General features: G+C 72.3%; 47 protein-coding genes and 3 pseudogenes (2 of these 50 cut by a window edge). 21 read left to right on the top strand and 29 right to left on the bottom strand.

The features are described from left to right. Window positions 1–878, bottom strand: the 5' portion of a protein-coding gene (gene efeO / locus ACZ4MU_RS12475) for an iron uptake system protein EfeO (protein WP_467874561.1). 265 nt of this gene lie to the left of the window's left edge; 878 of the gene's 1,143 nt are visible here — the first part of the coding sequence; its start codon is at window positions 876–878; its stop codon lies beyond the left edge, outside the window. Window positions 879–1,205: 327 nt separating this feature from the next. Here efeO and ACZ4MU_RS12470 point away from each other — a divergent pair, with 327 nt between their 5' ends. Next, window positions 1,206–1,883, top strand: coding sequence for a PhzF family phenazine biosynthesis protein (locus tag ACZ4MU_RS12470; protein WP_467874559.1), 678 nt, complete (start codon window positions 1,206–1,208; stop codon window positions 1,881–1,883). 97 nt (window positions 1,884–1,980) lie between these two features. Here ACZ4MU_RS12470 and ACZ4MU_RS12465 read toward each other — a convergent pair whose 3' ends face one another. Further along, window positions 1,981–2,643 carry a biliverdin-producing heme oxygenase gene (locus ACZ4MU_RS12465; protein WP_467874556.1) on the bottom strand — a complete coding sequence of 221 codons (663 nt, stop codon included), beginning with the start codon at window positions 2,641–2,643 and terminating at the stop codon, window positions 1,981–1,983. A 29-nt stretch (window positions 2,644–2,672) separates the two neighbouring features. Beyond that, on the bottom strand, window positions 2,673–3,530 hold the full coding sequence (gene map / locus ACZ4MU_RS12460) for a type I methionyl aminopeptidase (RefSeq protein WP_467874554.1): 858 nt from the start codon (window positions 3,528–3,530) through the stop codon (window positions 2,673–2,675). Window positions 3,531–3,609: 79 nt separating this feature from the next. Here map and ACZ4MU_RS12455 point away from each other — a divergent pair, with 79 nt between their 5' ends. Next, window positions 3,610–3,822 carry a hypothetical protein gene (locus ACZ4MU_RS12455; RefSeq protein WP_467874551.1) on the top strand — a complete coding sequence of 71 codons (213 nt, stop codon included), beginning with the start codon at window positions 3,610–3,612 and terminating at the stop codon, window positions 3,820–3,822. A 299-nt stretch (window positions 3,823–4,121) separates the two neighbouring features. On the opposite strand, the gene ACZ4MU_RS12450 is transcribed toward ACZ4MU_RS12455, so the two are convergent. Beyond that, window positions 4,122–4,724, bottom strand: coding sequence for a hypothetical protein (locus tag ACZ4MU_RS12450; protein ID WP_467874549.1), 603 nt, complete (start codon window positions 4,722–4,724; stop codon window positions 4,122–4,124). A 99-nt stretch (window positions 4,725–4,823) separates the two neighbouring features. Between ACZ4MU_RS12450 and npdG the strand changes: the two genes are divergently transcribed. Together npdG and ACZ4MU_RS12440 are read left to right on the top strand one after the other, a co-directional pair. Then, a complete protein-coding gene (npdG, locus tag ACZ4MU_RS12445; RefSeq protein ID WP_467874547.1) occupies window positions 4,824–5,537 on the top strand; it encodes an NADPH-dependent F420 reductase in 714 nt (237 codons plus the stop codon). A 65-nt stretch (window positions 5,538–5,602) separates the two neighbouring features. After that, window positions 5,603–5,794, top strand: a complete 192-nt coding sequence (locus ACZ4MU_RS12440; protein ID WP_467874544.1) for a hypothetical protein — start codon at window positions 5,603–5,605, stop codon at window positions 5,792–5,794. Here ACZ4MU_RS12440 and ACZ4MU_RS12435 read toward each other — a convergent pair. Next, window positions 5,784–6,584: a site-2 protease family protein gene (locus ACZ4MU_RS12435; protein WP_467874542.1), complete on the bottom strand. Its 801-nt coding sequence runs from the start codon at window positions 6,582–6,584 to the stop codon at window positions 5,784–5,786. The two genes, ACZ4MU_RS12440 and ACZ4MU_RS12435, sit on opposite strands and share 11 nt — an antisense overlap. Window positions 6,585–6,753: 169 nt before the next feature. On the opposite strand from ACZ4MU_RS12435, the gene ACZ4MU_RS12430 reads away from it, so the two are divergent. Beyond that, window positions 6,754–10,101, top strand: a complete 3,348-nt coding sequence (locus ACZ4MU_RS12430; protein ID WP_467874541.1) for an AfsR/SARP family transcriptional regulator — start codon at window positions 6,754–6,756, stop codon at window positions 10,099–10,101. 13 nt (window positions 10,102–10,114) lie between these two features. Here ACZ4MU_RS12430 and ACZ4MU_RS12425 read toward each other — a convergent pair whose 3' ends face one another. The 3 genes from ACZ4MU_RS12425 to panB form a co-directional block, all read right to left on the bottom strand. Continuing rightward, complete coding sequence (locus ACZ4MU_RS12425) at window positions 10,115–10,969, bottom strand: ABC transporter permease (RefSeq protein WP_467874538.1); 855 nt, start codon at window positions 10,967–10,969, stop codon at window positions 10,115–10,117. Continuing rightward, on the bottom strand, window positions 10,966–11,991 hold the full coding sequence (locus ACZ4MU_RS12420; RefSeq protein ID WP_467874535.1) for an ATP-binding cassette domain-containing protein: 1,026 nt from the start codon (window positions 11,989–11,991) through the stop codon (window positions 10,966–10,968). Before ACZ4MU_RS12420 ends, ACZ4MU_RS12425 begins: the two co-directional genes overlap by 4 nt. A 177-nt stretch (window positions 11,992–12,168) precedes the next feature. Further along, the gene (gene panB / locus ACZ4MU_RS12415; RefSeq protein WP_467874533.1) at window positions 12,169–13,047 is read right to left on the bottom strand and encodes a 3-methyl-2-oxobutanoate hydroxymethyltransferase; all 879 of its coding nucleotides are present in this window, start codon (window positions 13,045–13,047) and stop codon (window positions 12,169–12,171) included. Between the two features lie 303 nt (window positions 13,048–13,350). Between panB and ACZ4MU_RS12410 the strand changes: the two genes are divergently transcribed. Further along, window positions 13,351–14,373 carry an endonuclease/exonuclease/phosphatase family protein gene (locus ACZ4MU_RS12410; RefSeq protein ID WP_467874531.1) on the top strand — a complete coding sequence of 341 codons (1,023 nt, stop codon included), beginning with the start codon at window positions 13,351–13,353 and terminating at the stop codon, window positions 14,371–14,373. A 40-nt stretch (window positions 14,374–14,413) separates the two neighbouring features. Here ACZ4MU_RS12410 and ACZ4MU_RS12405 read toward each other — a convergent pair whose 3' ends face one another. Next, the gene (locus tag ACZ4MU_RS12405; RefSeq protein ID WP_467874528.1) at window positions 14,414–16,162 is read right to left on the bottom strand and encodes an NAD+ synthase; all 1,749 of its coding nucleotides are present in this window, start codon (window positions 16,160–16,162) and stop codon (window positions 14,414–14,416) included. An 83-nt stretch (window positions 16,163–16,245) separates the two neighbouring features. After that, window positions 16,246–16,329: pseudogene (locus tag ACZ4MU_RS12400) on the bottom strand (multicopper oxidase domain-containing protein); the annotation flags it as partial. Window positions 16,330–16,480: 151 nt separating this feature from the next. On the opposite strand from ACZ4MU_RS12400, the gene ACZ4MU_RS12395 reads away from it, so the two are divergent. Next, window positions 16,481–17,122 carry a DUF998 domain-containing protein gene (locus tag ACZ4MU_RS12395; RefSeq protein ID WP_467874655.1) on the top strand — a complete coding sequence of 214 codons (642 nt, stop codon included), beginning with the start codon at window positions 16,481–16,483 and terminating at the stop codon, window positions 17,120–17,122. Next, window positions 17,119–17,949, top strand: a complete 831-nt coding sequence (locus ACZ4MU_RS12390; protein WP_467874526.1) for an alpha/beta fold hydrolase — start codon at window positions 17,119–17,121, stop codon at window positions 17,947–17,949. The genes ACZ4MU_RS12395 and ACZ4MU_RS12390 overlap by 4 nt, the downstream gene beginning before the upstream one ends. 345 nt (window positions 17,950–18,294) lie before the next feature. On the opposite strand, the gene ACZ4MU_RS12385 is transcribed toward ACZ4MU_RS12390, so the two are convergent. The 5 genes from ACZ4MU_RS12385 to ACZ4MU_RS12365 form a co-directional block, all read right to left on the bottom strand. Beyond that, window positions 18,295–20,217 carry a S53 family peptidase gene (locus ACZ4MU_RS12385; RefSeq protein WP_467874653.1) on the bottom strand — a complete coding sequence of 641 codons (1,923 nt, stop codon included), beginning with the start codon at window positions 20,215–20,217 and terminating at the stop codon, window positions 18,295–18,297. A gap of 259 nt (window positions 20,218–20,476) precedes the next feature. Beyond that, a complete protein-coding gene (locus ACZ4MU_RS12380) occupies window positions 20,477–21,109 on the bottom strand; it encodes a DUF305 domain-containing protein (protein WP_467874523.1) in 633 nt (210 codons plus the stop codon). Further along, a complete protein-coding gene (locus ACZ4MU_RS12375; protein WP_467874521.1) occupies window positions 21,106–21,765 on the bottom strand; it encodes a DUF3105 domain-containing protein in 660 nt (219 codons plus the stop codon). Before ACZ4MU_RS12375 ends, ACZ4MU_RS12380 begins: the two co-directional genes overlap by 4 nt. A 143-nt stretch (window positions 21,766–21,908) precedes the next feature. Continuing rightward, entirely contained in the window at window positions 21,909–22,250 is a 342-nt protein-coding gene (locus tag ACZ4MU_RS12370; RefSeq protein ID WP_467874519.1) for a hypothetical protein, read from the bottom strand. Window positions 22,251–22,500: 250 nt separating this feature from the next. Continuing rightward, window positions 22,501–24,489, bottom strand: a complete 1,989-nt coding sequence (locus ACZ4MU_RS12365; protein ID WP_467874516.1) for an APC family permease — start codon at window positions 24,487–24,489, stop codon at window positions 22,501–22,503. Between the two features lie 300 nt (window positions 24,490–24,789). On the opposite strand from ACZ4MU_RS12365, the gene ACZ4MU_RS12360 reads away from it, so the two are divergent. Next, complete coding sequence (locus ACZ4MU_RS12360) at window positions 24,790–26,151, top strand: glutamine synthetase family protein (protein WP_365112511.1); 1,362 nt, start codon at window positions 24,790–24,792, stop codon at window positions 26,149–26,151. Window positions 26,152–26,227: 76 nt separating this feature from the next. On the opposite strand, the pseudogene ACZ4MU_RS12355 reads toward ACZ4MU_RS12360, so the two are convergent. Beyond that, window positions 26,228–26,455 (bottom strand): annotated as a pseudogene (locus ACZ4MU_RS12355) (tyrosine-type recombinase/integrase); the annotation flags it as partial. A 68-nt stretch (window positions 26,456–26,523) separates the two neighbouring features. Between ACZ4MU_RS12355 and ACZ4MU_RS12350 the strand changes: the two are divergent. Further along, on the top strand, window positions 26,524–27,222 hold the full coding sequence (locus ACZ4MU_RS12350) for an SLATT domain-containing protein (protein ID WP_467874514.1): 699 nt from the start codon (window positions 26,524–26,526) through the stop codon (window positions 27,220–27,222). Window positions 27,223–27,351: 129 nt separating this feature from the next. Here the strand turns inward: ACZ4MU_RS12350 and ACZ4MU_RS12345 are convergent, their stop codons facing one another. Continuing rightward, window positions 27,352–28,083 (bottom strand): DUF4145 domain-containing protein, encoded by a 732-nt coding sequence (locus tag ACZ4MU_RS12345; RefSeq protein ID WP_467874511.1) that lies wholly within the window; start codon window positions 28,081–28,083, stop codon window positions 27,352–27,354. A 524-nt stretch (window positions 28,084–28,607) separates the two neighbouring features. Between ACZ4MU_RS12345 and ACZ4MU_RS12340 the strand changes: the two genes are divergently transcribed. From ACZ4MU_RS12340 to ACZ4MU_RS12325, 4 genes and pseudogenes are all read left to right on the top strand, one after another. Continuing rightward, on the top strand, window positions 28,608–29,285 hold the full coding sequence (locus tag ACZ4MU_RS12340) for a hypothetical protein (RefSeq protein ID WP_467874509.1): 678 nt from the start codon (window positions 28,608–28,610) through the stop codon (window positions 29,283–29,285). Between the two features lie 323 nt (window positions 29,286–29,608). Then, window positions 29,609–29,695 (top strand): annotated as a pseudogene (locus ACZ4MU_RS12335) (glutamine synthetase); the annotation flags it as partial. Window positions 29,696–29,815: 120 nt separating this feature from the next. Further along, window positions 29,816–30,160, top strand: a complete 345-nt coding sequence (locus tag ACZ4MU_RS12330) for a VOC family protein (RefSeq protein ID WP_467874507.1) — start codon at window positions 29,816–29,818, stop codon at window positions 30,158–30,160. 113 nt (window positions 30,161–30,273) lie between these two features. After that, a complete protein-coding gene (locus ACZ4MU_RS12325) occupies window positions 30,274–30,633 on the top strand; it encodes a 5-carboxymethyl-2-hydroxymuconate Delta-isomerase (RefSeq protein ID WP_467874505.1) in 360 nt (119 codons plus the stop codon). Between the two features lie 28 nt (window positions 30,634–30,661). Here ACZ4MU_RS12325 and ACZ4MU_RS12320 read toward each other — a convergent pair whose 3' ends face one another. The 7 genes from ACZ4MU_RS12320 to ACZ4MU_RS12290 all read right to left on the bottom strand — a co-directional run bounded on the left by ACZ4MU_RS12320 (window position 30,662) and on the right by ACZ4MU_RS12290 (window position 41,473). Beyond that, complete coding sequence (locus tag ACZ4MU_RS12320; RefSeq protein WP_467874503.1) at window positions 30,662–31,684, bottom strand: TolB-like translocation protein; 1,023 nt, start codon at window positions 31,682–31,684, stop codon at window positions 30,662–30,664. Then, window positions 31,681–32,952: an MFS transporter gene (locus ACZ4MU_RS12315; RefSeq protein WP_467874501.1), complete on the bottom strand. Its 1,272-nt coding sequence runs from the start codon at window positions 32,950–32,952 to the stop codon at window positions 31,681–31,683. The genes ACZ4MU_RS12320 and ACZ4MU_RS12315 overlap by 4 nt, the downstream gene beginning before the upstream one ends. Window positions 32,953–32,956: 4 nt before the next feature. Further along, complete coding sequence (locus tag ACZ4MU_RS12310; RefSeq protein WP_467874499.1) at window positions 32,957–33,841, bottom strand: alkaline phosphatase family protein; 885 nt, start codon at window positions 33,839–33,841, stop codon at window positions 32,957–32,959. Window positions 33,842–34,626: 785 nt separating this feature from the next. Then, window positions 34,627–37,617, bottom strand: coding sequence for a bifunctional [glutamine synthetase] adenylyltransferase/[glutamine synthetase]-adenylyl-L-tyrosine phosphorylase (locus ACZ4MU_RS12305; protein WP_467874497.1), 2,991 nt, complete (start codon window positions 37,615–37,617; stop codon window positions 34,627–34,629). A 100-nt stretch (window positions 37,618–37,717) separates the two neighbouring features. Beyond that, complete coding sequence (locus ACZ4MU_RS12300; protein ID WP_467874495.1) at window positions 37,718–38,638, bottom strand: phosphatase PAP2 family protein; 921 nt, start codon at window positions 38,636–38,638, stop codon at window positions 37,718–37,720. Window positions 38,639–38,793: 155 nt separating this feature from the next. Beyond that, window positions 38,794–39,816 carry a LacI family DNA-binding transcriptional regulator gene (locus ACZ4MU_RS12295; protein ID WP_358832856.1) on the bottom strand — a complete coding sequence of 341 codons (1,023 nt, stop codon included), beginning with the start codon at window positions 39,814–39,816 and terminating at the stop codon, window positions 38,794–38,796. A gap of 25 nt (window positions 39,817–39,841) precedes the next feature. Further along, a complete protein-coding gene (locus ACZ4MU_RS12290) occupies window positions 39,842–41,473 on the bottom strand; it encodes a glycoside hydrolase family 13 protein (protein ID WP_467874493.1) in 1,632 nt (543 codons plus the stop codon). A 312-nt stretch (window positions 41,474–41,785) separates the two neighbouring features. Here ACZ4MU_RS12290 and ACZ4MU_RS12285 point away from each other — a divergent pair, with 312 nt between their 5' ends. The 7 genes from ACZ4MU_RS12285 (at window position 41,786) to ACZ4MU_RS12255 (ending at window position 51,983) form a co-directional block, all read left to right on the top strand. Next, a complete protein-coding gene (locus ACZ4MU_RS12285; RefSeq protein ID WP_467874490.1) occupies window positions 41,786–43,060 on the top strand; it encodes an extracellular solute-binding protein in 1,275 nt (424 codons plus the stop codon). 33 nt (window positions 43,061–43,093) lie between these two features. Beyond that, the gene (locus ACZ4MU_RS12280; RefSeq protein ID WP_467874488.1) at window positions 43,094–44,101 is read left to right on the top strand and encodes a carbohydrate ABC transporter permease; all 1,008 of its coding nucleotides are present in this window, start codon (window positions 43,094–43,096) and stop codon (window positions 44,099–44,101) included. A gap of 89 nt (window positions 44,102–44,190) precedes the next feature. Then, entirely contained in the window at window positions 44,191–45,048 is an 858-nt protein-coding gene (locus tag ACZ4MU_RS12275) for a sugar ABC transporter permease (RefSeq protein ID WP_467874486.1), read from the top strand. A gap of 349 nt (window positions 45,049–45,397) precedes the next feature. Beyond that, window positions 45,398–47,062 (top strand): glycoside hydrolase family 13 protein, encoded by a 1,665-nt coding sequence (locus ACZ4MU_RS12270; protein ID WP_467874484.1) that lies wholly within the window; start codon window positions 45,398–45,400, stop codon window positions 47,060–47,062. Next, the gene (locus ACZ4MU_RS12265) at window positions 47,047–48,084 is read left to right on the top strand and encodes a LacI family DNA-binding transcriptional regulator (protein ID WP_467874482.1); all 1,038 of its coding nucleotides are present in this window, start codon (window positions 47,047–47,049) and stop codon (window positions 48,082–48,084) included. Before ACZ4MU_RS12270 ends, ACZ4MU_RS12265 begins: the two co-directional genes overlap by 16 nt. A 161-nt stretch (window positions 48,085–48,245) precedes the next feature. Next, entirely contained in the window at window positions 48,246–50,288 is a 2,043-nt protein-coding gene (locus ACZ4MU_RS12260; protein WP_467874480.1) for an ATP-binding protein, read from the top strand. 102 nt (window positions 50,289–50,390) lie between these two features. Beyond that, the gene (locus ACZ4MU_RS12255) at window positions 50,391–51,983 is read left to right on the top strand and encodes a SpoIIE family protein phosphatase (RefSeq protein WP_467874478.1); all 1,593 of its coding nucleotides are present in this window, start codon (window positions 50,391–50,393) and stop codon (window positions 51,981–51,983) included. A 49-nt stretch (window positions 51,984–52,032) separates the two neighbouring features. Here the strand turns inward: ACZ4MU_RS12255 and ACZ4MU_RS12250 are convergent, their stop codons facing one another. The 5 genes from ACZ4MU_RS12250 to ACZ4MU_RS12230 form a co-directional block, all read right to left on the bottom strand. Further along, window positions 52,033–52,557 (bottom strand): GNAT family N-acetyltransferase, encoded by a 525-nt coding sequence (locus ACZ4MU_RS12250; protein WP_467874476.1) that lies wholly within the window; start codon window positions 52,555–52,557, stop codon window positions 52,033–52,035. A gap of 27 nt (window positions 52,558–52,584) precedes the next feature. Continuing rightward, window positions 52,585–53,286, bottom strand: coding sequence for a TetR/AcrR family transcriptional regulator (locus tag ACZ4MU_RS12245; protein WP_467874474.1), 702 nt, complete (start codon window positions 53,284–53,286; stop codon window positions 52,585–52,587). A 13-nt stretch (window positions 53,287–53,299) separates the two neighbouring features. Then, window positions 53,300–54,373 (bottom strand): PDR/VanB family oxidoreductase, encoded by a 1,074-nt coding sequence (locus ACZ4MU_RS12240; protein WP_467874471.1) that lies wholly within the window; start codon window positions 54,371–54,373, stop codon window positions 53,300–53,302. 1 nt (window position 54,374) lies between these two features. Beyond that, window positions 54,375–55,262 carry a metal-dependent hydrolase gene (locus ACZ4MU_RS12235; protein ID WP_467874469.1) on the bottom strand — a complete coding sequence of 296 codons (888 nt, stop codon included), beginning with the start codon at window positions 55,260–55,262 and terminating at the stop codon, window positions 54,375–54,377. A 142-nt stretch (window positions 55,263–55,404) separates the two neighbouring features. Continuing rightward, a protein-coding gene (locus ACZ4MU_RS12230) for a hypothetical protein (RefSeq protein WP_467874466.1) crosses the window boundary here: on the bottom strand, window positions 55,405–56,487 show its 3' portion. 843 nt of this gene lie beyond the right edge of the window; only the last 1,083 of its 1,926 coding nucleotides appear in the window; its start codon lies off the right edge, out of view; the stop codon is at window positions 55,405–55,407.

Here is a 56,487-nt window from a genome sequence, read left to right as displayed (position 1 = left end):
TCGACCAGGTCGGTGTGGCTGTAGCGCTCCTCCTCACCGGTGACCTTGCCGGTGGCGACCTCGTCCAGAAGCTCCTTGGCGCCGTTGGCCATGGAGGTCGGGGTGATGTCGGCGGTGCCGACGCGCTTCTGCCAGTCGGCGATGTCCGCGGAGAGCTGGACGCCGAGCTTCTTCTCCTCGTCGCCGATCCTGCCGTCCGTCCACAGCGCCTTCTCCAGGCGGTGCCAGCCGGTCCACGTCTGGCCCTTCTCCAGGCCGTCCTCGCGGGTGTCGGTCTTCGGGTCGATGTCACCGAAGGACTCGGCGACCGGCTCGGTGCGCTCCCAGCCGATGCGCGAGGGGGCGTACGCCTTCTTCGCGCCCTCGACGTCGCCGGCCGCGATCGCGTCGGTGAAGGTCTTCAGCTTCGGCAGCGTCTCGTCGGCCTGCTGCTGCACATAGGTGCGGTAGGCGGCGACGGCCGCGTCCAGCCTCGGGTCGCGCTTGGGGGTCCGGCCGCCGCCGGTGACGGTGACCTTCTGGCGGATGCCGTTGCCCTTCATGCCAGGCTTGCAGGCGATCTCGTACGAGCCGGCCTTCACCTCGGCCGTGAGCCTCTGCTTGAGGCCGGGGCCGATGTTCTCGCGCTCGGCGACGATCCGGTCGTCCGGGAAGAGCAGGTAGACCTCGGTGACCTTGGAGCCCTTGTTCTCGATGGCGAACTGCACGTGCCCGGCCGCGAACTCGGTCTTCGACACCTCGCAGGCGTCGTCCGAGGCGGTGACCTGGATGGCGCCGTCAGCGCTCTCGGAGTCGCTCTTCGAGGAGCAGCCCGTGACGGCGGCCAGCGCCGCCGCGGCCGTGGCAGCGGTGACAACGGAGAGACGGACGGCTCGCATGTGGGCTCCACACTGGTTTCGGTCAGGGGGTGAGGCGGACCTAACTTAACCGAGGCTTACCTGACCGATACCCATCGGGTCCGTGATTCAGCTCTCACCTCCCCCCGGGTGACACCGGTCGATAACAGGCCAATCACAAGAAGGCCATGGCGAGGTCAAGGAGCGGTCAAGTGGCGCCGCCGGGACCATGATCCATCCGTTTTGCCCCCGGCTCACGCCCCTGCGCATGGCTGATTTCTTGCGCCCCCGCACGCTTCCCTGCGCCCCTGTGACCCCGTACGCGCGAACGCCGGTCCCCGGCGGTGACGGGTGCTGTTGAATGCGGGGGTGACGGAAAACGGCGTACCCGGCCTCCTCATCGACGTACTGAGGGTCTTCTGCGCCCCTGACGGCCGCCACGGCAACGCCCTCGGCGTGGTGCGCGAGGGCTCGCTGCTGCCCGACGAGGCGGCCCGGCAGGCGCTGGCCAAGGAGCTCGGCTTCAGCGAGACCGTGTTCGTGGACGACCCCGAGCGGGGCGCCGTCGACATCTACACCCCCGGCCTGCGCCTGCCCTTCGCGGGGCATCCGCTGGTCGGGGTGGCCTGGCTGCTCGACGTGGACGTCCTGGAACTACCCGTCGGGGAGGTGTTCGCGCGCCAGGACGGCGAGTTCACCTGGATCACGGCCCACCCCGGGTGGGTCCCGCCGCGCACCCTGCGCCGGTACGCCTCGGCGGCCGAGGTGGACGCCCTTGAGGTGCCCGAGCCGGGGGAGTGGGTGTACGCCTGGGCCTGGGAGGACGAGGCGGCGGGCCGCGTCCGGGCGAGGGCGTTCCCGGGCCGGGGCGACGGCATCACCGAGGACGAGGCCACGGGGGCGGCGGCCCTCCTCCTCACGGCCGAGCTGGGCCGCGCCCTGAACATCACCCAGGGCGCGGGCTCCCAGCTCCTGACGGCCCCGGGCCCGGACGAGACGATAGAGCTGGGCGGCCGGGTACGGCTGGAGAGCAGCGGCACGGTGTAGGGGGCGGCGGCCCGCGGTGCCGACGCTCCGCAACCCCCTGCCAGGGGCGCGGGGAACCGCGCGACAAGCCCCCGCCGGCCCGCGGACGGAGTCCGGGCTAGGCGCTCCGCGAGAACTCGTCCTCCAGCGCGCAGAACACCGCCGTGTTCATCGCGAACGCCCGCCGGCACTCCTCCACCATCCGCTGCTTCTCCAGCTCGTCCACCTCCACCGCGTCCAGCAGCTCCCGGTACCCCCGCTTGAACGCGGCGGGGTTCGCGATCGCCTCGAACACGTAGAACCGCACCCCGTCGCCCTTGCGGGCGAACCCCCACGTCTTCTCGGCCCGGTCCCGGATGATCTGCCCCCCGGAGAGGTCCCCGAGATACCGCGTGTAGTGGTGCGCCACATATCCGGCGGGCCAGCCCACGGCACACTCCCGCACCCGCGCCGCGTAGAGCCGGGTCGCGGGCAGCGGCACCGCGCGGCGCTGCCACCCCGCGCCCCGCAGATGCGCCAGATCCCGCTCCAGCGACGGCGTACGCATCAGCTCCGGCCGGATGAACGGCCCCGCCACCGGGTCGTGGCGCAGCGCCGCCGCCCCCTCCTCCAGCGCCCGGTACACGAACCACAGCTGCTCGGTGTACCGGGCGTACGCCTCCACGCCCAGCCGGCCGCCGAGCAGGGCGCTCATGAAGCCGGAGTTCTCCGCCTCGGCGTGCTGTTCGCGCGACGCCGCGCGGATGCGGGCGGAGAAGGGCGTGGAGAGGGGCGTGTCCAAGGCGTGCCTCCGGGGAAGCGCGGCGACGGTCAGGGCAGCGTGAGGATCTCCGCGCCCGTCTCGGTCACCACCAGTGTGTGCTCGAACTGGGCCGTCCGCTTCCGGTCGCGCGTGACGACGGTCCAGCCGTCCTCCCACATGTCGTACTCGTGCGTCCCCAGCGTCAGCATCGGCTCGATGGTGAAGGTCATCCCCGGCTTGATGACGGTCGTGGCGTGCGGGGCGTCGTAGTGCGGCACGATCAGCCCGGAGTGGAAGGCGGTGCTGATGCCGTGGCCGGTGAAGTCGCGCACGACGCCGTAGCCGAACCGCTTGGCGTACGACTCGATGACGCGCCCGATGATGTTGATCTGCCGGCCGGGCCTGACGGCCTTGATGGCGCGGTTGAGCGACTCCCGGGTCCGCTCGACCAGCAGCTTCGACTCCTCGTCGACGTCGCCGCAGAGGTAGGTGGCGTTGTTGTCGCCGTGGACGCCGCCGATGTACGCGGTGACGTCGAGGTTCACGATGTCGCCGTCGTTCAGGACGGTGGAGTCGGGGATGCCGTGGCAGATGACCTCGTTGACGGAGGTGCACAGGGACTTGGGGAAGCCCCGGTAGCCCAGCGTCGAGGGGTACGCGCCGTGGTCGCACATGTACTCGTGCGCGACCCGGTCGAGCTCGTCGGTGGTCACGCCGGGCGCGATGAGCTTGGCGGCCTCCTCCATCGCGCGGGCGGCGATACGGCCCGCGATCCGCATGAGCTCAATCGTTTCGGCGGTCTGCACCTCGGGGCCGGTGTACGGCGCGGGCATGGGCTTCCCGACGTACTCGGGGCGGCGGATGTTCCCCGGGACGGAGCGGGTGGGAGAGAGCTCCCCTGGTACGAGCAGCGACTGGCCAGACATGCCGGCGAGTCTATCGAGCCGGGTTGGGGCAGCATGGTCGAGAAGGTCCGAGGACGGGCCGAGGAAGGAGCCTCTTCGTATGGCCCTGTTCAAGAAGCGCACGGCCGGAAAGCCGGGCGAGTGGTACTACTGCCTGGTCCACGGCAAGGTCGAGGAGGGCCCGGAGTGTCCCGCCAAGGACCGCTTCGGCCCCTACACGAGCCGCGAGGAGGCGGAGAACGCGATGCGGACCGCTCAGGAGCGGAATCTGGAGTGGGAGACGGATCCGAAGTGGCATGAGAAGGGGGACTGAGGGGGCCCGGTCTTTGTGTGCGGGCCGGTGGGTGGTTGCTCGCGCAGTTCCCCGCGCCCCTGAAGGGCCCGGTGTTTGGCTGCGGACCATAGGTGGCTGGCCGCGCAGTTCCCCGCGCCCCTTCAGGGGTTTCCCGTAGCCGGAGTGCTTGGCTCAGCCAGGGCGTTTTTGGGGGCGCGGGGAACTGTGCGAGCAACCCGTCACCCACCCGCAGACGAAGTCCCGGCCCTTAAGGGGCGCGGGGAACTGCGCGAGTAAGCCACCACCCACCCGCAGACAAACACCCCGCCCGGCAGGGGTCACCAGCGCGGTGGTGGCGGGGCCGTCAGCCGGTCCGCCAGGCGGGAGAGGCGGTCACGGACCCGCCGCCCACCCCGCTGCACCGGCACCCCGTTCTCCCCCGCCGCCGCACTCACCAGATGCTGCACCGTGTCCAGATCCACCTCCGCCCCCGGCGGCACCGTCAGCGACTCGTGCACCAGCCCCCGCACCTCCGCGTCACCCGCGTCCAGCGCCAGCACCCGCGCCCCGGCCCGCCGGGCGTCGTGCACCCGTTCGAGGAGGCCGCCGTCCGGCCGGTCCGGGGCCACCACCAGGAGCGTCTCGCCCCGCCCCGCCGCCTCCAGGCGCCCGAGCCCGACGGACAGGTGCGGCCCCCGGCCCGGCTCGACCCGGTGGCGTACCAGCGTGGGGGTGAGCTCGGGGACCCCCGACCACGCGGCCTCGTCGGTCAGGTGCGCCGCCAGGTGCCACGGCTCGTACGCCTCGGTGCCCACCAGCAGCAGCCCGCCGCCGTTCGGCACCACCGACCCCCGCAGCACCCCCGCGAACCGGCGGGTCCCGCGCAGCCACTCCGTCCCCGCGAGGACTTCCCGCAACAGTGCGACGCGTACGGCATCCATGCCCCGGCATCCTGCCGCACCCCACGCCCCGGCGGGCCGGATCCCGCACTCCTCACCCGGGCGGGCGATGCCCCGTGGCACGCGACGTAAGGTCGGGCCATGACTTCCACTGAGAGCGCCGAGAACGCCCCGAAGCCCGCCGCCAGGGACCCCTGGGACCTGCCCGACGTCTCCGGCCTGGTCGTCGGTGTCCTCGGTGGCACCGGTGACCAGGGCCGGGGCCTGGCCTACCGGCTGGCCCGGGCGGGCCAGAAGGTGATCATCGGCTCGCGGGCCGCCGAGCGCGCCCGGGCCGCCGCCGACGAGCTGGGCCTCGGCGTCGAGGGCGCGGACAACGCCGAGTGCGCGCGCCGCAGCGACATCGTGATCGTCGCCGTGCCGTGGGACGGGCACGCCCAGACCCTTGAGGCGCTGCGCGAGGAGCTGGCGGGCAAGCTCGTCGTGGACTGCGTCAACCCGCTCGGCTTCGACAAGAAGGGCGCGTACGCCCTCAAGCCGGAGGAGGGCAGCGCCGCCGAGCAGGCCGCCGCCCTGCTGCCGGACTCGCGGGTCACCGCCGCCTTCCACCATCTGTCGGCCGTGCTGCTCCAGGACGCCTCGATCGAGGAGATCGACACCGATGTGATGGTCCTCGGCGAGAGCCGCGCCGACACCGACCTGGTGCAGGCGCTGGCCGCCCGCGTTCCCGGCATGCGCGGGGTGTTCGCTGGGCGGCTGCGAAACGCCCACCAGGTGGAGTCGCTGGTGGCCAACCTGATCTCCGTCAACCGCCGCTACAAGGCGCACGCCGGGCTGCGGGTGACCGACGTATAGGCCCGGCCGGGGCATGGGGGACACTGGACGGGCATCAGCGCCGTACCCGGACAGGAGCCGACCCCATGCCCCGCCTCGCTCTGTACGCCCTCGCCGTCTGCGTCCTCGCGGTCGCCGCGGCCGTGGTCTCCTTCGTCCAGGGCAGCTGGACCGGCGTCGTCTGGGTCCTGCTGGCCGGGCTCTCCTCCAACATGGCCTGGTACTACCTGCGCAGGGCGAAGGCCGACGAGCGACGGGCCGCCGCCGTCAGCCGGTGAGTGAGGCGATGTCCGGGGCGTGCTGCCAGAAGCGGTAGAGGCGCTGCCCCCAGTACGTGTCCGACTCGGTGACGCCGAGGCCGCGCAGCACCGCGTGGATGGCGTCGAAGAACACGCTGTTGACCGAGGGCAGCCACAGGAACGCGAAGACCGCGAGCAGCCCGAAGGGCGCGAACGGCTCGATCCGGCGGCGCACCCCGTGCGAAAGCCATGGCTCGATCACCCCGTATCCGTCCAGACCGGGGACGGGCAGGAAGTTCAGGATCGCCGCCGTCACCTGGAGCAGCGCCAGGAACGCCAGCGCGTAGCGGAACGCGGCGGGCACGCCGTCCAGCGCGTGCAGCCAGAACGGCGCCGTGCAGACGACGGCGAAGAGCACATTGGTGAGCGGGCCCGCCGCCGCGATCAGGCTGTGCTTCCAGCGGCCCCGGATACGGCCGTGCTCGATGAAGACGGCGCCGCCCGGCAGACCGATGCCACCCATGATCACGAAGATGACCGGCAGCACGATCGACAGCATCGCGTGCGTGTACTTCAGCGGGTTGAGCGTCAGATAGCCCTTGGCGCCGACCGTGATGTCCCCGCCGTGCAGCGCGGTGCGGGCGTGCGCGTACTCGTGCAGGCACAGGGAGACGACCCAGGCGCCCGTCACGAAGAGGAAGACGGCGAAGCCCGGCGCGGCCGAGAAGCCCGTCCACACCGCCCAACCGGCGACCGCCGTGACGGCGGCGATCCCCAGGAAGACCGGGCTGACGCTCCGGTCGCTGCGGCGCGAGGTGGCGGTGGCCATGGGCGGGGCTCCCGGGGTGGAAGTGCGCGGTCGGACGGCCCCGACCGTACAGGTGATACCCCGGGAACGTCCGGCCATCCCGTCCTAGTTCCACCCCTGGTCACCGTCGCGTGGCCAGGAGTTGGCGGGCGGGGGCACGGCGGGGCGTCACGTCACGGACAATGGGGCGGTGCGCTACCGGATCATCGGCACCACCCAGCTGCTCAACCCCGAAGGCACGGCGGTCGCCGTCGGCGGGGCGCGTCTGCGCGCCCTGCTGACCGTGCTCGCCCTGCGCCCCGGCCGTACGGTCCCGGTCGGGCTCCTCGTCGACGAGGTGTGGAACGGCGAGCCGCCCGCCGACGCGGCCGGCGCGCTCCAGGCGCTGGTGGGCCGGCTGCGCAGGGCGGCCGGGCCCGGTGCGGTCGTCTCGGTGGAGGGCGGCGGCTACCTGCTCGACGCCGAGCCGGACGACATCGACCTGTACCGCTTCGAGCGGCTCGCCGGGGAGGGCGCCCGCGCCCTGGAGCAGGGCGACCCGGCGAAGGCCCTGTCCCGCCTGGAGGACGCGCTGGCGCTGTGGACCGGCCCGGTCCTCGCCGACCTGCCCGACCGGACCGCCGAGGCGGCCCGCTGGGAGGCCCGCCGTCTGGACGCCCGCCGCGCCCGGCTGACCGCGGCCCTCGCCGTGGACCGGGCGGAGGAGGTACTGCCCGAGCTGGCCGCGCTCTGCGCCGCCCACCCCCTGGACGAGCCGCTGCACACCCTGCGCATCCGCGCCCTGCGCGCGGCGGGCCGAACGGCCGAGGCGCTCGCCGCGTACGAGGAGGTCCGCCGCACCCTCGCCGACCGCCTCGGCGCGGACCCCGGCCCGGAACTGCGGGCGCTGCACGGCGTGTTGCTGCACACCCCGGAGGCGTACGCGGACGTGCCCCCGGCGGGACCGCGGGCGCCCGTCCCCGACGCCGTGGCCGCCCGCCCGGCCCCCCTGGGCAATCTGCGGGCCCGGCTCACCTCCTTCGTGGGGCGCGAGGCCGACATCGAGGCGATCCGGGGGGACCTGGGCGCCGCCCGTCTGGTGACGCTGCTCGGGCCCGGCGGGGCCGGCAAGACCCGGCTCTCCCAGGAGGCCGCCGAGGCCGTCGGCGCGGCCGGGGACGGCTGGCCCGACGGGGTGTGGCTGGCCGAGCTCGCCCCGGTGACCGACCCCGCGGCCGTGCCGGCGGCCGTCCTCACCTCGGTCGGCGCCCGCGAGACCGTGCTGCACGGCGCGGGCGCCGAGGAGCTGCGGGCCGCCGACCGCGCCGCCGGCGACCCGCTGGTCCATCTCGCCGCGCACTGCGAGCGCCGCCGGATGCTGCTGCTCCTGGACAACTGCGAGCACGTGATCGACGCCGCCGCCGCCCTCGCGGAGCATCTGCTGGCCCGCTGCCCGGGGCTGACCATCCTCGCCACCAGCCGGGAGCCGCTGGGCGTGCCGGGCGAGGTGGTGCGGCCGGTGGAGCCGCTGCCGGGGCCGGTGGCACTGCGGCTGCTCGCGGACCGGGGCGCGGCGGCGCGGCCGGGGTTCCGGGTGGAGGACGACCCCGGCGCGGCGGCCGAGATCTGCCGCCGCCTGGACGGTCTGCCGCTGGCGGTGGAGCTCGCCGCGGCTCGCCTCCGAATGCTGACGCCACGTCAGATAGCGGACCGGCTCGACGACCGCTTCCGCCTGCTGACCAGCGGAAGCCGGACCGTACTGCCCCGCCAGCAGACCTTGCGCGCGGTCGTCGACTGGTCCTGGGACCTGCTGGAGGCCCCCGAGCGCACGGTGCTGCGGCGCCTGTCCGTCTTCGCGGGCGGCTGCGTCCTGGCGGCCGCCGAGGCGGTCTGCGCGGACGGCGAGGGCGTCGTCGCCCACGACGTCGCCCCGCTCCTGGGCTCCCTCGTCGACAAGTCGCTGGTGGTCGCCGCGCCCGGGGACGGCGGCGAGATGCGCTACCGGCTCCTTGAGACGGTGGCCGAGTACGCCGCCGAGCGCCTCGACGACGCCGGGGACCGGGGCCCCACCGAGCGCCGCCACCTGGTGCACTACCGCGAGCTGGCCCGGACCACCGACCCCGAGCTGCGCGGGCGGGGGCAGCGCGCCGCGGTCGCGCTCCTGGAGCGGGAGTACGAGAACCTGCGCACCGCGCTGCGCCGGGCCGTGGACCTCGCCGACGAGGAGGAGGCGCTGTGCATGGTGCACGCGCTCTCCTCGTACTGGCACATGCGCGATCTGCGCGCCGAGTCCCGCCGCTGGGCCGGGGCGGCGGCCGAGCTCGGCCCCGACCCGTTCGCGCCGCCCGCCGAGCCCGCGCCCCCGGTCTTCGCGCGCTGCACCGACAGCCCGCCGCCCATGGAGCCCGAGGTGCTCCAGGAGGCCCGGCGCGGGGTGCGGCTGTTCCTGCTCGCCTCCATGGACCACACCGGCGACGACTGGACGACGCCCGAGGCGGCGGAGCGGCTGCGCGCCATCGTGGGGGTCTACCGGCCGGGGCTGCCGCAGACCTGCCGGATGCCGGGCGCGCTCTGGTTCTTCCCGGTGATCATGACGAGCGACGCCAAGGCGCTCAGGGAGCTGCTGGACGCGACGGTGGCGGCGTGCGAGGAGTTCGGTTACGAGTGGGAGCTCGCCAACGCCCTGCAGATACGGGCCAACGTCCTCGCCAACCGCGGCGACTGGGCCGGTGAGGCCACCCGCGACGCCGAGGCGGGACTGGACATCTTCCGCCGCCTCGGGGACGACTGGGGCGCCGCCGAGGCCCTCTCGGCGCGCGGCGAGGCCCGTGAGCGCCGCGGTGAGTACGCGCTGGCGGGCGAGGACTACGGCGAGGCCGTGCGGTACGCCGAACGGCTCGGCGCCCAGGGCCAGGTGTCGCTGTTGAAGGCGCGGCTCGCCTCGGTGCTGATGGAGACCGGCGAGGGCGAGCGGGGCGAGGCGATGCTGCGCGAGATCATCGCCGCGGGCCGGCAGGCGGGGTACGAGGCACAGCCCGCCGCCCGGATGTTCCTGTCGATGTGGCTGGGCCGCACCGGGCGGATCGCGGAGGCGCGCGAGCAGATCACCCAGCTCCTTGAGGAGTTCATGGCCAGCAACCTCGCGCTCTTCGAGGGCTTCGTGATCGGCATCCGGGCCTGGCTGGAGAACCTGGAGGGCGCCTACGACAAGGCCCTGGTGGACTCCCGTGCGGCGCTCGCCCGGTCCGTGGCGCCGATGGCCCTGATGGTCGCGCCCCAGATGGTCCCGGTGCAGCTGCTCTCCGTCGCCTGGGCGTGGGCCGGACTGGCCGGGCCCGGGGCGCGGGAGGCCCACGACGCCGCACGGCTGATCGGGGCGCACGACGTCCTGATGCCGGCGATCCACTTCGCCTCCTCGATGGAGGTGGAGGTGCGCCGGAAGGTGGAGGCGCTGGTCCGCCCGCTGCTCGACGAGAGCGCCTACGCCGCCGCGTACGCCGAGGGCGGCGGCCTCTCTCTGGAGGAGGCCGCCGCCCTGGCACAGGGGGAGCGCGACTGACGCCCCGTCATCGTCAGGTCCGCTTGCGGAACTTGGCCACCGCGAGCGGCGCCGTCACCACGGTGATCGCCACCGCCCAGCCCAGCGTCATCAGCGCCGAGTGGGCGACCGGGCCGCCGTTGACCAGGTTGCGGGCGGCGTCCGCGAGGTTGGAGAGCGGGTTGTAGTCCGTGAAGGTCTGCAGCCAGCCCGGCATCGTGGTCGGCTTGGCGAAGATCGACGAGCCGAACTGCAGCGGCATCAGCACGAGCATCGCCACTCCCTGGACGGCCTGGGCCGTCTTCATGGTGAGACCCAGCAGGATGAAGATCCACATCAGCGAGGCGCCGAACACCAGCGAAAGACCGACCGCCGCGAGCAGTTCGAGGACGGAGGTGTGGATGGACAGACCGAGGATGAAGCCCATGATCAGCAGGATCGTGGTGGCGACCATCATGCGGCCGATCTCGACCACGATCTTGGCTATCAGCACCGACGACCGCGCGATGGGCATGGTCCGGAACCGGTCCATCACGCCCTTCTTGAAGTCGTCGTTGATGCCGGTGCCGACCGCCATCGCGATGTTCAGGCCCTGCATCGCCATCAGACCCGGGATCAGGTAGTTGACGTACGCGTCCTGGTTGCCCTTGCCGGAGACCGCGCCGCCGAAGACGTACACGAACAGCAGGGTGAAGATGATCGGCATGAACACGGCGTCGAACATCGACTCCGGGTCCTGCTTGATCTGGAGCGCGTTGCGGCGCACCAGGGCGCCGATGTGCCGCAGATTGGCGCGCGGGCCGATCCGGGCGTCGGCGTCCGCGACGGGCGGCCGGATGCCGGTGGGCTGCTTCGCGGGGGCCGCCTGGGCGGTGGTGGCGGTGCTCATGCCGCGACCTCCTCGGTCGTGTCGTCGCTCTCGGAGTCCTGGAGGGTGGGCTTCTGGCCGGTGATGGCCAGGAACACCTCGTCCAGGCTGGGCAGATGGGTGCCGATGTGGGCGATGCCGAAGCCACGGGCGCCCAGCAGACCGACCACGGCGGTCAGCTGCTCGTCGCTGAGGATCGGCACGTTCAGCAGGCCCTCGTCGGGGACCGCCTGGGTGCCGGAGACCCCGTCGAGACCGGCCTCGGCGATGGCGCGGGCCATCGCGCCCAGCTGGGCCGGGTCGGCGGGGCGGATCTGGAGGGTGCGGCCGCCGACCTTCGCCTTCAGGTCGTTGATGCCGCCCTTGGCGACGACCTTGCCGCGGTCGATGACCGTCAGCTCGCTCGCCAGCTGCTCGGCCTCCTCCATGTACTGGGTGGTGAGCAGCACGGTGGCGCCCTCGGCCACCATCCGCTGGACCTCGTCCCACACCTCGTTGCGGGTGCGGGGGTCCAGGCCCGTGGTCGGCTCGTCCAGGTAGAGCACGGCCGGGTTGCCGATCATCGAGGCGGCGAGGTCGAGCCGGCGGCGCATACCGCCGGAGTAGTTCATCGCGGGCCGCTTCGCCGCCTCGGTGAGCGAGAAGCGCTCCAGGAGCTCGTCGGCGCGGGCCCGGGCGTCCCTGCGGGAGAGATCGAGCAGCCGCCCGATCATGTACAGGTTCTCCCAGCCGGACAGCTTCTCGTCCACCGAGGCGTACTGCCCGGTGAGGCCTATGGTGCGGCGCAGCTGACGGGGCTGGCGCACCACGTCGTACCCGGCGACGTGGGCGGTGCCGGCGTCCGGCACGATCAGGGTGGACAGGCAGCGGACGAGGGTGGTCTTGCCGGCGCCGTTGGGACCCAGGACCCCGAGGACCGTGCCCTCGCGTACGTCCAGGTCCACGCCGTCCAGCGCCTTGGTGTCGCCGAAGTGCTTCACCAGCCCCCGCACCGTGACGGCGTTGGCCGCGCCGCCTTCGGGGTTGTCGTCGATTCGCGTCATGCCCACAAGATGCCAGCCGCCACCGACAATTCACCGACAGCGGGCCGACAGGGACCGACAGCCCGCCGACACGCGCGGCTCGCGCCGGGTGTTCCCGGACGCGCGGCCGGTCCTTCGTCCGCGGCTCCGCCGCGCGGGCGCACCCGCGCGGCGGAGCCGCACCACGTCACACCGGGCCTAGTGGAACGTGTGCTCCTCCGCCGGGAACCGCGAGCCGATCACCTCGTCGGCGAACGCCTTCGCGGCGTCACCGAGCACGCCGCGTACGTTCGCGTACTGCTTCGTGAACCGTGGCACCTTCCCCCCGGTGAGCCCCACCATGTCGGTGTACACCAGCACCTGCGCGTCGCACGCCGCCCCCGCGCCGATCCCGACCGTCGGGATGTGCAGCGAGCGCGTGATCTCGGCGGCCACCTCGGCCGGGACGAGTTCGAGCACCACGGCGAACGCGCCCGCGGACTCCGCGGCCTTGGCGTCGCGCAGCAGCTGGTGGGCGGCCTCGTCGGAGCGGCCCTGGACCCGGTAGCCCATGGCGTTCACGGACTGCGGGGTCAGGCCCAGGTGGGCCATGACCGGGATGCCGGACTGCACGAGCAGCTCCGTCTGGGCCAGCGAGCGCTCGCCGCCCTCCAGCTTGACGGCCCCGACGCCCGCCTCCTTGACCAGGCGGGTGGCGCTGCGCAGGGCCTGCACCGGGCCCTCCTGGTAGGTGCCGAACGGCAGGTCCGCCACGACGAGGGCGCGCCTGGTGCCCCGGACGACCGCGGCGGAGAGCATGGCGATCTCGTCGAGCGTGACCGGGACGGTCGTCTCGTAGCCCAGGTGGCAGTTGCCCATCGAGTCGCCCACGAGGAGGACCGGGATCCCGGCCTCGTCGAAGACGGACGCGGTCATCGCGTCGTACGCGGTGAGCATGGGCCACTTCTCGCCCCGCGCCTTGGCGGAGGCGATGTCGTGGATCGTGACGCGGCGCGTCGATGTGCCCCCGTACAGCGCCTTGCTGCTGTCGGAACGTTCTGCGGGCGGATTCTGCGCAGCCTTGATCTGTTGCGTCATCGCAACGGCTCCTGTTCGTCATCTCGAAGCGCCCTGACGGCGTCTCCGGACCACTTCCATGGTGGCATCCCACCCCCGCCGACGGGAAGTGGGTGCCACAGTCACGTAAGTGGATGAGCCGTAAACCACTCCGGGGGGCAAATATGCGCGTTTTGTCACAGCCGCCCCCGTGGCCGTGACCTGTGGGAACCCCGCGCGGCGTGCGGTCGTCATCGAGGCAGTACGACAGCAGGGAAAGGCACCTCCCATCGCCTAGGGTCATCGGGCGACGGTGTGCGACGGCAAGGCAGTGAGGACAGCGGTATGACGCGGGCGTACGTGGCGGAGACGGGGAACGGCAGCGCGGAGGGCGAGCGCTCCGGATCCCGGGTCCGGCGCCTGCTGGAGGGCTGGAGGAACGACCCCGGCATCTGGCGTCGCGGCCTGGTCCTGGCCGGGGCCGCGGTGCTGATCGCCCTGGTCATGCTGGTCCACGCGAAGATCCCCAACCGGATCGGCAACCTGGGCAGCCTCACGGAAACCTTCCTGCCCTGGCTGGGCCTCTTCGTCCCGGTGATCCTCGGCCTCGCCCTGTGGCGCCGCTCGGCCACCGCGCTGATCGCCCTGGTCCTGCCGGCGGTGGTCTGGCTCAACCTCTTCGGCGGACTGCTCACCGACAAGGAGAGCAAGGGCGGCAACCTCGTCGTCGCCACCCACAACGTCAACGCCGACAACCCCGACCCGGCCGGCACCGCCCGCGAGCTCATCGCCTCCGGCGCGGACGTGCTCGCCCTGGAGGAGCTGCCCGGCGGCAGCGTCGGCGCGTACGAGAAGGCGCTGGCCGCGGCCTATCCGCACCACTCGGTGCAGGGCACGGTGGGCCTGTGGTCGAAGTTCCCGCTGAGCGACGCCGAGCCGGTCGACATCAAGATGGGCTGGACCCGCGCCATGCGGGCCACCGTGAGCACCCCGGCCGGCCGGGTGAAGGTGTACGTGGCGCACATGCCCTCGGTACGGGTGAAGCTGAGCGCCGGGTTCACCGCACGCCAGCGGGACGCCAGCGCGGACGCCCTGGGCGACGCGATCGCGGGCGAGCCCCTGAAGAAGGTGGTCCTGCTCGGCGACCTCAACGGCACCATGAACGACCGCGCCCTGAACAACATCACCTCGCAGATGCGCTCCACCCAGGGCGCGGCGGGCAATGGTTTCGGCTTCACCTGGCCCGCCTCGTTCCCGATGGCCCGGATCGACCAGATCATGGTCAAGGGCGTCGAGCCCAAGTCGTCGTGGACGCTGGGCCGCACCCCCAGCGACCACCTGCCGATCGCCGCCCGGCTCACGGTCTGAGCGGCCCGGCTCACGGTCTGGGCTGCCCGGCCCGCCGGGCTCAGACCGACTCGCGCCACCGGTTGGTGATCGGCAGCCGCCGGTCCTTGCCGAAGCCCTTCGCGGAGATCTTGGTGCCCGGCGGGTACTGCCGCCGCTTGTACTCGGCGGCGTCCACCATCCGCAGCGTCCTGGCCACCAGCTCCGCGTCGAACCCGGCCGCCACGATCGCCTCACGGCCCTGGTCGCGGTCGACGTACAGGGACAGGATGGCGTCCAGGACCGGGTAGTCCGGCAGCGAGTCCGTGTCGACCTGGCCCGGGCGCAGCTCGGCGCTGGGCGGCTTGCTGATGGAGTTCTCCGGGATGGGCGCGACCTCGCCCCGCTCGGCCGCCGCCCTGTTGCGCCACCGGGCGAGGCGGAAGACGGCCGTCTTGTAGACGTCCTTGATCGGCCCGTACCCGCCGACGGAGTCGCCGTACAGCGTCGAATACCCCACGGCCAGCTCGGACTTGTTGCCCGGCGCGAGGACGAGGTGGCCCTCCTGGTTGGAGATCGCCATCAGCAGGGTGCCGCGCAGCCGCGACTGGAGGTTCTCCTCGGCCAGCCCGGTCAGCCCCAGCGCGGCCATGTAGGCGTTGAACATCGGCTCGATGCTCACCGTGCGCAGGTTCAGGCCGGTGCGGCGGGCGAGCTCGGCCGCGTCGCCCCTGGAGTGCTCGGAGGAGTACGCGGAGGGCATCGACACGCCGTACACGTTCTCCGCGCCCACCGCGTCGCAGGCGATCGCCGCGACCAGCGCCGAGTCGATACCGCCGGAGAGCCCGATCAGGACGGACCGGAAGCCGTTCTTGACGACGTACGCCCGCAGCCCCGTGACCAGCGCCGAGTAGACCTCCTCGTCGTCGTCGAGCCGCTCCGCCCGCCCGCCGGTGTGCTCCGGCTCGTACGCCGGGACGGGCTCGGACGACAGCGTCACATGCTCGATCCGCAGACCGTCGTCGACCGTCCCGGACGGGACCGGGCCCGCCGCGGGCAGCTCCAGGTCGAGCAGCACACAGCCCTCGGTGAACTGCGGGGCGCGGGCGACGACCTCACCGCGTCCGTCGACGACGATCGAGTCGCCGTCGAAGACCAGGTCGTCCTGGCCGCCCGTCATCGCCAGATAGGCGAGGGTGCACCCGGCCTCCTGGGCGCGCTTGCGGACCAGCTCCAGACGGGTGTCGTCCTTGTTCTGCTCGTACGGAGAGGCGTTGATCGAGAGCAGTAGCCCGGCCCCGGACGAGCGGGTGGCCGGGACGCGGCCGCCGTCCTGCCAGAGGTCCTCGCAGATCGCCAGGGCCACGTCCACGCCGTGGACCCGGATCACGGGCAGGGTGTCGCCCGGCACGAAGTAGCGGAACTCGTCGAAGACGCCGTAGTTGGGCAGATGGTGCTTGGCGTACCGGAGCACGACCTCGCCCCGGTGCAGCACGGCGCCCGCGTTGCGCGGGGCACCGGCGGGCTGGCCGTAGCGCACGCGCTCCTGCGCACGGTCGAGGTGGCCGACGACCACCGGCAGCTCGCCGAGGCCCTCGGCGGCCAGCCGCGCCGCCAGCTCGGTCAGCGCCTGCCGGGACGCCTCGACGAACGAGGACCGCAGGGCCAGATCCTCCACCGGGTAGCCGGTCAGCATCATCTCGGGGAAGGCGGCGAGGTGCGCCCCCCGCTCGGCGCAGTGCCGGGTCCAGTGCACGATCGCCCCGGCGTTGGCGGCGATGTCGCCGACGGTCGAGTCGATCTGATTCAGAGCGAGACGTAGGTGAGGCACCCCGCCAGTGTAATCGTCAAAGCGACGCGATGGGGGGTGGAGCGAGGCGTGGCGCCCGGCTTCACCCCTCTGCCCGCCTCCGTGCGACAGCCCAGGACTGTCGGCATCCCGGCCTCCGCCCGGTGGACGTTGTGGCAGTGGGCCATCCACGGCCCCCGGTTGTCCGCGCGCTCCCCCTGCCCGGACCTCACCCCCACCCGGTATGTCCCGACATGCGGGGCCGGGGGGCCGCGGTGAGCATGGCCCCATGAGGAGACGGCGATAAGCGCCATCGGCGCCACCGTGCGACCAGCCGGTTCAGGCGGCCGGCCCGCCGTGATCCCGCTGGTGCTCGGCGCGCTCTCGTACACCGCGTGGGTGCTCGAAGTGGTCCTGCGCACCGGGCTCGACCCCGTCCGGACATACGTGAGCGAGCTCGCCGCGGCCGACCAGCCGCTCGGCGGGCTCTTCCGGGCGACGGACCTGACGGCCGGGGCGCTGGTGTTCTGCGGGGCGGTGTGGGCGCTGTGGCGGTGCGAGCGGCGGCCGTGGTCGGTGGCCGGATGGTGGGGGCTCGTCCTGTTCGGCGCGGCGACCGTGGCCGACGCCCGGCTCCCGCTGAGCTGCCCGCCGACCGCCGATCCCGGGTGCGCGGCGCGGGAGACGGCCGGGCTGGTCCCGGCCACGCACACCGCGCACACGGTGAGCAGCGGCCTCGCGATGACCGGCGCCCTGGTGGCGGTCATGGCGCTCACGGTCGCGGCCCGCCGCTACCGCCGGTGGGGGGTGCTGGCCCGCGTGGGTCCTTGGCTGGCCCTGCTCGAACTGGCCGTCACCGTCTGGACACTGGCCGCCATCGCCGCTTTCGAGGCCGGACGCGGCACCTGGTGGCTGGGGGCGGGGCAGCGGGCGCAGGTGCTGGGCGTGGCGGTGTGGCTGGGGGTGCTCGCGTACGCGGTCGCGCGCGAGAATCGAGTATGACGTTCGTACGCATCGACGGGGTGCCGCACCACGTGGTGGTGGCGGGCAGCGGTCCGCCCGTGCTGCTCAGCGCGGGCCTGGGGATGGCGTGGTTCGACTGGGACGAGGTGGCCCGGCTGCTCGCCCCGCACCGCACGGTCGTCCGCTTCGACCGCCCCGGCCACGGCCTCTCCGGCCCGGCGGCGGCCCCGCCCACGGCCTCGGGGGAGGCGGACCGGATCGCGGCCGTGCTGGACGCGGTGGGGGTTTCGGGGCCGGTGACGGTGGTGGGGCACTCGATCGCGGGCTTCCACGCCGAGGCGTACGCACGGCTGCACCCTGCCCGTACGGCCGCGCTCGTCCTGGTGGACTCCAGCGTGGAGCCGGATGTACGGGTGCCGGTGGCGGCGGGGGCGCGGGTGGTGTCGGCGCGGGTGGCGGGGGCGGTGCTGGCGGGGGCGGGGGTACCGGCGGCGGTGGGGCCGCTGGTACGGCGGGGGGCGGTGCGGCTGTCGCGTACGGACGGGGGTGATCCGGCGGGGCGGGCGCAGGTGCGGGCGTGCTACCGGACGTCGCGGGTGTGGCGGGGCGTCCTCCTGGAGAACGCCCGCTACCGGCCGGTCGCGGCCGAACTCCTCACACTGCGCGACCACTTTCCGCTGCCGCCGGTGCCGGTGACGGTGCTGGCGGCGGGCGGGGACGCGGCCTGGCTGAGCCGGCAGCGGGGGCTGGCGGATGTGCTGCGGGGCCGTCTTCGGGTGGTGCGGGGGGCGGGGCATCTGGTGATGCTGGATGAGCCGGGGGCGGTGGTGTCGGCGGTGCTGAGCCCCTCCCCGCCCCTTCCCTGAACCCTCCGGGGGCGGGGGGCGGCTTCCGCCCGACCGATCACGCCCGGGGCTGCGCCCCTGGGGCCCGGGCCCTGGTTCGTGGTGGCCTGCGGCCCGGTGGGGGGCTGGCCGCGCAGTTCCCCGCGCCCCTCAGCCGGCACGTCTGCCCCGGGACCGGAACGGCCCCGGGGCAGACGTGTTCGAGGGGAGGGGAGGCCGGGGCGCAGCCCCAGGCCTCAGGGGCGCGGGGAACTGCGCGGGCAACCCCCGCCGGGCCGCAGGCGAAGTCCGGGCCTGAGAGGGGTGCGGGGAACTGCGCGGCAAGCCGTGGACCCGCTGTCGCCATACCCCGCGCCCCGCCCCGTGCTACCCGCGCCGGCCGTACCCGAAGCCGTACGACGCCACATAACCCCGTGACGGCGTACCCACCCCCGTCACGTCGTCATAGCCCCGCACCGCGTGCAGCGAGCTGTCCGCGCCCAGTGTCCGCACCGACGTGGTCAGTCCGCCCGACGCGTCGACCCCGTTGACGAAGTCCACCCGCGCCACCGCGAGGCCACGCGCACCCAGCGGGTGGTCGGTGACGTCGTGGTACAGGGGCGAGCCGTAGCGCGCGTAGATCGACGGGTTCGCGAACCCGATCGGGAAGTGCCGCGCCTGCTGCGCCAGCGCCTGCACACCGGCGATCACCGGCGCCGCGAGCGAGGTGCCGCCGATGCGGTACTCGTCGTACTTCACCGCCCCGTCCGGGAACGTCTGCGTCTGGCCGACCAGGAAGCCCGTGTTGGGGTCCGCGACCGCCGCGATGTCCGGGACCGTGCGCATCCGCGCCGCCCCGTTCGCCTTGGCGAGCGAGTCGGGCACGACGCCCCGCTGGTAGAACGGCTGTCTCACCGTGGAGCTGGTGCCGCCGCCCGCACCGGAGGTGTACGCCCCGGGGAAGTCCGTCCAGCTCTTGCCGTCCGCCGACAGGGTGGACTTCAGCGTGCCCCAGCCCGTCTCGAAGCGGTACGTGTCGCCCTTGCCGACCGCCAGCGAGGTGCCGCCGACCGCCGTCACCCACGCCGAGTTGGCCGGGGTGTCGACCTGCTTCCTGCCGGTGTTGGCGACCTCGTCGCCGTCGTCGCCGGAGGAGAAGTAGAAGCCGATGCCCTCGACCGCGCCCAGCTTGAACGTCTGGTCGTAGGCCGCCGCCACGTCCGGCGTCTCGTTGGCCTCGATGTCGCCCCAGGAGTTGGAGACGATGTCGGCGAGACGGTTGTCGACGATCTTGTTGAGCGCGTCGAGCAGATCCGGGTCGTTGCAGGACGCGCCCGCCACGTACACGATGTCCGCGTCCGGCGCGACCGCGTGCACGGCCTCGACGTCCAGCGACTCCTCGCCGTACCAGCCGGCCGCGTCGCACGCCTCCGCGCTGTTGTAGTCGGCGGGCTTCACCTCGCTGTACTGGCCGCGCTTGTACGTCTTGTCGCCGTTGCGCAGCGCGTACCGCTGGGCGTCCTTCGCCATCGTCGGCGAGGCGTACGCGTCGGTGATCGCGACGGTGACGCCCTTGCCGGTGTAGCGGCCCGCGCCGTACGCCGCGCGCAACTGCCTGCCGGTGTACCCCTTGACCGCGTACGGGACCTTCGTGCCGTACGCGTCCGGCAGCGTGGTCGCGATGTTCGAGCCGTAGTACGTCGAGAACGGCCCGGAGTTCTTGAAGGCGGGGCCGGGCCCGGGCAGCGTCTCGTGGTGCGTTGCCCTGTGCGGGGCGTTGTCCAGGCCCGTCACGGTCAGCACCGCGTGGGCCAGCGCGCCCGGGGCGGAGGCGGTCTTCACCGGGGCGCGGTAGGTGCGGGCGCCCTTGCGGTAGTTGTGCAGCTCGGTGGCGAACGCCTTCTCGGCCGCGGCGACGTCACCGGAGACCGAGACGTAGTGCTGGTTGGTTCCCGTGACGGTCAGACCGGCCGACTTCAGCCAGGCGGTGACCGCAGCGATCTGCTCCCGGGTCGCCCCGAAGCGCTGCCGCGTCTGCGCGGCGTTCAGGTACTTCCCGTACGACGGCGAGCTCGGGTCCGACACGGCCGCGGCGTACGCGGTGAGGCCCTCGGCGTCGCGGCCGGCGAGGTAGACCCGCGCGTCGACCTTGTTCGTGTCCGTCGTGGCGCCCCGGTCCGCGGCGCCGGTGGCCCAAGCGGGCTTGGTGCCCGTGAGGGCGGCCCGCCCGGACGGCACGGGGTCCGCCGCGTGGGCGGACGGTATGCCGAGAGCGAGCGCGCCGGCGAGCAGAGGCAGTGTCGCTGCCATGCTCACGGCGCGCCGCCTGGTGCGGCTTGTTCTCAATGTGACCCCCTGCATGAGGCTCTTCACCTGGGAGGCATGCGCAACTTGATCTGCACACGCACAGCGTCACTCTGGTGAGGAACGGTTCATGCCGGGGACATGCGAAACCCAAGAGAAGCCCAAGTCCCGCCGACGTGGCGGGACTTGGGCATTTTTGGTGGTGCAAATGCCGACTCGGGCGGGTTGCGCGCGCGACCCGCCCGAGCCGGAGCCGCCCACCGCGTCACGTACGCGGTGCGGCCCCCCGCGCCTTCAGCATCTGCGCCATCAGGTCGATCTCGGACCGCTGGGAGTCGACCATGCCCTGCGCCAGGGCGCGCTCCACCTCGGTCGTACACCGCTGGGCGCACCCCTGGGCCATGTGCACACCGCCCTTGTGGTGCTCGGTCATCAGCCGGAGGTAGAGGATCTCCGCCTGCCTGCCCTCGGCGGCGCGCAACTGGTCGAGCTCGGTCCTGGTCGCCATCCCGGGCATCAGCGCGCCGTCCGCGCCGGGCTCACTGCCCATGCCCATCCAGGCCATCGGCAGCCGGTCCGGCTCCGCCTTGGGCAGCCCCCACAGATCCAGCCAGCCCAGCAGCATGCCCCGCTGGTTGGCCTGGGTGTTGGCGATGTCGTACGCGAGCCGGCGGACCTCCTCGTCCTTCGTGCGGTCGCGTACGAGGAACGACATCTCCACCGCCTGCTGGTGGTGGACCGCCATGTCGCGGGCGAACCCGGCGTCCGCCGAGGCCGCCGCGGGGGTGTGCGCGGCGGGCCCGGAGTCCCCGCCGGTGGCGCCGGCGACCGTGGCCACGGTCGCGAACACCAGCGCCGCCACGACCGCCGCGAGCGACGCCCAGTAGGTGCGGTTCACTTCTGGTCCAGTCCGCCCGTGCACGCCGCTCCCGGCTCCGGGGTCTGCGGGCCCTGCACGTACTTGGCGAAGAACTGGTTGACCCTCGGGTCGTCCGCGCTGGTCACCGTGACCTGCTTGCCCCAGGCGCTGAGCATGATCGGCCCGGACTGGTCCTTGTACGGGCTCATCAGCGAGTACGGCGTCTTGGAGACCTTGTCGGAGAGCTTCTGCACATCGGCGGCGGGTGCCTTGTCGGTGTACGTCACCCACACCGCGCCGTGCTCCAGGGAGTGCACCGCGTTCATGTCCGGGACCGGCTTCTTGTAGACCTCGCCGCCGCAGTTCATCCACACCTGGTCGTGGTCGCCGCCGACCGGGGGCTTCATCGGGTACGCCACCGTCTTGGTGACGTGGTTGCGGGTGAGCTTCTTCGCGTCCCAGTCCTTCTCGCCCGCGATGGTCGCCTTGGCGTCGGCGGCCTTCTGCGCCTGCTGCTTGTCCTTGTCGTCGGACTCCTTGTTCAGCAGGTACGCGCCGACGCCGACGAGCGCGGCCACGATCGCCACGGACGCGGTGATGGCGACGATCTTGTTGCGCCGCTCGCGGGCCTGCTCGGCGCGGCGCATCTCGGCTATGCGCGCCTGCCGCGAGTTCTTGGATTCCTTGGTGGCCATGGGGGCTCAAGTCCTTTGGGTGAAGGGGAAGTCAGGTGGCTCGGTGGGCCCCGCCCGGCCCGGTGCCGCTCTCCAGGGGTGCGGGGGCTGCGCGACCGGCTCGAACCGGTCCGCGGACGGAACAGCGGCACAACCGGCCGGAGCTATCTGCGAAGGACCTGAAGGACGTGGAGACCGGGGGCCCGGGGCCGCGCCGCGTCCCGCACCGGCGCCCCCGAGGGCAGGACCGCCGCGGCCCGTACCGTGTGCGCACCCCCCGGCTCCGGAGCGTCGAGCGGCGGCGGAGCGGTGAGCACGGCCGGGTCGGCGTGCGGGAAGAGCCCGCAGTCGCCGCCGTCGTCCGGGCAGCCGTACTGCGCCGCCCCGCCCGCCACCAGGGCGTGGTGGGCCCGTGGAGCGGCGGCGTCCGCGCTCGCCCCGCCGCCCGCGGTCAGGCAGAGGAACAGCGCGGCGAGGAGCGTCGCCATGGCGCTCACCAGCGCCATGGGACGTGTGATGCGAAGGCCTCGCACTCCCCCCATAGGCGCAGATGCTAGGCGAGGAAGCGCGCCGGGCGGCAGGGCGGGGTCGGCCAAGATCCGGCCACCGGGCCGCCGGAACCGCTCAGCCCCGGGCCGGAACCGTCAGCCCCCGGTCCGGAACCGTCCGCCCCGGAGCGGATCCGCTCAGCCCCGGGGCGGACGGTGGCGCCCCGACGACGACCCGCCCGCCCCGAAGGGGCCCCGCTGCCCCAGGTCAGCCCACGTGCACCCGCGGGCGCCGCTTGAGGTCGGGCTCGGCGCGCCGCAGTACCTCGCGGGTGACCGGGGCGACCTCGCCGTCGCCGAAGACCAGGAAGCGCAGCAGATGGCTGAGCGGATGGCCCTCGGTCCAGTTGAAGTACGCGTGCGGCACCTCACCGGTCCGCTCGCGCAGCTTCATCATCACCGCCGCGATGGTGTTGGGCACCACCGCTCCCTCCACCCGTAGCCTGCGCACCCCGTGCTTCTCGTCGCCGTGCACGGTCAGCTCGGTGGTGAAGTCCGAGGAGTTCTGCACGAACACCTCCAGGAACAGCACCGGCCGCCCGTCCGGGATGTGGGTCTCCTCGCGCTGGCTGTACTCCTTGGCGCGGTACTCCCGGGTGCTGTGCTCCTGCGGCTCGTTGGCGATCAGCCGCAGCGGCCCGCTCCTGGCGGCCTCGTCGACGAACCGGCCGGCCGCCTCGTCGAAGGTCACCTCGGTGGCCCGCAGCTCGAACGCCCGGTGCACCCGGGACGCGAACGAGGAGAGCAGGATCGCCAGGATGAACAGCAGCGCGATCTTGAGGCCGTCGGGCCGCTCGATCACATTGGTGACCAGGGTGTACGCGAACACGGCGGTGATGACGCCGAACCCGGCCGCCGACACCTTCCTGCCCCGGTGCAGCACGGCCACGGCCGAGGCGAACGAGGCCGAGAGCATCAGGACCAGCACCCCCGTCGCGTACGCCCCGCTCTGCGCGTCCACGTCGGCGTCGAACCACCAGGTGATGAAGAAGGCGATCGCCACGAACAGCAGCACCAGCGGGCGCACCGCGCGGGTCCACTCCGGGGCCATGCCGTAGCGCGGCAGATAGCGCGGGACCAGGTTGAGCAGACCGGCCGTCGCCGACGCCCCGGCGAACCAGAGGATGGCGATGGTCGAGACGTCGTACACCGTGCCGAAGGCCTCGCCCAGGCGCTCGTGCGCGAGATGGGCGAGCGCGCGGCCGTTGGCGTCGCCGCCCGCCTCGAACTCGGCCTCCGGGATGAGGATGGTGGTGGCGAGGCTGGAGACCAGCAGGAAGCCGCTCATCACCAGGGCCGCGGTGGTCAGCAGCTTGCGGGTGTCACGGATGCGGCCGAGGGGCGCGGCGTGCGTGTCGCCCGCGTCGCCGCGGATCTGCGGCATCACCGCGACCCCCGTCTCGAAGCCGGACATGCCCAGCGCCAGCTTGGGGAAGACCAGCAGCGCCACGCCGACGACCGCCAGCGGTGAGGAGTGCTCGGCGCTCATCGCGTGCCACCAGTCGTCCACCACGACCGGCTCGGTGGCGATCGAGGCGACCGCGATGGCCAGGACCACCAGGTTGAGCGTCAGATAGACGGCCACGAGCACCACCGCGACGCCCATGGCCTCCTTGAACCCCTTGAGGAAGACCGCGCCGAGCGCGGCGACCAGGGCGAGGGTGATCCAGAGGTTGGAGCCGTGCAGCCAGTGCGGGGCGAAGGGGTTCTCCACCACGTGCGCCGAGGCGTCGGCCGCCGACAGAGTGATCGTGATCATGAAGTCGGTGGCCGCGAAACCGAGCAGCACCAGGACGAAGATCTTCCCCGCCCACCAGGGCAGCAGCCGCTCCAGCATGGCGATGGAGCCCTCGCCGTTGGGGGACTCGGCGGCCACGCGCCGGTAGACCGGCAGCGCGCCGAGGAGCGTCAGCGCGATCAGGACGAGGGTGGCCATGGGGGAGAGCAGCCCGGCCGCGAGCGCCGCGATGCCCGGCTGGTAGCCGAGGGTGGAGAAGTAGTCCACACCCGTCAGGCACATCACCCGCCACCAGGTGTGGCCCCGGTGCTCCTGCGGCGGGGTGCCGTGCGGCCCGGGATGGCGCGCGGAGTGCTCCGAGAGCCCCTCCAGCAGCCAGGCCCGCCAGCGGCGGGCGGCCGGCTCCCGCGCGGGCGGGGCGGCGTCGGTATCCGGGGGCTCCATCTGGGTGCCGGTCATGCTTCGGTTCTCCATGGTCGTACGTGTGCGCCGTACCCGTCGGCCTTACTCGTCCGGGTGAACGGGTCCGTTCCCGGGCACCCGTGAGCGGCCGTCGCCGGGACGTTTCCGCAGGGGGCGAGGAGCGAGTATCCCCCACGGCCTCGCCCCGCGCGGCGCCCGGTGCGAGGGTGGGGAGGCGGCCTGTGGCAACTGATGCGGGGTGCGTAATGTGTCGGTAATCCCGGGCCCTGATACTGATGTCTCCCCCTCATGCCCGGGCGGTGGTGCACAGACCGTCTGAACTGCAAGGATGTGGCTATGGACAAGCAGCAGGAGTTCGTGCTCCGCACTCTCGAAGAGCGTGACATCCGGTTTGTGCGCTTGTGGTTCACCGATGTGCTCGGCTTTCTGAAGTCGGTCGCGGTGGCTCCTGCCGAGCTGGAGCAGGCGTTCGACGAGGGCATCGGCTTCGACGGCTCGGCCATCGAGGGCTTCGCCCGGGTGTACGAGTCCGACATGATCGCCAAGCCGGATCCGAGCACGTTCCAGATCCTGCCGTGGCGCGCCGAGGCCCCGGGCACCGCGCGGATGTTCTGCGACATCCTGATGCCCGACGGCTCCCCGTCCTTCGCGGACCCGCGCTTCGTTCTCAAGCGCATCCTGGCCAAGACCTCGGACCTGGGCTTCACCTTCTACACCCACCCCGAGATCGAGTTCTTCCTGCTGAAGGACAAGCCGCTGGACGGCACCCGCCCGGTGCCCGCCGACAACTCCGGCTACTTCGACCACACCCCGCAGAACGTCGGCATGGACTTCCGCCGCCAGGCGATCACCATGCTGGAGTCGATGGGCATCTCGGTCGAGTTCAGCCACCACGAGGGCGCGCCGGGCCAGCAGGAGATCGACCTGCGGTACGCCGACGCCCTCTCCACGGCCGACAACATCATGACGTTCCGCCTGGTGATGAAGCAGGTGGCGCTGGAGCAGGGCGTGCAGGCGACCTTCATGCCCAAGCCCTTCTCGGAGTTCCCCGGCTCCGGCATGCACACCCACCTCTCCCTCTTCGAGGGCGACCGCAACGCCTTCTACGAGTCCGGCGCCGAGTACCAGCTCTCCAAGGTCGGCCGCTCCTTCATCGCGGGCCTGCTCAAGCACGCCGCCGAGATCTCGGCCGTCACCAACCAGTGGGTCAACTCCTACAAGCGCATCTGGGGCGGCTCGGAGCGCACGGCGGGTGCGGGCGGTGAGGCCCCCTCGTACATCTGCTGGGGCCACAACAACCGCTCCGCGCTGATCCGCGTCCCGATGTACAAGCCCGGCAAGACCGGCTCCGCCCGCGTCGAGGTCCGCTCCCTGGACTCCGGCTGCAACCCCTACCTGGCGTACTCCCTGCTCCTCGCGGCGGGCCTGAAGGGCATCGAGGAGGGCTACGAGCTCCCGGCGGGCGCCGACGACGACGTCTGGGCCCTGTCGGACTCCGAGCGCCGCGCGATGGGCATCGAGCCGCTGCCGCAGAACCTGGGCGAGGCGATCTCGCTGATGGAACGCAGCGAACTGGTCGCCGAGACCCTCGGCGAGCACGTCTTCGACTTCTTCCTGCGCAACAAGAAGCAGGAGTGGGAGGAGTACCGCTCCGAGGTCACCGCGTTCGAGCTGCGGAAGAACCTGCCGGTGCTGTAGGGCGCAGGTCAGGACGGTTTTCCTGCCGAACGGTGAGCGGGGCCCGCGGTCGATGACCGTGGGCCCCGCGCCCGTCTCAGGCGCCCTGGGCCGTCTGTGGGCCGTCCGGCGCGGAACCCGTGCCCTCGTACAGGCTGTCCACGGCGCTCCGGGTCCGCCCCTCGCTGCTCGGCAGCAGGTGCGTGTAGACCCGGAGGGTGAACCCGGGGTCCGTGTGCCCCAGGTACGTGCTGAGCGCTTTGATGTGCTCCCCGGCGTCCAGGAGCACCGACGCGTAGAAGTGCCTGAGCGCGTGCATGCCGTGAGATCCGTGACGCTCGCCAAAAGCGATTTCTGCTGGTCTCGACCTACTCCTCAGCACCCACGCTCCTGTTGCTCCTTTTTGTCGGGAACATAGCTACATGGGGGCGCGTCGACCTGGCCCGCATCAACCTGGCCTGCATCCCACTTCTCGTCGCCCTCTTGGTGCTGTGTCTGGTCGTCCGCAAATACAGCACCAAGGTCGTCGCCTATAGCAGGCTCCTCTTGGACGAATGGGAGCCGGGGTACGCGGCCGCGAAGAGGATTGACCTTGAGCTTGCCACCGAGCGAAGGCGCCTTTCGGCAGCATCGACCAACCTGCCAACTGAGACCCGCCGCCACATCTACCGAGAGACCGCTCCAGCGGCCATCGAGCAGTACCGCTCCGACGGACTTCGCTACCGACGGGTCCATAATCTCTTCCAGAGCGTCATCATCCTCGGCTCGCTGGCCACGTCGACAGCGGCGAGTCTCGCGGACACCCCAGCGCCCTACAAGTGGGTCACCGTTGGCACCAGTTTCTCGGTCGGTCTCGCGGCAGGCTTCACCGGCTATTTTAAGTTCCGTGAGCGCAGCTTCTACCTCCAGCAAACGGCCGATGCCATCGAGGAGGAATACGACGCCGTGAACCTGAAGGTTGGCCGCTACAAGTCGAGTACAGACGACGAGGCCGCCCTTCTGGAGTTCACCGAGCGGGTTGAGATCCTCAAGAACGATCAGCGCAAGCGGCAGCAGCAACTGGACCAGCCAACAGAGACGCCCGAAGGCTAACTCCGTTGTCCTGCGTCTTTACCCAGGCCAACATCCGCCAGCCATGAAAGCACATCACGCTCGGACCTCGTGTCCCCCCTCCACCTGAGAGTGGTTGGGATCGGTCGCGAGCGTGCTTCGGTAAATACCTTATGGGGAATCCTTGGCTGCCTGACGCCTGGCAGCGCGTGCCGCCGCCATACGCGCCCGCTGCGCCGGTTGGACATAGAGAATGAACACGGCCTCATCGATCAACTCGGCAATGTCCGCGATCTCCTCTGCGGAATACGCCAACCCGTCATGAACCGCATCATTCCCGACCACTCTTGCCTCATGGAAAGCGTCCACGACATTCTGCGAGACACCTTGTGTAGCCAAAGAGGTTATCCGGTTATGCAGATTGCTTCCAGTAGCACCCTGCTCTTTAGTTATCTGCTCCACGACCGCCCGATAGCCGACACCCGCCAGCCGGTAGGCCCCTGCCGCCTCAGCCAGGGCCGCTTCGCTGAATATCTCGCGCACCAACGAAGGGGCATCCGAAGAAATCTGGCGTGGTTTCGGCGCCGCCCCCGGATATGCTTGCGTAAGCTCAACAGTCTCGTAACGTGCGGCCGAATCATTTCCGCTGGGATTTATTGCAGTCCAAAGGAATAGACAGTTGGCCGAGCAGTAGTCACAGGTTAGTTTGATGGTGAATAGCGTTAGGTTCTGATTTTTGCCATCCGTGAATTTTCGAGTCAGGCCTTGGAGCTCCTGGCGAGCCGCTACCTGCATCGACGTATTCATTGCGCAGTGAGGACAGCACAAATAGACCTGGCGCTTAGCGAATGCCCTTTCATTCACGGGCTCAATCTCTGAAAGCTGATCAGATAATTCACGCACAGTCGGACAGTAGCTCATCACCTCTCCCCCCGTCATCTGATTTCCGCGCACACCCTCCGGATTTGTGCACGGCCAGGCACCTCGCGCCCAATCCCAAGTTGTCAAGGTGCGCAAGAGCGGCTCACAGGGGGTCAGCACCGGTGGCGATGGCACGGCCCTCTTGAGAACCGCCCAGGTTCTTGTCGACCCGTCCGTTCACACCCTCCATTGTCCTGGTCGTTGTCCAATACGCCGACGTCCACCACCGTTCACCGCAGTACGCGCACCTCGCCTGACCTGCCACCTAAACCCCCGCGAACGCCCCTGGGCGGCCCACGCACAGTTGGAAATCGTGTTGGGGGCAACCCCTCACGAGACGGCATGCGGTCAGGTCGGGTGATTCGAGGGCCCGCGGGCCATGTGCGGGCCAGCGAGCCGAACTAGGGGGCAGAAACAGCCTCTGACCAGCGCGTACGTACTCCCGACTCGCCGGTCTTGAAAACCGTTCCTGATCACTGTCATGACCAGGGTCTACGCTCCGGGGTGTGGATGATCAGACCTACGACGATGCCTACCGCTGTTGGCAAGCATCGCTGACGACCCTGATGAGTGATCCCGCACTGCTTGCACGGTGGCAGGAGCGCCGCTTTCGGTTCGCTCATAGTGTCGGGGCCCTTCTGACCGAGGCGCATGGAGACGGCCCCGCTGTGACAGGGCCAGTCCTCTACGGAGTGTTCGCCGCCGGTGCAGGCCTTTGCTACGTAGGACAGACACAGGAGGCTGAGCGCCGCCTGAGGGACCTGCCAGTGGGAGAGAGCCACCACTTGGCCAACACGGTGCCGCCCGAACTCTGGGAGCGGGTGATAGCGATCCGCTGGCCGCTGCTGCTCCCCGACACTCCTTCAGGAGAACAGCTGTTGGCCGAGGAGATGGGCCGAACTGTGTGCGGCCTCGCGTTGGAGCACGCCCTTCAGGTGGCAACTGCACCACCCTTGAATAGTCGCCGGCGGCGCATGTCCGGCGACTGGCAGCCGCGAAAACTCGCACAGAGCCGCTCCCGAGGTGCCATCCATGCACAATCCATACCGTGCCTGACCCAACTGGTCATTGCTGCTTGGTCAGCTCTGTCGGAGGCGGACGTGCCGGAGCACTCAGCAGTCGTCGACATCGGTACCGGCCGAGTGGTGTTCCCGACAGCACTGCATAAGCGACCAGGTTGCTGAGCGGTGGCGGCATCAGGTCGAGGGGGATTCCCCCACTGCCAGAACCTCCTGTACATGGCTGGCGTGCACAGGACCTGGCTCGTCAGCTTGCGTCCTGGATGAGATCGATGCTGCCGGCCAGCCGCTGAAAGGTGAGGGTTGCACCTCACCGCGCCGCACCGTCCGTTCCTAACTTGGTCAGGGTGAAAGCCCGAACTAGGGGCCGTCTGTGGGCCGTCAAAGGGCGGCCCACAACGACCATCAGCGACCACCAACGCCCCTGCTCTTGCTGGTCAGCGGTGCCGCACCTGATACACGTAGAGGCCGTCGGAACGGCTCATCAATTCCTGCGCAACAAGAAGCAGGAGTGGGAGGAGTACCGCTCCGAGGTCACCGCGTTCGAGCTGCGGAAGAACCTGCCGGTGCTGTAGGGGCGAGTACGGGTCCCTCCGGCATTCGGGGGGTCCCGGCGGGCGGGTGCGGCCGGCGCGGTGTGTCATGGCAGGGGCGGCCGTACGCCGCCCCGCGCCATGCACTGCGAGGAGCACCCCATGACCCAAGGCCTGAAGACGATCATCTACCCCGTCAAGGACATCGCCGCCGCGAAGGCCCTGTTCGGCGGGCTGCTCGGGGTCGAGCCCGTGATGGACGAGCCGTACTACGCGCAGTTCGACGCGGCCGGGCAGGAAGTGGGGCTCGACCCCAACGGCCACGGCAAGGGGATGACGGGACCGGTCCCGTACTGGCACGTCGACGACATCGACAAGACCATGAAGGCCCTCCTCGACGCGGGCGCCGAGTCGCTCCAGCCCGTCCAGGACGTCGGCGGCGGCCGGCTGACGGCCTCGGTCAAGGACGCCGACGGCAATGTGATCGGCCTGGTCCAGCCCTCCTGAGGCACGCGCACGGCGGGCCCGCCCCCCTGCGGGGGCGGGAATACCGTCCGGCCGGGGCCGGTTGCGGCTGCTGAGAGCCAGCCGCCTGTGCCGTGCGACCTTAAGGATTGAGCATGCCGTTCGTCCATGTCGAGTACTCGGAACGTCTCGCCCCGACCTTCGACCGCCAGGCCTTCGCCCGCGAGGTGCACACCACCGCGCCGACCGTCATCGACGCCCCGAGCGTGGGTTTCAAGACGCGCTTCCGGCGGATCGAGGAGTCCTGCTTCGGCGAGGGCGACGACACCATCGACGCCGTCTTCATCCAGCTCTCGATCCTCAGCGGCCGCACCCGCGAAACTCGTGAGAAGCTGGCCGAGACGGTCCGCGACATCGCCGTCCGGCACGCGAAGGCCTCCGAGGGGCACCGGCTCCAGGTGATGGTCGAGGTCCGCGAGATGGAGCGCGAGTCCTACCGCTCGCACAAGGACTGACCCCGACGGCCGCGCCCCGCAGAGCCGTTCAGCCGAGGAACACCGGCGCCAGACCCGCCGTCAGCAGGCGGCGGGGGGTGCCCGTGCCGTCGGCGGGGAGGGTGTAGAGGTCGGCTCCGTAGTCGCCCGGCAGGGAGTACGTCACCGTGTCGTCGTCCTGCCACACCAGCTGGTCGTCCACGCTGCGCGGCTCCGCCAGCGGGGTCTCGCGCATCGTGGCGAGGTCCAGGACGTACAGGCGCCAGGGCGCGTCCGCCGGGAGGCCCGGGACGCGTTTTTTGAAGGCCAGGCGGGTGCCGTCGGGGGAGAGGGAGGGGCACTCCAGGTTGGTGCGGAGCGTGGTGACCTTGCGGGACGGCAGGTCGCCGCGGACCAGATAGGTCTTCCCGGCCGTCGCCATCGTCGCGTAGAAGCGGGTGTCGTCGGCGAAGGTGACACCCCAGAAGTTGACGTCCGAGGCCCGGTACGGGTGCCCGTCGCGCTCGATCGCGAAGTCCTCCAGGGTCTTGGTGAGGTGGCCGGTGCGGGTGTCGAGGATCGCCGTGCGGGTGGAGAAGTTCGTGCCCGCGTACGAGTCGCCGCCCACGAAGACCGTCCAGGCGGCCAGGTGCCCGGACGGGGAGACCCGGGCCCGGGTCGGGATGCCCGGCAGGCCGTAGTGGGCCCGCTCCTTCAGCTCCGCGTCCAGGACCACGGCCCGGTAGCCGTCCCGCACCGCGCCCCGCTCGGCCTGGAGGCACACCCCGGTGCCCCCGGCCGCGTGGAAGCGCAGGCACTTCACCCCGGAGGCGGTGCGCGGCCCGGAGGGGCCGGCGGCCGGGACCGAGGCCAGCTCGTCGCGGTGCGGGCCCCAGGCCATGCTGCGGAAGACGATCCGGGGGCCCGCGCCGGGGGCGAGGGAGACCTCGCCGCCGCGCACCGGCGGGCCGCCCGTCTGGACGCGGTTCTTGCGGTCCTCGCGGCCCGCCGCGTGCAGCACGGACGCGGTGGCCACGCCCGCGAGCACGACCAGGGCCGTGACCAGGACGATCAGCTTGTTGCGCAGGGTCATGCCGGTGTTCCCCCGTCGTTACGGGCCGGGCCGGCCGGGCGCAGCAGCACCGCACCCGCCGCGCAGACCGCCAGCGCCACCGCCGCCGTGCCCAGCGCCGTGCGGTCGCCCCACGCCGTCCACGCCGCGCCGAACGCGATCGAGCAGACGAAACGGGCCGACGCCTGGCCGGTCTGGATCAACGCGAGTCCGCTGGAGCGCAGTTGGGCCGGGACCGCGCCCGCCGCCGCGGCCATCAGGACGCCGTCGGTCGCCGCGTAGAACAGACCGTGCAGGGTGAGGACGACGTACGGCAGCGCCGCCCCGCGCCAGCCCGGCAGCAGCAGGGCGTACGCGCACAGCAGGGCCGCGTGGCCGCAGAGGAAGACCTGCCAGCGGCCCACCCGGTCGGCGAGGCGGCCCAGCGGCACGGCCAGCAGCAGGAACGCGGCGGCCGTGCCCAGCGGCAGCAGCGCGAACCAGCGGTCGGGGACGTCCAGGCGACGCTGGAGCAGGAGGTAGACGAAGGAGTCGCTGACCGTCGCCAGTCCCAGGAGCAGCGCGCAGAGCGCCAGTCGGCGCACCTCGCGCTCGCCGAGGAGCGCGAGCGCCGCCTTCAGCGAGGCGCGCGGGGCGCCGGGTGCCCGCTCGGGGGCGGCGGTACGGGCGGGCACGAACAGCACCAGGACCAGGACGCCGACCGCCGCCACACAGAAGCTGACCGTGAAGACCGCGTCGTACCCGTCCACGGCCTGACGCAGAATCAGGAACGCGGCCAGCGGCCCGAGGAGCGCGCCCGCGGTGTCCATCGCGCGGTGCACGCCGAACGCCCGCCCGCGCGCCTCGGGCGCCGAGGCCAGCGAGATCATCGCGTCGCGCGGGGCCGTGCGCAGCCCCTTGCCCGTACGGTCGGCGGCCAGCACCGCACCGATCACCGGCAGCGAACCCGCCACCAGGAGCAGGGGTTTGCACACCGCGGAGAGGCCGTAGCCGAGGACCGCGACGGTCTTGTGGCGTCCGCCCCGGTCGGCGAGATGGCCCCCGACGAGGCGGACGAGCGCGCTGAAGCCGTTGTAGACCCCGTCGAGCAGGCCGAACCCCAGCGGGGACAGACCGAGGCCGGTGACCAGGTAGAGCGGCAGGACGGCGGTGACCATCTCCGAGGAGACGTCGGTGATCAGGCTGACCGCGCCCAGGGCCAGCACGGTCGGGGCCACGGCGGGACGCCGCCCGGGGGTGAGCCGGGCGGCGGGGGCCGCGGGAGTGCCGCGGCTGTCTGCTACGTACACGTCGTCAGGCCCAGATGCCCGTGATGTCCGAGGCGTTGGCGGCCTGGCCGGCGTGCGTGGTGCCGTACATGTCCTCGATCGTGCGGAGCAGGTTGTAGTGGTTGTACGTGGTCGAGGAGGTCGAGCCGGGGACGACCGGCTGGCCGTAGAGGACGGTCGCGATCTTGTTGCCCGCGAGCCGATTGTCCTCGTCGAAGGTGACGACGAGCAGGCTGTTGTGGGTCCTGGCCCAGTCCGCGTACGCCTTGAGGTTGGTCTTCAGCCAGGTGTCGCCGGTGGAGACCGAGCAGTCGTGCATGTCGCTGCACAGGTTCGGCACGACGTAACTGACGGTGGGCAGCGTGGTGAAGTCCGTCGGGAACTGCGCGAGGGTCTTGGCGCTGGACGTCGGCACGTTGGAGAAGCCGAACCACGGGTTGTGCTTCTGCGCGTACTTGCCGCTGCTGCACGTGGTGGAGCCCTGGCTGGGCAGCGACTCGTTGTAGCTGGCCCAGGTCCTGCCCGTGGCGATGATCTCGGACGCCAGGTTGGGCGCGGAGGAGAAGCCGACCTTGACGCAGCTGTCGCTGGTGACGCCCTGCGTGGAGCCGGAGAACATCGCGTAGTAGTTGGGCTGGCTCGGGTGGGTCTCGGCGAACGACTGGGTGAGGTTGGCGCCGCCGCTCTTGAGCGCGTTGATGTACGGGGCGCTGGAGCTGCCGATGACCTGGTTGTACGCGTGGTTCTCGAAGACCACCACGACGGTGTGGTCGGGGGTGGGCAGGGTCGCCGTCGTCGAGGCGGCGGACGTGCCCCCGAGCCCGGCCCACAGGCCGGCGGACGCGGCGACGAGGCCGAGAGCGGTGACGAGGGCGGTGCGGGTGCGGCGGGGTATGGACCAGCCGGACACGGCGGTACCTCCGGTGTGGGGGATGTGGGGGGCGGTGCACCGTGAGGGTAGGGCGGGCGGTTGAAGACGGGAAGATCCTTGCGGGTGAAGGAAACGGGAACGCTTGGTGGTGCCCGGAGTCCGCGTGAGGCCCGCCCTGCCCTGAGCGCGCAGTTCCCCGCGCCCCTGATGGGCCGGGGGTCCGTCTGCGGACGGGTGGTGGGCTGGCCGCGCAGTTCCCCGCGCCCCTGGTGGGCCTGGGGGTTGTCTGGCCCTGCGTTTGCCGGGGTCCTTTGGGTGCGGGTCTGTCTGCGGGCCGGTGGGGGCCGGCCGCGCAGTTCCCCGCGCCCCTTGGGTAGTCGGCCGCAGCCGGAGAACCCAGCTCAGCCACAGACATCCAGGGGCGCGGGGAACTGCGCGGGCAACCCACCACGATCCGCAGACGAAAGATGTCGTCAGGGGCGCGAGGAACCGCGCGAGGAACCTGTCACGGTCCGCAGGTGAACGACGCTTCGAGGGACGCGGGGAACTGCGCGACCGGCCCACCGGCCCGCAGGTGAACGACGTCTTTAGGGGCGCGGGGAACTGCGCGATCAGCCCACCACCGGCCCGCAGACGGGCTCCCGGCCCATCAGGGGCGCGGGGAACTGCGCGGCCAGCTCACCATCGGGCCGCAGACGGATTCCCGGCCCATCAGGGGCGCGGGGAACTGCGCGATCAGCCCACCACCGGCCCGCAGGTGAAACACCAGGCGACCCCCGGCCCCCGGCCACCGCCCCCCCCGCAGCCGCCCGCCCAAGGGCCCCCTACGCCCCGTAGAACAACCGCTCCACCACCCCCCGAGCCCGCCGCGTAACCCGCCGGTAGTCGTCCAGCATGTCCCCGACATGGCCCGGCTCGTAGCCCAGGTAGCGGCCGACCGCCGCCAGCTCCCGCCCGTCGGACGGGAACGTGTCACCGGGCCGCCCCCGCACCAGCATCACCCCGTTTCGCACCCGCGTGGCCAGCACCCACGCGTCGTCCAGCGTCACCGCGTCCTCGGTGGTGAGCAGGCCCGCCGCGTGGGCGGCGCAGAGCGCGGTCCGGGTGCGGGTGGTGCGCAGGCCCGGCTCGGCCGCGCCGTGGCGCATCTGGAGGAGCTGGACCGTCCACTCGACGTCCGAGAGGCCGCCGCGCCCCAGCTTGGTGTGGAGCGTCGGGTCGGCGCCGCGCGGCATCCGCTCCGACTCCATCCGCGCCTTCAGCCGCCGGATCTCCCGCACCGCGTCCTCACCGAGCCCCTCGGCCGGGTAGCGCAGCGGGTCGATCAGCTCGACGAACCGCCGCCCCAGCTCCGCGTCGCCCGCCATCGGCTCGGCGCGCAGCAGCGCCTGGCTCTCCCACACCAGCGACCAGCGGCGGTAGTACGCGGCGTAGGACGCCAGCGTGCGCACCATCGGGCCGCTCTTGCCCTCCGGGCGCAGATCCGCGTCGATCAGCAACGGCGGGTCGGCGGTGGGCAGTTGGAGCAGGCGGCGCATCTCGGCGACGACCCGGTTGGCGGCCCGGGTGGCCTCCTGCTCGTCGACACCCTCGCGCGGCTCGTGGACGAACAGGACGTCCGCGTCCGAGCCGTAGCTCAGCTCGTGCCCGCCGAAGCGGCCCATGCCGATGACCGCGAACCGGGTGGGCAGCGTCTCGCCCCACTCCGCCCGCACGGCCGCCCGCAGCGCGCCCGAGAGGGTCGCCGCGTTCAGGTCGGTCACCGCGTTCCCGACCCGGTCGACCAGCGCCCCCGGGTCCTCCTCGGCGGGGCTGTCCTCCGTGCCGTAACTGCCGATCAGATCGGCGGCCGCGGTGCGGAACAGCTCCCGGCGGCGTACGCCACGGGCCGCCGCGACCGCGCCCTCGGCGCTCTCGGAGCGGTTCACCGCGGCCAGCACCTCCTGCTCCAGCGGCTCGCGCAGCCGGGGCCCGAGGCCCTCCGGGTCGCCCAGGATCGCCACCGCCTCCGGGGCGCGCAGCAGCAGGTCGGGGGCGAGGCGCCCGGCCGAGAGCACCCGGGCGAGGTTCTCCGCGGCCGCGCCCTCGTCGCGCAGCAGCCGCAGGTACCAGGGTGTCTTGCCGAGCGCGTCGGAGACCTTGCGGAAGCCCAGCAGACCGGCGTCCGGGTCGGCGGAGTCGGCGAACCAGCCGAGCAGCACCGGCAGCAGGGTGCGCTGGATGGCGGCCTTGCGGGTCACGCCCGAGGAGAGCGCCTCCAGGTGCCGCAGGGCCGACGTGGGGTCCGCGTAGCCCAGGGCCTCAAGACGCTGGCCCGCCGCGCGCGGGCTGAGCCGGGTCTCGCCGGGGGAGAGCTGGGCGACCGCGTCCAGCAGCGGCCGGTAGAAGAGCTTCTCGTGCAGCCGCCGCACCACCGAGGCGTGCTTCTTCCACTCCCGGTTGAGCGTGCTGACCGGCTCGGTGTGCAGGCCGAGCGAACGGCCGAGGCGCCGCAGGTCGGCCTCGTCCTCGGGCACCAGATGGGTGCGGCGCAGCCGGTAGAGCTGGATGCGGTGCTCCATCGCGCGCAGGAAGCGGTACGCCTCGTCGAGCTGGGCGGCGTCCGCGCGCCCCACATAGCCGCCCGCCGCGAGCGCGCCGAGCGCGTCCAGGGTGGTGCCGCTGTGCAGGGTGGCGTCGCTGCGGCCGTGCACGAGCTGGAGGAGCTGGACGGCGAACTCGACGTCCCGCAGGCCGCCGGGCCCCAGCTTCAGCTCCCGCTCCACCTGGGCGACCGGGATGTTGTCCACGACCCGGCGGCGCATCTTCTGCACGTCGGCGACGAAGTTGTCGCGCTCGGCCGCCTGCCACACCAGTGGCGAGACTGCCTCGATGTAGGCGGCCCCCAGCTCCGGGTCCCCGGCCACCGCCCGCGCCTTGAGCAGCGCCTGGAACTCCCAGGTCTTGGCCCAGCGCTGGTAGTAGGCGAGGTGCGAGGAGAGCGTGCGCACCAGCGGGCCGTTGCGGCCCTCGGGGCGCAGATTGGCGTCCACGGGCCAGATGGTGCCCTCGACGGTGGTCTCCGAGCAGATCCGCATGAGGTGGGAGGCGAGCCGGGTGGCGGCCTGGAGCGCCTTGCGTTCGTCGGCCCCCTCGGCGGGCTCGCCGACGAAGATCACGTCGACGTCGGAGACGTAGTTCAGCTCGTGGCCGCCGCACTTGCCCATCGCGATCACCGCGAGCCGGCACAGGGCGGCGTCCTCGGGGGCCGCGGCCCGGGCGATGGCGAGCGCCGCCCGCAGGGTGGCGGTGGCCAGGTCCGCGAGCTCGGCCGCCGCCTCGGCCACGTCGGTGGTCCCGCACACGTCACGGGCCGCTATGGCCAGCAGGCACCGGCGGTAGGCGATCCGCAGCGCCACCGGGTCCTGGGCCCCGGCCAGGCCCCGCTCGAACTCCGCCACCCCCGGATGCAGGTCCGCGGCCTCGTAGGTGACGAGGGCGTGCCAGTCGCGCGGATGCCGGGCCAGATGGTCGCCGAGCGCCTCGGAGGCCCCCAGGACCCCCAGCAGCCGGTCCCGCAGCGGTTTGGCGGTGATCAGGGTGTCCAGCAGCGCCCGCCGCTCGGCCGGGTCCTGCGCCTCCACGATCCGTACCAGACCGGCGAGCGCCAGATCCGGGTCGGCGGTGGCGCCCAGCGCGTCCAGGAGTACCGGGTCGGTCCGTACGGAGGCGAGCTCGGGGACGTCGAGGAGTCGCTCGGCCGCCGGCGGATCGGTGAAGCCGAACCGCAGCAGCCGTGTGAAGGTGCTGCTCCTGCGCCCGGGCACCGCCGTCATACCGCCGCCTCCTGCTGTCACCGCGCCCGGCTCCGCGCCGGATCAAGCTCGGGAACGAGCCTATCCGGAGCGGGCCGGGCGGGGGCGGGCGAGGCAGGGGTCAGGCACGGGCCGTGCCGGTCACCACACGGCCGCGCGGCGCGGCCCCGATCCGGCGCGGCAGCCGGTGCGGCAGCTTTCCGTACCAGACGCGGGACAGCAGGAAGCCGAAGGCGAGGCACAGGACGCCGCCCACCGCGTCCAGCCAGAAGTGGTTGGCCGTCGAGACGATGACGACCAGGGTCGCCACCGGGTAGAGCAGACCCAGGACGCGGGCCCAGGGGGTCTTGGCGAGCGCGAAGACCGTCAGACCGCACCACAGCGACCAGCCGATGTGCATCGACGGCATCGCCGCGTACTGGTTCGACATGTTCTTCAGGTCGCCCGAGGCCATCGAGCCCCAGGTGTGGTGGGCCAGGACGGTGTCGACGAAGCCTCCGCCGTTCATCAGGCGGGGCGGCGCCAGTGGGTAGAAGTAGTAGCCCACCAGGGCCGCGCCGGTGGTGGCGAAGAGGGCGAGGCGGGAGGCGGCGTAGCGGCCGGGCTGGCTGCGGAAGAGCCACACCAGGACGCCGATGGTCACCACGAAGTGGAGGGTGGCGTAGTAGTAGTTCATGCCGGTGATCAGCCATGTCACCGAGTTGACACCGTGGTTGACGGAGCGCTCCACGGCGATGCCCAGGTGCCGCTCGACCGACCAGAGCCAGTCGGCGTTCTCCAGCGCCTGCGTCTTCTGCTCGGGGACGGCGTTGCGGATCAGTGAGTACGTCCAGTAACTCACCGCGATCAGGAGGACTTCGAACCAGAGCCGGGGGCGGCGCGGGGTGCGCAGCCGCGCGAGGAGCGAGGCGGGTGCTGCCGGGACCGGCGGCGTCGGCGCTTCGGAGGGGTGCTCTTCCGTCAGGGGTGAGGGCGCAGCCGACGAGGCGGCCGACGGGGTGTCCGCCGTACCTTCCAGAGTCTTCACGGTCATTTCACCCATAGCGAGAGAGTCTGCCAGACGGACCCACTCCCCGCAGATCGTCCTCCGGTCGGGTTCGGTCCGGATTTCTCCACCCAGTGGAGGACTCCTCGGGGACGAGAGAGTGACTCTTCCCCCGATTTTAGGCCGAAGCGGGCGCCCGCCCCACCGGAGGACTACTTGGGAGCCGGTCCAGAAGCGGTTGAACCGCGAACCACCAGCTCGGGCATGAACACGAACTCGCTGTGCGGCGCGGGGGTGCCGCCGATCTCCTCCAGGAGCGCGCGGACCGCCGCCTGTCCCATCGCCGTCACCGGCTTGCGGATCGTGGTCAGTGGGGGGTCGGTGAACGCTATGAGCGGCGAATCGTCGAAGCCGACCACCGAGATGTCCTTCGGCACCTCGAGACCGGCCTGGCGGGCCGCCCGGATCGCCCCGAGCGCCATCATGTCGCTGGCGCACACCACGGCCGTGCAGCCGGCCGCGATCAGCGCGGTGGTGGCGGCCTGGCCGCCCTCCAGCGTGTACAGCGAGTGCTGGACCAGCGCCTCGGCCTCCAGGGGGGTCAGCCCCAGCGCGTCCTCCATCGCGGCCGTGAAGCCCTCGATCTTGCGCAGCACCGGGACGAACCGCTTGGGGCCCACCGCGAGGCCGATACGGGTGTGGCCGAGCGCGGCGAGGTGGGTGACCGCCAGACGCATCGCCGCCCGGTCGTCGGGGGAGATGAAGGGCGCCTGCACCTTCGGCGAAAAGCCGTCCACCAGCACATATGGCACGCCCTGGGCGCGCAGCTGCTCGTAGCGGTCCATGTCGGCGGTGGTGTCGGCGTGCAGCCCGGAGACGAAGATGATGCCCGAGACACCCCGGTCCACCAGCATCTCGGTGAGTTCGTCCTCGGTGGAGCCGCCGGGCGTCTGGGTGGCCAGGACCGGGGTGTACCCCTGGCGGGTCAGCGACTGTCCGATGACCTGGGCGAGCGCCGGGAAGATCGGGTTCTCCAGCTCCGGCGTTATCAGACCGACCAGACCGGCGCTGCGCCTGCGCAGCCGCACCGGCCGCTCGTAGCCGAGGACGTCGAGGGCGGCCAGCACCGATTCACGGGTGCCCGCGGCCACACCGGGCTTGCCGTTGAGCACGCGGCTGACTGTGGCTTCGCTGACCCCCGCCTGGGCTGCGATGTCGGCAAGCCGTGCGGTCACGGGATTGGACTGTACCGGTCGCACGTCAGATTGCCCACCAGACCGCTGATTCGGCGGGGATCGTGACGTTACCGCCCGTGAACTCCAGCGCCGAGGTGGACAGCAGCGGGCGTCCCGGGACCGCGAGTTGGGCCGCGTCGGCGCCCGTGTTGACCGTGCACACGAACCCGGGCCGGGCGAACGCGAGCACGTCCGCAGGGGCCTGGAGCCACTCCATGTCGCCGTCCCCGAGCCCCGGCAGCTCACGGCGCAGGGCGAGGGCCGAGCGGTAGAGCTCCAGGGTGGAGCGCGGATCGCCCGACTGCGCCTCGACGGACAGGCCGCGCCAGGAGTCGGGCTGCGGGAGCCAGCTGCCTCCGCTGCCGAAGCCGTAGGAGGGTCCGTCCTCGGTCCACGGAATCGGCACCCGGCAGCCGTCGCGGAAGCCGTCCTGGCCCTCGGCGCGGAAGAAGGACGGGTCCTGGCGCACCTCGTCGGGCAGATCGGTCACCTCGGGCAGGCCCAGCTCCTCGCCCTGGTAGAGGTAGACGGAGCCGGGCAGCGCCAGCATCAGCAGGGCCGCGGCCCTGGCCCGGCGCAGGCCCCGGGCACCGCCGCCGTAGCGGGTGGGGTGGCGCACCACGTCGTGGTTGGAGAGCACCCAGGTGGTGGGAGCGCCGACCGAGCGGGTCGCCGCCAGCGAGGCGTCGACGACCGCGCGCATCTCGGCCGCGCCCCACGGGCAGGTGAGGAACTGGAAGTTGAAGGCCTGGTGCAGCTCGTCCGGGCGTACGTACAGGGCGAGCCGCTCCGGTGAGGGGGCCCAGGCCTCGGCGACCGCGATGCGCTCCCCCTCGTAGGAGTCGAGCAGCCGGCGCCAGGAGCGGTGGATCTCGTGGACGCCGTCCTGGTCGAAGAACGGCAGCTCCTGGGCGCCGATGAGCCTGGCCTGCTCGCGGGCGCCGATGTCGGGCAGCCCGGCCGCCTTGACCATGCCGTGCGCCACGTCGATCCGGAAGCCGTCGACGCCGAGGTCGAGCCAGAAGCGCAGCACCGACTCGAACTCGGCCCGCACCTCGGGGTGTTCCCAGTTGAGGTCGGGCTGCTCGGGGGCGAACAGGTGCAGATACCACTCGCCGTCCTCGGTACGGGTCCAGGCCGGGCCGCCGAAGACCGACTCCCAGTCGTTGGGAGGAGCGGCGCCGCCCTGGGCGGGCACGGCCGGGCGCCTGCCGGGGTGGAAGTGGTAGCGCTCGCGCTCGGGGCCGCCGGCCAGCGCCGCGCGGAACCAGCTGTGCTGGTCGGAGGTGTGGTTGGGGACGATGTCGACGATCACCCGCAGGCCCAGCCGGTGGGCCTCGCGGACCAGGTCGTCGGCGTCCTGGAGATCCCCGAAGAGCGGGTCGACCGCCCGGTAGTCGGCCACGTCGTAGCCGCCGTCGGCCTGCGGGGAGGCGTAGAAGGGGGTGAGCCAGACGGCGTCCGCGCCGAGCGCGGCCAGATGCGGCAGCCGGGCCCGGATACCGGGCAGGTCGCCGATGCCGTCGCCGTCGCCGTCCGCGAAGGAGCGCACGTACACCTGGTAGATCACGGCGTCGCGCCACCACCCGGTGCCGCTCGCGGAGGCCCGCTCCGCAGCGTCCGCGACGGCGGTGGTCGTGGTCGGCTCCTGGGTCATGAACGGGTCCCTCTCCGGTGGCCTGCACGGGGTTCTGCGCCTACGGGATCAACGCCGCCGCACCTCGAAGGTAACAGTCCTGCAAGGTCTTGCGGAAGCTTTGCAAGGGTGCCGCGCACCCCTCGGACGTGCCCGTGGAGTACCGGAACCCCTCCTGACAAGGCGCGCGACGGCAACCGTGTGGACACGCGGATGTAACGATCGACCGGCCTTGCAGAAATTCTTCGCAAGGTCTTTCGGTCTTCTTTCATCCTTGTTACGTTCCTGGCGATCCGGCGCCGTGATGGCGCGGCACCCGTTGAAGGAGTTCACATGCGACGTGGCATAGCGGCCACCGCGCTGGTCGCGGCCCTGGCGCTCGCGGCGACGGCTTGCGGCGACAGTGACAGCAGTGACAGCGGTGAGAAGAAGGGCTCGGGTGAGCTCTCCGGCACCGTCACATGGTGGGACACCTCGAACGACACCGAGAAGGCCACGTTCAAGAAGATCGCCGAGGACTTCCACGCGCAGCACCCCAAGGTCACCGTCAAGTACGTCAACGTGCCGTACGGCGACGCGCAGAACAAGATCAAGAACGCGTTCAGCAGCGGCTCCGACGCCCCGGACGTGATCCGCGCCGATGTCGGCTGGGTCTCCGACTTCGCCTCGCTCGGCTACCTGGACAAGGTCCCGGACGCCAAGGCGAAGGAAGTGGACTCCGCCTTCCTCAAGCAGGCCGCGGCCAGCGGAAGGTACGACGGCCAGATGTACGCCGTCCCGCAGGTCATCGACACCCTCGGCCTCTTCTACAACAAGAAGATGCTCAAGGACGCGGGCGTCGAGCCGCCGAAGTCCCTGGAGGAGCTGAAGACGGCCGCCGCCGCCATCAAGTCCAAGACCGGCAAGACCGGTCTGTATCTGCGCGGCGACGACTCCTTCTGGTTCCTGCCGTTCATCTACGGCGAGGGCGGCGACCTGGTCGACGCCAAGAACAAGAAGGTCACCGTGGACTCCCCGGCCGGGGTCAAGGCCTTCAAGGCCGCCCGCGACCTGGTCACCTCCGGCGCCGCGATCACCAACGCCACCGACGGGTGGAACAACATGGAGACCGCCTTCAAGTCGGGCAAGGTCGCCATGATGGTCAACGGCCCCTGGTCGGTGGCCGACGTGTACGCGGGCGACGCGTTCAAGGACAAGTCCAACCTCGGTGTCGCCGTCGTCCCGGCGGGCTCGGCCGGCCAGGGTGCCCCGCAGGGCGGCCACGACCTCGCCGTCTACGCGGGCTCCAAGAACCGCGACGCCTCGCACGCCTTCGTCGACTACCTGACCTCGCAGACCGTCCAGGTGCAGACCACCAAGGCGCTCAGCCTGCTGCCGACCAGGACCGCCGCGTACGACCAGCCGGACGTGCGGTCCAACGAGATGGTCAAGTTCTTCAAGCCGGCCGTCGACAAGGCCGTCCAGCGCGCCTGGATCCCGGAGAACGGCTCCCTCTTCGAGCCGCTGAAGCTCCAGTTCACCAAGGCCGTGACCGGCGCCTCCTCGCCCGAGGAGGCGGCCAAGGCCTCCGCCACCGCCTTCCACAAGATCCTCAAGGACTGGAAGTAGCGGACGGGCGGCGACAGACGGGTACTGACTGACATGACTGTCCACACCGGCCAGTCGACGGCGAAGGCCGCGGGCGAGGGTGCCCGCGGCCGGGGCCGCGCGACCGGCGAGCGCCCCGGCCGGCTCCGGCGGGCGCTCTCGACCCACTGGTACGCCTGGACCATGGTCGCCCCCGTGGTGATCGTCCTCGGCGTGATCATCGGCTGGCCCCTCGGCCGAGGCGTCTACCTGTCGCTCACCGACGCCAACGAGCGCAACGTCGGCCGCACGATCGGCGCCAACCACATCGACGCCACGTACACCTTCGTCGGCCTCGACAACTACGTGGACGTGCTGAACGACCCGGTCTTCCTGCAGCGGCTGGTGTGGACCGTGGTGTGGACGGTGTGCTGTGTCACCACCACGTTCCTGCTCGGCCTGGCGCTGGCGAACATGCTCAACCGGCAGTTCCGGGGCCGCGCCGCCTACCGGATGATGCTGATCCTGCCGTGGGCGGTCCCGGGTTTCGTCTCGGTGTTCGCCTGGCGCTTCCTCTTCAACCGCGACAACGGCCTGCTCAACAAGGTCCTGGACGGCGGCGGCATCGCGGCGGTGCCGTGGCTGGACGACCCGACCTGGGCGAAGTTCTCGGTCATCGCGGTCAATGTCTGGCTGGGCGTCCCGTTCATGATGGTGGCGCTCCTGGGCGGGCTCCAGTCGATCCCCGGCGAGCTGTACGAGGCGGCGGAGATGGACGGGGCGGGCCCCTGGAAGCGCTTCCTCTACATCACCGTCCCCGGCCTGCGGTCGGTCTCCTCCACGGTGATCCTGCTCTCCACGATCTGGACGTTCAACATGTTCCCGGTGATCTTCCTGCTGACGCGGGGCGGCCCCGGTGACTCCACCGAGATCCTGGTGACGCAGGCGTTCCGGCAGGCCTTCGTGGAGAGCCCGCGGGACTTCGCCGGATCGGCGACGTGGGGCGTGCTGATCCTCGCGGTGCTGATGGTCTTCGCGCTCGTGTACCGGCGCTCGCTTCGCAAGCAGGGAGAGGTGTGGTGACGATGTCGTCGGCAGGGGAGTCCGCGCGTACGGATGGTCCGGTACGGGAGGCTGCGCGCGGGCGGGAGTCCGCGTCCACGGAGGGGCCTGTGCGGGAGTCCCCGTCCGCGCGGGGGCCGGTGCGGGGCAGGCGTTCGCCGCTCGCCTCCGTCGGGCTGCACGCCACGCTGATCACGGCGTCGGTCATCGCCGTCTTCCCCGTCCTGTGGGTGCTGCTGACCTCGCTGAAGCCGGCGAAGTACGCGATCACCACGGACTTCTTCAAGGACACGACGCTCGACAACTACCGCTATCTGGTGGACAAGACGAGCTTCTTCACCTGGTTCGGGAACTCGGCGCTGATCGCCGGGGTGACGACGCTGCTCGGCGTCTTCATCTCCGCGACCACGGGTTACGCGGTGAGCCGTTTCAGGTTCCCCGGGATGCGCCCGCTGATGTGGACCCTCCTCATCACCCAGATGTTCCCGATGGCGATCCTGATCGTCCCGCTCTACAACCTCATGGGCCAGCTGGGGCTGCTGAACCAGCCGGTGGGGCTGATCATCACGTATCTGACGATCGCGGTCCCGTTCTGCGCCTGGATGATGAAGGGCTTCTTCGACGGGATCCCGGTGGAGATCGACGAGTCGGGGCGGGTGGACGGGCTGAACCCGTTCGGCACGTTCTGGCGGCTGATCCTGCCGCTGGCCAAGCCCGGGCTCGCCGTGACGGCCTTCTACTCCTTCATCACGGCGTGGGGCGAGGTCGCGTACTCGTCGGCGTTCATGGTCGGGGACGAGAACCTGACGCTGGCGGGCGGGCTCCAGACGTTCGTCACCCAGTACACGGCGAACTGGGGCCCGATGACGGCGGCGTCCGTGCTGATCGCGGTGCCGGCGGCGGTGTTCTTCCTGTTTGCGCAGAAGCATCTGGTCGCGGGGATGACGGCGGGGGCGACGAAGGGGTGAGGTCTCTTTCCGGGGGCGTAGCCCCCGGACCCCCGGCCGGGGGCTACGCCCCCAGCACCCCGGGGCCTGCGGCCCCTGGACCCCGGTTCGCGTTCATCCGCAGGTCCGTGGGGGCTGGTCGCGCAGTTCCCCGCGCCCCTGAAGGTCCGGGGCTCCGCCCCGGACCCCGCTCCTCAAGCGCCGGAGGGGCTTGATCGTCCCGCCGAGGGGCCGGACACACAACGCCGGTCCCCGAAGGGGCGCGGGGAACGGCGCGAGCAACCCACCACCACCCGCGGACGACGACCGGGCCCAAAAAGGGCGCCCCGCCCGGAGAAACCACCACACCGACCACCGACCCAGGGACGAAATGACCCCGCACCTCACCGCCCCCGCCACCACCCCCACCGGGGACACCCGCACCGGCTGGTGGCAGGACGCCGTGATCTACCAGGTCTATCCGCGCAGCTTCGCCGACGCCAACGGCGACGGGATGGGTGACCTCAACGGCGTCCGCACCCGCCTTCCCCACCTCCGCGACCTCGGCGTCGACGCCGTCTGGCTCTCCCCCTTCTACGCCTCCCCGCAGGCCGACGCCGGATACGACGTCGCCGACTACCGCGCCATCGACCCCATGTTCGGCACCCTGCACGACGCCGACGCCCTGATCCGCGACGCCCACGACCTGGGCCTGCGCATCATCGTCGACCTCGTCCCCAACCACTCATCCGACCAGCACGAGTGGTTCAAGCGGGCCCTGCGGGAGGGGCCGGGATCGCCGCTGCGGGCGCGGTACCACTTCCGCCCGGGGCGCGGCGGCAGCGGCGAACTGCCGCCCAACGACTGGGAGTCCATCTTCGGCGGGCCCGCCTGGACCCGTACCGAGGACGGCGAGTGGTATCTGCACCTGTTCGCCCCGGAGCAGCCCGACTTCAACTGGGAGCACCCGGCCGTCGCCGACGAGTTCCGCTCGATCCTGCGGTTCTGGCTGGACATGGGCGTCGACGGGTTCCGCGTTGACGTCGCCCACGGCCTGGTCAAGGCGGCCGGGCTGCCCGACATCGGCGGCAGCGAGCAGCTCAAACTGCTCGGCAACGATGTCATGCCCTTCTTCGACCAGGACGGCGTCCACGAGATCTACCGCTCCTGGCGGCTGATCCTCGACGAGTACCCCGGCGAGCGCATAGCCGTCGCCGAGGCGTGGACGCCCACCGTGGAGCGTACGGCCCACTACGTACGCCCCGACGAGCTGCACCAGGCCTTCAACTTCCAGTACCTGGGCGCCCCTTGGGACGCCGCCGCGCTTAGGGAGGTCATCGACGCCTCGCTCGCCGCGATGCGCCCGGTCGGCGCCCCCGCGACCTGGGTGCTCTCCAACCACGACGTCACCCGGCACGCCACCCGCTTCGCCAACCCGCCGGGCCTGGGCACCCAGTTGCGCACCCCGGGCGACCGTGCGCTGGGGCTGCGCCGGGCGCGGGCCGCGACGCTGCTGATGCTGGCGCTGCCCGGCTCGGCCTACCTCTACCAGGGCGAGGAGCTGGGCCTGCCGGACGTCACCGATCTGCCCGACGAGGTGCGCCAGGACCCGTCCTTCTTCCGCGCCGAGGGCCAGGACGGCTTCCGCGACGGCTGCCGGGTGCCGATTCCGTGGACCGAGGACGGACCCTCCTACGGCTTCGGCAGCGGAGGCAGCTGGCTCCCGCAGCCCGAGGGCTGGGGCGCGCTCTCCGTCGAGGCGCAGACCGGCGACCCCGGCTCCACCCTGGAGCTCTACCGCGCCGCCCTCACCGCCCGCCGCGAACACCCCGGCCTCGGCAGGGGCGACGCGGTCCGCTGGCTCCCGGCCCCCGAGGGCGTCCTGGCCTTCGCCCGCGAGGGATTCGTCTGCACGGTCAACCTCACCGGGGAGCCGGTCCGGCTGGCCGCGCCCGCCGCCGGGAAGGTCCTGCTCTCCAGCGCGGGCGGCGAGGTCCCCGTGGAGGGCGAGGAGTTCGTCCTCGACGCCGACACCACCGTGTGGTGGGCGGTGTGACCGACGCCGGGCCGCGCCTCGCCGAGATCGCCTCCCAGGCGGCGGTCAGCGAGGCCACCGTCAGCCGGGTGCTCAACGGGCGCCCGGGTGTCGCGGACGCCACCCGCCAGCGGGTGCTCGCGGCCCTGGACGTCCTCGGCTGGGAGCGGCCCGCCAAGCTGCGCCACCGCAGCGCCGGACTGGTCGGCCTGGTCACCCCGGAGCTCACCAACCCCATCTTCCCCGCCTTCGCCCAGGCCGTGGAGCAGGTGCTGGCCGGGCACGGCTACACCCCGGTGCTCTGCACCCAGCTGCCCGGCGGGGTGACCGAGGACGAGCTGGTGGAGCAGTTGGAGGAGCGCGGGGTCAACGGCATCGTGTTCCTGTCGGGGCTGCACGCCGACACCGCCGCCGACCCCGCCCGCTATGTCGCGCTCAGCGAGCGCGGGGTCCCGTTCGTGCTGGTCAACGGGTACAACGAGCGTATCCGCGCCCCCTTCGTCTCGCCCGACGACCGCGCGGCGATGGCGATGGCGGTGGGCCATCTCGCCGACCTCGGCCACACCCGCATCGGCCTGGCGGCGGGACCGGCGCGGTATGTGCCCTCGCGGCGCAAGGCCGAGGGGTTCACGGCCGCGCTGGAGGAGCGGTTCGGGCTGCGCGCCGAGGAGGCCGCCGGGTACATCGGGCACACCCTCTTCAGCGTAGAGGGCGGCCAGGTGGCGGCGGGCACGCTGCTCGACCAGGGGTGTACGGGCGTGGTGTGCGCCAGCGACATGATGGCCCTCGGGGCGGTGCGGGCGGCGCGCGAGCGCGGGCTCGCGGTGCCCGGCCAGGTGTCGGTGGTGGGCTTCGACGACTCGCGGCTGATCGCCTTCACCGACCCACCGCTGACCACCGTCCGCCAGCCGGTACGGGCGATGGCGACGGCGGCGGTGGGGGCGCTTCTGGAGGAGATCCGGGGCAATCCCGTCCAGCGCACGGAGTTCGTGTTCCAGCCGGAGCTGGTGGTGCGGGGGTCCACCGCGCGCGTACGGGACTGACCGGCGGGCGGCCATCGGGCGCGCCCCGTGTGCGCCATGCTTGCTCATCGCGTGCTCACGAGTGACGTCGATCTGATCACTCCTGGCCTCTTTGCGATTGTTTCCAGTTGAACCGGGCCATCGTGACGGGAGTCGGCGATCGTCTGGTCCAGACTGTGCCCGTGTTGGGGAATCTTCCGGCGGAGACCACGAGCTTCGTGGGCCGGTCCGCGGAACTGGCCACCCTGGACGGCCTGCTGCGCGACCACCGGCTCGTCACGGTCACCGGCCCGGGCGGCGTGGGCAAATCCCGGCTCGCCCTGCGCGCCGCCCGCGAGCGCCGCGCCTTCTGTCCCGACGGGGTGTGGTGGGTCGAGCTGTCCCCGCTGTGCGACGCCGAACTGCTCGACGCCACCGTCGCCGACCACCTGGGCGTCACCGACCAGAGCGCCCGCAGCGCCGCCGAGGCGCTGTGCGGGCGGCTCGCCGACAAACGGCTGCTCCTGGTCCTCGACACCTGCGAACACCTGGTCTCCGCCTGCGGCCACCTCATCGGCGAGCTCCTCCAGACCTCACCGGGCCTCACCGTCCTCGCCACCAGCCGGCAGCCCCTGGGGCGGCCGGAGGAACGGGTCCTCCCGCTCGGCCCGCTGCCCCCCGCCGGCGCGGCCCTCACCCTCTTCAAGCAGCGCGCCGTCGACGCCGTCCCGCATCTGTCGCTGAAGTCCTTCGAGACCCCCGCCCGCGCCGAGGCCGCCGCCGCCGTCTGCCGCAGACTCGACGGCATCCCCCTCGCCATCGAACTCGCCGGCGCACGGCTGCGCCTGTGGAGCGTCGAGCAGCTGGCCGAACGCCTCGACTCGCGCTTCGAGATCCTCACCGACACCCGGACCGACCGGCTGCCCCGGCACCAGACCATGCGCACCACCATCGGCTGGAGCCACGAGCTGTGCGCCCCGCTGGAGCGGCTGCTGTGGGCCCGGCTCTCGGTGTTCGCAGGAGGCTTCGACCTCGCGGCCGCCCAGGACGTCGCCGCGGGCGGCCCGCTCGCCCCCGAGGCCGTCGGCCCCGCGCTCGCGGGTCTGGCCGCCAAGTCCGTCGTCCGGCCCGGCACACACCGCGGCCGGACCGTCTACCGGATGCTCGACACCATCCGCGAGTACGGCCGGCAGTGGCTCGGCGAGCTCGGCGAGGAGGCGGCCGTGGCCCGTCGGCACGCCGAACGCTGCCGACGGCTGGCCGGCGCCGCGGAGACCGAGTGGCTGGGCCCGGACCAGGTCGAGTGGTACGAGCGGCTGGAAGCCGAACAGGCAGACGTGCGCGCCGCACTGGAGCACCTGCTCGCCCACGACCCCGGCGCCGCGCTCGACCTGGTCGCCTCCCTCTGGTTCTTCTGGTTCTGCTGCGGCCATCTGCACGAGGGCCGCGGCTATCTGGAGCGCGCCCTCGCCCTCTGCCCCGAGCCCGGCGACCGACGCGACCGCGCCGAATGGGTGCTCGGCGCCGTCGCCCTCCTCCAGGGCGACCTGGAGACCGCGCTGCGCCACGGCCGGCGGTCCGTCGCGCGCGCCGAGGACCCCGAGTGGCGCCTGCGCGCCGCCCATCTGCTCGGTGCCGCCGTCCTGATGCCCGGCGACGCCGAGGGAGCCCTCGACATCTGCACCCCCGCCCTCGACGCGGCCGGGCCCGGCTTCTCGCCCGGTTCCGCCCTGTGCGCGCTCGTCCGCCTCTACGCCCTCACCAACCTCGGCCGCCACCAGGAGGCCGCCGCCGAGGCCGCCCTGCTGCGCGACCGGTGCGCGAGCCGGGGGGAGCGCTGGATGCGGGCGTACGCCGACTACGTCCTCGCCGTCACCGCGCTGGCGCTGGGCCACGCCGGCGAGGCCGCCGAGCACGCCCGCGCCATGCTGACCGGCAAGCGGCTGCTCCACGACAGCTTCGGCATCGCCGTCGGACTCGACCTGCTCGCGTGCGCGCTCGCCGCGCGCGGCGACGGTGAGCGCGGCGCCCAGGTCCTCGGCATCGGGCAGGAGTACTGGCGTACCGTCGGCAAGGCCCAGATGGGCGCGCCCCGGCTCACTGCCGTACGCGAGGAGTGCGAGCGCCGGGCCAGGGCCGCGCTGGGCGACCAGGCGTACGACAGCGCCTTCCACCGGGGGGCGCGCGCCGGGCTCGACCAAGGGCTCAGCCATGCCCTCAAGGGTGATTTCGCACAGGGCGGTTGACCTGGGGACCGCGCGGGCGGCCCGCGCGCTACGGTGTGGACGTACCCGCCCATTCCGTCCGCACCCCACCCACCGGGGCCGTCGGCCCCAGGGGGGACCGCCGTGAAACCGTCCCAGGACACCACCGTGCTGGTCGTCGACGACATCGACGCCAACCGTTATGCCATGGGCGCCGTCCTGCGGCGCGCGGGCCACCGGGTGGTGCCGCTGGCCACCGCGGCGGCGGCCCTGACCGAGCTGGAGAACCGGATCAGGAACGGCGCCCTGCCCGACGCGGCCCTCGTCGACGTGGGGCTGCCCGACATGGACGGCTTCGAGCTGTGCCGACGGCTCAAGGCGCGCCCCGAGATCGCGCCCATGCCCGTGGTGCACTTCTCCGCCGCGGCCACCACCCCGCGCGACCGCACCCGCGGTCTGGACGCGGGCGCCGAGGCCTATCTCGCCGTCCCCGTCGAGCCCGAGGAGATCCAGGCCGTCGTCCGGGCCGCGCTGCGCGGCGCCCGCTTCCGCCACGACGCCGACGCCCGTGCGGGCCGCCTCGCCCGCCTCGCCACCGCCACCACCGCGCTCTACGGGACGCAGTGCCCCCAGGAGCTCGCCGACACGGCCGCCGCCGCGGCCGGCGCCCTGATCCGCTGCCGGGCCGCCGCCTATGTCTTCGGCGCCGACGGCACGCTCCACGCGGGCGGCCCGCCGCGCCACGAACCCGCCGCCACCACAGCGGTCGCCCCGCTGCTCCAGCGCGCCATGGCGGGCTGCACCGGCGTCCGGTCCCGGATCGCGCCCGCCCCGCTGTGGCCCTCGGGCGTGCTGCCCATCGGCGACGGACCGGGCGGCGCCCGGCTGACGCTGGCCCGCAGCCGCGCCGACCAGCCGCCGGTGTGCCTGGTCACGCCGGTTCACGCCGCCCGGGGCCAGGACGCCCGCGCCCTGCTCGCCCATCTCGCCGAGGCGACCGCGCTGGCCGCCGAGTCGCTGCGCAGCGCCGCCGAGGAGCGGCACATCGCGCTCACCCTCCAGCGCAGCTTCCTGCCCCAGCAACTGCCCCACCTGCCGGGCGCCGACGTCGCCGTCCGCTATGTCCCCGCCTCCACCCGCGCCGAGATCGGCGGCGACTTCTATGCCGCGCTGCCCACTCCCGAGGGCCTCCTCGTCGGCGTCGGCGATGTCGTCGGCCACTCGCTCGACGCGGCCACCGTCATGGTCGAACTGCGCCACGCGTTACGGGCGTACGCGACCGACGAGCACGACCCGGCCGTGCTGGTGCGCCGCCTGGACCGGATGCTCCAGCACTACCACCCCGAAGCCACCGCCACCCTCTGCCTCGCGCTCATCGACCCGCTGCTGGGCGGCGCCAGGATCGCCAACGCCGGCCATCTGCCGCCCCTGGTGATCCCCCGCCGGGGCGAGGCCGCCTACCTCCACCCGCACGGCTCGCTGCTCGGCCTGGGCCTCGACCGCCCCGACGCCTTCCGCCACCGGCTCGCCCCCGACGACACGCTGCTGATGGTGACGGACGGTCTCATCGAGACCCGTGGGACCGATCTCGCGCTCTCCCTGGAGCGGCTGCGCCGGATCGCGGCGGACAGCGCCGCACACGGCACGGGCGCGCTGTGCGACGCGCTGCTCGGTGCGTTCGGCAACCGCGAGGACGACGTGGCGCTGCTGGCCCTGCGGCTCACGGGGTCGGCCTGAGCGACACGAGCCCCGCTCACGGGGCGCCGCGAGGCACGCCCCGCGCGGCTCACCCGAGCCGCTTCTCCATGAGGACGACGGCGTAGGCGCTGCCGCCCCCGCCCTCCTTGTGGGGCTGCTCACCGGCCACCGTGTACCCGGCCCGCTCGTAGTAGGCGCGCAGCCCGGGGCTGGAGGCCTTGAAGTCCAGGCGGGACAGGGGACGCCCGGCCGCCGCGATGCGCCGCTCGGCGTGGGCGAGCAGGGCCCGGCCGGTTCCGGCGGGGGCCAGCGCGCGGTCGGTCATCAGCCGGTGCACATAGCCCGCCTCCGGCGGCCGCACCCCCCAGGCGGGCTCGTCCCGCCACCACAGCTCGTACGCCCCCGCCGCCCGGCCGTCGGCCATCAGCGCGAGCCAGACCTCGCCCTCGGCGATGCGCCACCGGAAGTGGTCCGCGTCCTTCTCGCCCGGCTGCCACTGGTCGATGCCGCTGCCGCGCATCCAGCGGGCGGCGCCGTCGTACAGCGCCACGAGCGCGGGCACGTCCTCTTCACGGGCGGGACGGAAGGTGAGCGCCGCCATGGGGGTCGTCATGGTGATCAACGTACGGGCCGCGCGCGGCTAGCCGGGCGCCAGGGCCGTCAGCCGGGCCACCAGGTCCCCGAACGGGCCGTCCGCCGGCTCGTCCGCCAGCATCCGCAGCACCACCGCCGCCATCTCCTCGTCGTAGGCCGCGCTCACCGCCGCCAGCGCCGCGAAGTCGTGGACGAGCTGCAACTCCAGTTCGGCGCGCGGGATACGGCGGCCGTCCAGCCAGATCAGGGCCGTCGACTCGGCGAGCGAGACCCAGGAGCGCACCACCAGCTCCAGCCGCGCGGGCGGGTCCTGGACGCCGAGGTGGGCCAGGATCTGGAGGTAGGCGGCGTGCCGCACCTCGTCGATCATGGCGTTGGCGGTGGTCGAGTTGCCCGCCGAAGCGGCGGGGCCGCCCCGCATCAGCGCGGCGAAGCCCGGCCCGTGGCCCTCGACGAAGTCGAAGAAGCGGCCCATCACCCGCAGCAGCCGGGCCCCCAGCGGCCCCTCGTGCGGCTCCACGAAGCGGGCCGCCAGCTCGTCGGCGGCCATCCGCAGCGCCGCCTCGTACAGGCTCTGCTTGCCGGGGAAGTAGTGGTAGACGAGCGGCCGTGATATCCCGGCCGCCGCCGCTATCTCGTCGATGGACACGTCGTCGGGGGAGCGGTGGCTGAACAGCTCCAGCGCGACCCCGATCAGCTGCCGCCTGCGCTCTTCGACGCCCATCCTGCGCCGCACCCCGGTCGTCATGCGAACAGGGTACCTACAGGTCGAGCACGAGTTTCCGTCCACGGCAGCGGGAGACGCAGATCAGCATGGAGTCCTCGCGCTCGGCGTCCGTGAGCAGCTCGTCCTGGTGGTCCACCTCGCCCTCCAGGACGCGCTGTTGACAGGTTCCGCAGAAGCCCTGCTCGCACGAGTACGAGAGGTTCGGCAGCTCCTCGCGGACCGTGGCGAGCACCGAGCGGCCCGCCGGGACGGTGAGCGTGCGGCCCGTGCGGCGCAGTTCCACCTCGAAGGTGCCCAGCTGCGCGGTGCTCGCGCCGGGCGTGAAGCGCTCCAGGTGCAGGGCGCGCCCCTCGGGCAGGGCCGCCGCCACCGCGTCCATCAGCGGCTCGGGCCCGCAGCAGTACACCGCCGCGCCCTCCTCCGTTCCCGCCAGGAAGGCGGCCACATCGGGCAGTCCGGCCTCGTCCCGCGCCACCACGGTGACCGGCGCGCCGCCCGCCCCCAGCTTCTCGATCTCCTCCAGGAACGGCATGGAGGCCCGCGACCGCCCCCCGTACAGCAGCCGCCACCGCGCGCCCGCCGCCTCGACCGCCCGCAGCATGGGCAGCACCGGGGTGATGCCGATGCCGCCGGCGATGAACGCGTACGAGGGCGCCCCGGCCAGCGGGAAGCGGTTGCGCGGCCCGCGCACGACCAGTTCGGCGCCCTCGACCAGCTGCTGGTGCACCTCGCGCGAGCCGCCCCGCCCGTCCTCGATCAGCCGGGTGGCCACCGTGTAGGCGCTGCGGTCGGCCGGGTCGCCGCAGAGCGAGTACTGCCGGACGAGCCCGGACGGCAGCAGCAGGTCGAGGTGGGCGCCCGGCCGCCACTCGGGCAGCGGCCCGCCCGTCGGCGAGGCGAGCCGCAGCAGCGCCACGCCCTCGGCGGGTACGGTCCGTTTGGCGACGGTGAGCCGCAGCGAGGGCACCCTGCGCCCGCCCTGCCCGGATATCGGCGTATCCAGCGCGGGCATCGGCCACAGCGGGGAGGCGGCGATCCGGCGGCGCACCGCCCGCCGCACCAGCAGCGCCGCCCCCGCCGCCAGCACCACGGAGCTCATTCGCGCCATGTCAGCGGCCTCCGTTGGCGCCGGGCGAGTTCGCCAGATAGGCCACGGCCTGTGCGGTCGAGCCCTCCTGCGAGGGGTGGTACGTACGGCTGAGATAGCGCGGGATCGAGCGCGCCATCGCCCCGGCGGTCGGCAGTGTGCCCTGCCGTCCGGCGCGCAGGAAGGCGCCGAAGGTGGCCTTGCCGTCCGGCAGGGTGGGGTCGTTCTCCATGAAGAAACGGGCGCCGCGCTGCCAGAGGAAGACCAGCGCGGTGAACGCGGTCGCCCAGGTCCGCACCCGGCGCCGGTAGCCGCCGTCCACGTGCTGGAAGAGGTCGAAGGCGACCGAGCGGTGCTCGACCTCCTCGGCGCCGTGCCAGCGCAGCAGGTCCAGCATCACCGCGTCGGCCCCGCGCGCGTCCAGGGTGTCGGCGTTGAGGATCCAGTCGCCCAGGAACGCCGTGTAGTGCTCGATCGCCGCGATGGTGGCGACCCGCTCCATCAGCCACCAGTGGCGCGTCCGCCCCGGCGGCAGGGTCCGGTCGCCGAGCAGCTTCTCGAAGAGCCAGTCGACCTGCGCGGTGTACGGGGTGGGGTCGAGGCCGAGCGCCTTGAGGTGGGGGAGCACGTCGTCGTGGGCCGCCGAGTGCGTGGCCTCCTGCCCGATGAACCCGATGACGTCCTCGCGCAGCCGCTCGTCGCGGATGTACGGCAGCACCTGCTTGTACACGTGCACGAACCAGCGCTCGCCCGCCGGGAGCAGCAGGTGCAGCACGTTGATGGTGTGCCCGGTGAAGGGGTCGCCGGGTATCCAGTGGAGCGGCGTCTCCTCCCAACCGAACGAGACGTTCCTGGCCTTGAGCTCGATGTGCTCCGAGACCACCGGAGCGGGCTGCGGCGTATTAGACATGGCGTCAATGTACTGACGGGTAAGCATCTGGAACAGGGGTGTGGGGGGGGGGGGGGGGGGGGGGGGGGGGGGGGGGGCGGGCGCCGCCGCCCCCCCCCCCCCCCCCCCCCCCCCCCCCCCCCCCCCCCCCCCGCTGCCCGGCTCAGCGCAGGGCGGTGACCTCCGTGCCGTCCGCCAGCCTCCCGCCCAGCTGGGCGCGGGCGCCCTCCTGGGTGCGCACAGCGAGCAGATGGCCGCGCTCGGACGCCTCCACCCCGCCGGAGACGGCCACCTTGACCAGGTCCTCGCTGCCGGCCGCCAGCACGTACCAGTGCCCGCCCCGGGACTTCCACAGCACCCCGGCGAGCACCTGCGGCCGGTGCGTGCCGCAGGCGGCGCTGTCGTCGGCGCGCGCGGCGACCGCGCCGGCGGTGCCCTTGGGCGCGCCCGGGGCCTGGAACTGGGCGAGCACCCGGCTGTCCGTACCGGACCAGGTGTCGGCCCGGGTGCAGACCCAGGCGGCGGTCCCGTTGGCCTCGGGCAGCGGCTGACGCGCGTAACTCCAGGCGTTCACCGCCCGGACGCCGTGCGAGCGGAGCGTGGGGAGCAGACAGGCGGTACGGGCCCAGGCCTCGCGGGCGGCGGTGCCGTTGACGTCCCTGGGCGCGTCCGGCGGCCCCCAGGTGAGCCGGGCGGGCGCGAGCTCGCCGAGGTCGGACAGCAGCCGCGCCGCCGTGTTGTCGCCGCCCTCGCGGAGCTGGAGCACGTCCCAGGAGGTGCAGTCGCGGGCCTGCGCGGGCGAGACCAGCGGGACGGTCACACCGTCCCCGTCGCGTACCAGCGGGCGGGGGGCCGCCGCCGGGTCGAGCAGGTCCCGCACGGCCGCCTCGCGCACCCAGGGGGCGGTCAGATAGCGCACGTTGCCGTCGGTGCGGCCGACCACGAGCGCCCCGGCGGACGCGGCGTCCGCGCCGTCCACGCGCGCGAAGTCGAGCGCCGCGCCCGCGGTGCCGTCCAGCGGCTCCGCGTACCGGGCGACCCGCAGACCGTCGTAGAGGAGCACCACCGAGGCCCGGTCGACCTTGCCCGCGTACAGCAGTTGGGGCGCGCCCATCGGCGGGCCCGCGGGTGTCCTCGGCGTGGCGGAGACCTGCACGGAGCGGCCCGGCCGCGCCCAGACGGCCAGCGCGCGCCGCAGCAGGGCGCTGTCTCCGGTGAGGGAGCCCCGGGCGGGCCAGACGGAGAA

The sequence above is a fragment of the Streptomyces sp. NPDC026377 genome (assembly GCF_055567715.1).
The sequence above is the reverse complement of the archived record's forward strand: the minus strand, read 5'-3'. Positions and strand labels throughout refer to the sequence as shown.

Excerpts from the sequence above, each read along its gene's own strand:
- ACZ4MU_RS12235 (WP_467874469.1), bottom strand. The coding sequence starts at position 55,262 with ATGTCTAATACGCCGCAGCCCGCTCCGGTGGTCTCGGAGCACATCGAG.
- ACZ4MU_RS12435 (WP_467874542.1), bottom strand. The coding sequence starts at position 6,584 with ATGGCCACCGCCACCTCGCGCCGCAGCGACCGGAGCGTCAGCCCGGTC.
- ACZ4MU_RS12450 (WP_467874549.1), bottom strand. The coding sequence starts at position 4,724 with ATGGATGCCGTACGCGTCGCACTGTTGCGGGAAGTCCTCGCGGGGACG.
- ACZ4MU_RS12320 (WP_467874503.1), bottom strand. The coding sequence starts at position 31,684 with ATGACCCTGCGCAACAAGCTGATCGTCCTGGTCACGGCCCTGGTCGTG.
- ACZ4MU_RS12290 (WP_467874493.1), bottom strand. The coding sequence starts at position 41,473 with ATGACCCAGGAGCCGACCACGACCACCGCCGTCGCGGACGCTGCGGAG.
- ACZ4MU_RS12240 (WP_467874471.1), bottom strand. The coding sequence starts at position 54,373 with ATGGCGCGAATGAGCTCCGTGGTGCTGGCGGCGGGGGCGGCGCTGCTG.
- ACZ4MU_RS12365 (WP_467874516.1), bottom strand. The coding sequence starts at position 24,489 with ATGACCGGCACCCAGATGGAGCCCCCGGATACCGACGCCGCCCCGCCC.
- ACZ4MU_RS12330 (WP_467874507.1), top strand. The coding sequence starts at position 29,816 with ATGACCCAAGGCCTGAAGACGATCATCTACCCCGTCAAGGACATCGCC.
- ACZ4MU_RS12370 (WP_467874519.1), bottom strand. The coding sequence starts at position 22,250 with ATGGCGCTGGTGAGCGCCATGGCGACGCTCCTCGCCGCGCTGTTCCTC.
- ACZ4MU_RS12390 (WP_467874526.1), top strand. The coding sequence starts at position 17,119 with ATGACGTTCGTACGCATCGACGGGGTGCCGCACCACGTGGTGGTGGCG.
- ACZ4MU_RS12455 (WP_467874551.1), top strand. The coding sequence starts at position 3,610 with ATGGCCCTGTTCAAGAAGCGCACGGCCGGAAAGCCGGGCGAGTGGTAC.
- ACZ4MU_RS12325 (WP_467874505.1), top strand. The coding sequence starts at position 30,274 with ATGCCGTTCGTCCATGTCGAGTACTCGGAACGTCTCGCCCCGACCTTC.
- ACZ4MU_RS12270 (WP_467874484.1), top strand. The coding sequence starts at position 45,398 with ATGACCCCGCACCTCACCGCCCCCGCCACCACCCCCACCGGGGACACC.
- ACZ4MU_RS12285 (WP_467874490.1), top strand. The coding sequence starts at position 41,786 with ATGCGACGTGGCATAGCGGCCACCGCGCTGGTCGCGGCCCTGGCGCTC.
- ACZ4MU_RS12360 (WP_365112511.1), top strand. The coding sequence starts at position 24,790 with ATGGACAAGCAGCAGGAGTTCGTGCTCCGCACTCTCGAAGAGCGTGAC.
- ACZ4MU_RS12425 (WP_467874538.1), bottom strand. The coding sequence starts at position 10,969 with ATGAGCACCGCCACCACCGCCCAGGCGGCCCCCGCGAAGCAGCCCACC.
- ACZ4MU_RS12280 (WP_467874488.1), top strand. The coding sequence starts at position 43,094 with ATGACTGTCCACACCGGCCAGTCGACGGCGAAGGCCGCGGGCGAGGGT.
- ACZ4MU_RS12245 (WP_467874474.1), bottom strand. The coding sequence starts at position 53,286 with ATGACGACCGGGGTGCGGCGCAGGATGGGCGTCGAAGAGCGCAGGCGG.
- map (WP_467874554.1), bottom strand. The coding sequence starts at position 3,530 with ATGTCTGGCCAGTCGCTGCTCGTACCAGGGGAGCTCTCTCCCACCCGC.
- ACZ4MU_RS12250 (WP_467874476.1), bottom strand. The coding sequence starts at position 52,557 with ATGACGACCCCCATGGCGGCGCTCACCTTCCGTCCCGCCCGTGAAGAG.
- panB (WP_467874533.1), bottom strand. The coding sequence starts at position 13,047 with ATGACGCAACAGATCAAGGCTGCGCAGAATCCGCCCGCAGAACGTTCC.
- ACZ4MU_RS12375 (WP_467874521.1), bottom strand. The coding sequence starts at position 21,765 with ATGGCCACCAAGGAATCCAAGAACTCGCGGCAGGCGCGCATAGCCGAG.
- ACZ4MU_RS12300 (WP_467874495.1), bottom strand. The coding sequence starts at position 38,638 with ATGGGTGAAATGACCGTGAAGACTCTGGAAGGTACGGCGGACACCCCG.
- ACZ4MU_RS12410 (WP_467874531.1), top strand. The coding sequence starts at position 13,351 with ATGACGCGGGCGTACGTGGCGGAGACGGGGAACGGCAGCGCGGAGGGC.
- ACZ4MU_RS12440 (WP_467874544.1), top strand. The coding sequence starts at position 5,603 with ATGCCCCGCCTCGCTCTGTACGCCCTCGCCGTCTGCGTCCTCGCGGTC.
- ACZ4MU_RS12385 (WP_467874653.1), bottom strand. The coding sequence starts at position 20,217 with ATGGCAGCGACACTGCCTCTGCTCGCCGGCGCGCTCGCTCTCGGCATA.
- ACZ4MU_RS12420 (WP_467874535.1), bottom strand. The coding sequence starts at position 11,991 with ATGACGCGAATCGACGACAACCCCGAAGGCGGCGCGGCCAACGCCGTC.
- ACZ4MU_RS12305 (WP_467874497.1), bottom strand. The coding sequence starts at position 37,617 with ATGACGGCGGTGCCCGGGCGCAGGAGCAGCACCTTCACACGGCTGCTG.
- npdG (WP_467874547.1), top strand. The coding sequence starts at position 4,824 with ATGACTTCCACTGAGAGCGCCGAGAACGCCCCGAAGCCCGCCGCCAGG.